52 protein-coding genes, 5 pseudogenes and 2 riboswitches (1 of these 59 running past the window's edge) are annotated in these 56,981 nt (G+C 61.2%); of the genes and pseudogenes, 40 read left to right on the top strand and 17 right to left on the bottom strand.

Annotation, left to right across the window (positions count from 1 at the left end; translation table 11 throughout):
* Positions 1-1,926: the 3' portion of a pyruvate, phosphate dikinase gene (ppdK, locus tag ACS5Q1_RS10575; RefSeq protein ID WP_473098159.1), read on the top strand. The gene continues 753 nt to the left of window position 1, outside the view; the window shows 1,926 of its 2,679 coding nt (coding positions 754-2,679); its start codon lies off the left edge, out of view; the stop codon is at positions 1,924-1,926.
* 225 nt (positions 1,927-2,151) lie between these two features.
* Here ppdK and ACS5Q1_RS10570 read toward each other — a convergent pair whose 3' ends face one another.
* On the bottom strand, positions 2,152-3,075 hold the full coding sequence (locus ACS5Q1_RS10570) for a homoserine O-succinyltransferase (RefSeq protein WP_473098158.1): 924 nt from the start codon (positions 3,073-3,075) through the stop codon (positions 2,152-2,154).
* A gap of 397 nt (positions 3,076-3,472) precedes the next feature.
* On the opposite strand from ACS5Q1_RS10570, the pseudogene ACS5Q1_RS10565 reads away from it, so the two are divergent.
* The 10 genes and pseudogenes from ACS5Q1_RS10565 (at position 3,473) to ACS5Q1_RS10520 (ending at position 14,782) form a co-directional block, all read left to right on the top strand.
* A pseudogene (locus tag ACS5Q1_RS10565) lies at positions 3,473-4,429 on the top strand (IS630 family transposase).
* A gap of 160 nt (positions 4,430-4,589) precedes the next feature.
* Positions 4,590-5,426: pseudogene (locus ACS5Q1_RS10560) on the top strand (IS5 family transposase).
* 669 nt (positions 5,427-6,095) lie between these two features.
* Positions 6,096-6,326: pseudogene (locus tag ACS5Q1_RS10555) on the top strand (CoA-transferase); the annotation flags it as partial.
* Positions 6,326-7,006: a 3-oxoacid CoA-transferase subunit B gene (locus ACS5Q1_RS10550; protein ID WP_473098128.1), complete on the top strand. Its 681-nt coding sequence runs from the start codon at positions 6,326-6,328 to the stop codon at positions 7,004-7,006. The pseudogene ACS5Q1_RS10555 and the gene ACS5Q1_RS10550, both read left to right, overlap by 1 nt.
* Positions 7,007-7,017: 11 nt before the next feature.
* A complete protein-coding gene (locus ACS5Q1_RS10545) occupies positions 7,018-7,365 on the top strand; it encodes a hypothetical protein (RefSeq protein WP_473098127.1) in 348 nt (115 codons plus the stop codon).
* A 138-nt stretch (positions 7,366-7,503) separates the two neighbouring features.
* Positions 7,504-8,385, top strand: a complete 882-nt coding sequence (locus ACS5Q1_RS10540) for a 3-hydroxybutyryl-CoA dehydrogenase (RefSeq protein WP_473098126.1) — start codon at positions 7,504-7,506, stop codon at positions 8,383-8,385.
* Between the two features lie 48 nt (positions 8,386-8,433).
* Positions 8,434-10,005 carry a Re/Si-specific NAD(P)(+) transhydrogenase subunit alpha gene (locus ACS5Q1_RS10535; RefSeq protein ID WP_473098125.1) on the top strand — a complete coding sequence of 524 codons (1,572 nt, stop codon included), beginning with the start codon at positions 8,434-8,436 and terminating at the stop codon, positions 10,003-10,005.
* 10 nt (positions 10,006-10,015) lie between these two features.
* Positions 10,016-10,933, top strand: a complete 918-nt coding sequence (locus ACS5Q1_RS10530) for an NAD(P)(+) transhydrogenase (Re/Si-specific) subunit beta (protein ID WP_473098124.1) — start codon at positions 10,016-10,018, stop codon at positions 10,931-10,933.
* A gap of 64 nt (positions 10,934-10,997) precedes the next feature.
* Positions 10,998-14,438 (top strand): pyruvate carboxylase, encoded by a 3,441-nt coding sequence (gene pyc, locus ACS5Q1_RS10525; protein ID WP_473098123.1) that lies wholly within the window; start codon positions 10,998-11,000, stop codon positions 14,436-14,438.
* Between the two features lie 209 nt (positions 14,439-14,647).
* Entirely contained in the window at positions 14,648-14,782 is a 135-nt protein-coding gene (locus ACS5Q1_RS10520; RefSeq protein ID WP_473098121.1) for a 3-methyl-2-oxobutanoate hydroxymethyltransferase, read from the top strand.
* 506 nt (positions 14,783-15,288) lie between these two features.
* Here ACS5Q1_RS10520 and ACS5Q1_RS10515 read toward each other — a convergent pair.
* A complete protein-coding gene (locus ACS5Q1_RS10515; RefSeq protein ID WP_473098120.1) occupies positions 15,289-16,110 on the bottom strand; it encodes a recombinase family protein in 822 nt (273 codons plus the stop codon).
* 70 nt (positions 16,111-16,180) lie between these two features.
* Positions 16,181-17,343: pseudogene (locus tag ACS5Q1_RS10510) on the bottom strand (IS110 family RNA-guided transposase).
* A 1,101-nt stretch (positions 17,344-18,444) separates the two neighbouring features.
* Between ACS5Q1_RS10510 and ACS5Q1_RS10505 the strand changes: the two are divergent.
* Complete coding sequence (locus tag ACS5Q1_RS10505) at positions 18,445-18,879, top strand: hypothetical protein (RefSeq protein WP_473098119.1); 435 nt, start codon at positions 18,445-18,447, stop codon at positions 18,877-18,879.
* 23 nt (positions 18,880-18,902) lie between these two features.
* Here ACS5Q1_RS10505 and ACS5Q1_RS10500 read toward each other — a convergent pair whose 3' ends face one another.
* From ACS5Q1_RS10500 to panD, 7 genes are read right to left on the bottom strand one after another with little or no spacing between them, the layout of a single operon-like run.
* The gene (locus ACS5Q1_RS10500; protein WP_473098118.1) at positions 18,903-19,364 is read right to left on the bottom strand and encodes a MaoC/PaaZ C-terminal domain-containing protein; all 462 of its coding nucleotides are present in this window, start codon (positions 19,362-19,364) and stop codon (positions 18,903-18,905) included.
* Positions 19,357-20,496, bottom strand: a complete 1,140-nt coding sequence (locus ACS5Q1_RS10495) for an acetyl-CoA C-acyltransferase (protein WP_473098117.1) — start codon at positions 20,494-20,496, stop codon at positions 19,357-19,359. Before ACS5Q1_RS10495 ends, ACS5Q1_RS10500 begins: the two co-directional genes overlap by 8 nt.
* Positions 20,493-21,971 carry an AMP-binding protein gene (locus ACS5Q1_RS10490; protein ID WP_473098116.1) on the bottom strand — a complete coding sequence of 493 codons (1,479 nt, stop codon included), beginning with the start codon at positions 21,969-21,971 and terminating at the stop codon, positions 20,493-20,495. Before ACS5Q1_RS10490 ends, ACS5Q1_RS10495 begins: the two co-directional genes overlap by 4 nt.
* Entirely contained in the window at positions 21,968-22,525 is a 558-nt protein-coding gene (locus ACS5Q1_RS10485; RefSeq protein WP_473098113.1) for a biotin transporter BioY, read from the bottom strand. The genes ACS5Q1_RS10490 and ACS5Q1_RS10485 overlap by 4 nt, the downstream gene beginning before the upstream one ends.
* Positions 22,522-23,154 carry an energy-coupling factor transporter transmembrane component T family protein gene (locus ACS5Q1_RS10480; protein WP_473098112.1) on the bottom strand — a complete coding sequence of 211 codons (633 nt, stop codon included), beginning with the start codon at positions 23,152-23,154 and terminating at the stop codon, positions 22,522-22,524. The genes ACS5Q1_RS10485 and ACS5Q1_RS10480 overlap by 4 nt, the downstream gene beginning before the upstream one ends.
* Entirely contained in the window at positions 23,151-23,885 is a 735-nt protein-coding gene (locus tag ACS5Q1_RS10475; protein WP_473098111.1) for an energy-coupling factor ABC transporter ATP-binding protein, read from the bottom strand. The genes ACS5Q1_RS10480 and ACS5Q1_RS10475 overlap by 4 nt, the downstream gene beginning before the upstream one ends.
* A 32-nt stretch (positions 23,886-23,917) precedes the next feature.
* The gene (gene panD / locus ACS5Q1_RS10470) at positions 23,918-24,370 is read right to left on the bottom strand and encodes an aspartate 1-decarboxylase (protein ID WP_473098110.1); all 453 of its coding nucleotides are present in this window, start codon (positions 24,368-24,370) and stop codon (positions 23,918-23,920) included.
* A 611-nt stretch (positions 24,371-24,981) separates the two neighbouring features.
* Here panD and ACS5Q1_RS10465 point away from each other — a divergent pair.
* The 16 genes from ACS5Q1_RS10465 (at position 24,982) to ACS5Q1_RS10390 (ending at position 41,418) form a co-directional block, all read left to right on the top strand.
* On the top strand, positions 24,982-25,338 hold the full coding sequence (locus ACS5Q1_RS10465) for an HU family DNA-binding protein (RefSeq protein ID WP_473098109.1): 357 nt from the start codon (positions 24,982-24,984) through the stop codon (positions 25,336-25,338).
* A 1,314-nt stretch (positions 25,339-26,652) separates the two neighbouring features.
* Complete coding sequence (gene ald, locus ACS5Q1_RS10460) at positions 26,653-27,768, top strand: alanine dehydrogenase (RefSeq protein ID WP_473098108.1); 1,116 nt, start codon at positions 26,653-26,655, stop codon at positions 27,766-27,768.
* Between the two features lie 1,192 nt (positions 27,769-28,960).
* The gene (locus ACS5Q1_RS10455; protein WP_473098107.1) at positions 28,961-29,590 is read left to right on the top strand and encodes a Crp/Fnr family transcriptional regulator; all 630 of its coding nucleotides are present in this window, start codon (positions 28,961-28,963) and stop codon (positions 29,588-29,590) included.
* A 645-nt stretch (positions 29,591-30,235) separates the two neighbouring features.
* Positions 30,236-31,114, top strand: coding sequence for a 3-methyl-2-oxobutanoate hydroxymethyltransferase (gene panB, locus ACS5Q1_RS10450; protein ID WP_473098106.1), 879 nt, complete (start codon positions 30,236-30,238; stop codon positions 31,112-31,114).
* Positions 31,115-31,123: 9 nt separating this feature from the next.
* Positions 31,124-32,059, top strand: coding sequence for a pantoate--beta-alanine ligase (panC, locus tag ACS5Q1_RS10445; protein WP_473098105.1), 936 nt, complete (start codon positions 31,124-31,126; stop codon positions 32,057-32,059).
* Positions 32,056-32,697, top strand: coding sequence for a hypothetical protein (locus tag ACS5Q1_RS10440; protein ID WP_473098104.1), 642 nt, complete (start codon positions 32,056-32,058; stop codon positions 32,695-32,697). Before panC ends, ACS5Q1_RS10440 begins: the two co-directional genes overlap by 4 nt.
* Positions 32,694-32,921 (top strand): hypothetical protein, encoded by a 228-nt coding sequence (locus ACS5Q1_RS10435; RefSeq protein WP_473098103.1) that lies wholly within the window; start codon positions 32,694-32,696, stop codon positions 32,919-32,921. The genes ACS5Q1_RS10440 and ACS5Q1_RS10435 overlap by 4 nt, the downstream gene beginning before the upstream one ends.
* A 1-nt stretch (position 32,922) precedes the next feature.
* Positions 32,923-33,204 (top strand): hypothetical protein, encoded by a 282-nt coding sequence (locus ACS5Q1_RS10430; protein ID WP_473098102.1) that lies wholly within the window; start codon positions 32,923-32,925, stop codon positions 33,202-33,204.
* Positions 33,205-33,805: 601 nt separating this feature from the next.
* The gene (locus tag ACS5Q1_RS10425; RefSeq protein ID WP_473098101.1) at positions 33,806-34,081 is read left to right on the top strand and encodes a helix-turn-helix domain-containing protein; all 276 of its coding nucleotides are present in this window, start codon (positions 33,806-33,808) and stop codon (positions 34,079-34,081) included.
* A 15-nt stretch (positions 34,082-34,096) separates the two neighbouring features.
* Positions 34,097-35,238 (top strand): IS3 family transposase gene (locus ACS5Q1_RS10420; RefSeq protein ID WP_473098100.1). Its coding sequence is split into 2 segments (ribosomal slippage): positions 34,097-34,355 and positions 34,355-35,238, totalling 1,143 coding nucleotides; the frame shifts between segments, so codons are not numbered across the junction.
* Between the two features lie 729 nt (positions 35,239-35,967).
* Entirely contained in the window at positions 35,968-36,684 is a 717-nt protein-coding gene (gene queC / locus ACS5Q1_RS10415) for a 7-cyano-7-deazaguanine synthase QueC (protein ID WP_473098099.1), read from the top strand.
* Positions 36,685-36,733: 49 nt separating this feature from the next.
* Positions 36,734-37,300 (top strand): VUT family protein, encoded by a 567-nt coding sequence (locus tag ACS5Q1_RS10410; RefSeq protein ID WP_473098098.1) that lies wholly within the window; start codon positions 36,734-36,736, stop codon positions 37,298-37,300.
* Positions 37,301-37,413: 113 nt separating this feature from the next.
* Complete coding sequence (gene pabB, locus ACS5Q1_RS10405; protein ID WP_473098097.1) at positions 37,414-38,796, top strand: aminodeoxychorismate synthase component I; 1,383 nt, start codon at positions 37,414-37,416, stop codon at positions 38,794-38,796.
* A 9-nt stretch (positions 38,797-38,805) separates the two neighbouring features.
* Positions 38,806-39,405 carry an anthranilate synthase component II gene (locus ACS5Q1_RS10400; protein WP_473098096.1) on the top strand — a complete coding sequence of 200 codons (600 nt, stop codon included), beginning with the start codon at positions 38,806-38,808 and terminating at the stop codon, positions 39,403-39,405.
* Positions 39,392-40,231 (top strand): aminotransferase class IV, encoded by an 840-nt coding sequence (locus ACS5Q1_RS10395; RefSeq protein WP_473098095.1) that lies wholly within the window; start codon positions 39,392-39,394, stop codon positions 40,229-40,231. Before ACS5Q1_RS10400 ends, ACS5Q1_RS10395 begins: the two co-directional genes overlap by 14 nt.
* Positions 40,232-40,374: 143 nt before the next feature.
* Entirely contained in the window at positions 40,375-41,418 is a 1,044-nt protein-coding gene (locus tag ACS5Q1_RS10390; protein ID WP_473098094.1) for an RNA-guided endonuclease InsQ/TnpB family protein, read from the top strand.
* 195 nt (positions 41,419-41,613) lie between these two features.
* Here ACS5Q1_RS10390 and folK read toward each other — a convergent pair whose 3' ends face one another.
* The 3 genes from folK to folP are packed head-to-tail and all read right to left on the bottom strand — an operon-like array spanning position 41,614 to position 43,260.
* A complete protein-coding gene (folK, locus tag ACS5Q1_RS10385) occupies positions 41,614-42,087 on the bottom strand; it encodes a 2-amino-4-hydroxy-6-hydroxymethyldihydropteridine diphosphokinase (protein ID WP_473098092.1) in 474 nt (157 codons plus the stop codon).
* Positions 42,080-42,448 carry a dihydroneopterin aldolase gene (gene folB, locus ACS5Q1_RS10380; RefSeq protein ID WP_473098091.1) on the bottom strand — a complete coding sequence of 123 codons (369 nt, stop codon included), beginning with the start codon at positions 42,446-42,448 and terminating at the stop codon, positions 42,080-42,082. Before folB ends, folK begins: the two co-directional genes overlap by 8 nt.
* Positions 42,445-43,260, bottom strand: a complete 816-nt coding sequence (gene folP, locus ACS5Q1_RS10375) for a dihydropteroate synthase (RefSeq protein ID WP_473098090.1) — start codon at positions 43,258-43,260, stop codon at positions 42,445-42,447. Before folP ends, folB begins: the two co-directional genes overlap by 4 nt.
* 91 nt (positions 43,261-43,351) lie before the next feature.
* Here folP and ACS5Q1_RS10370 point away from each other — a divergent pair, with 91 nt between their 5' ends.
* From ACS5Q1_RS10370 to queC (ACS5Q1_RS10350), 5 genes and pseudogenes are all read left to right on the top strand, one after another.
* Positions 43,352-44,569 (top strand): RNA-guided endonuclease InsQ/TnpB family protein, encoded by a 1,218-nt coding sequence (locus tag ACS5Q1_RS10370; RefSeq protein ID WP_473098087.1) that lies wholly within the window; start codon positions 43,352-43,354, stop codon positions 44,567-44,569.
* A gap of 412 nt (positions 44,570-44,981) precedes the next feature.
* Positions 44,982-45,142 (top strand): annotated as a pseudogene (locus ACS5Q1_RS10365) (7-cyano-7-deazaguanine synthase QueC); the annotation flags it as partial.
* Between the two features lie 29 nt (positions 45,143-45,171).
* The gene (gene queE, locus ACS5Q1_RS10360; RefSeq protein ID WP_473098086.1) at positions 45,172-45,804 is read left to right on the top strand and encodes a 7-carboxy-7-deazaguanine synthase; all 633 of its coding nucleotides are present in this window, start codon (positions 45,172-45,174) and stop codon (positions 45,802-45,804) included.
* A complete protein-coding gene (locus ACS5Q1_RS10355) occupies positions 45,804-46,181 on the top strand; it encodes a 6-pyruvoyl trahydropterin synthase family protein (protein WP_473098085.1) in 378 nt (125 codons plus the stop codon). Before queE ends, ACS5Q1_RS10355 begins: the two co-directional genes overlap by 1 nt.
* Positions 46,168-46,881 carry a 7-cyano-7-deazaguanine synthase QueC gene (gene queC / locus ACS5Q1_RS10350; protein WP_473098084.1) on the top strand — a complete coding sequence of 238 codons (714 nt, stop codon included), beginning with the start codon at positions 46,168-46,170 and terminating at the stop codon, positions 46,879-46,881. The genes ACS5Q1_RS10355 and queC (ACS5Q1_RS10350) overlap by 14 nt, the downstream gene beginning before the upstream one ends.
* A 319-nt stretch (positions 46,882-47,200) precedes the next feature.
* Here queC (ACS5Q1_RS10350) and thiD read toward each other — a convergent pair whose 3' ends face one another.
* The 3 genes from thiD to thiM all read right to left on the bottom strand — a co-directional run bounded on the left by thiD (position 47,201) and on the right by thiM (position 48,931).
* Complete coding sequence (thiD, locus tag ACS5Q1_RS10345; RefSeq protein ID WP_473098083.1) at positions 47,201-48,001, bottom strand: bifunctional hydroxymethylpyrimidine kinase/phosphomethylpyrimidine kinase; 801 nt, start codon at positions 47,999-48,001, stop codon at positions 47,201-47,203.
* Positions 48,002-48,020: 19 nt separating this feature from the next.
* Complete coding sequence (locus ACS5Q1_RS10340; protein WP_473098082.1) at positions 48,021-48,146, bottom strand: hypothetical protein; 126 nt, start codon at positions 48,144-48,146, stop codon at positions 48,021-48,023.
* Positions 48,143-48,931: a hydroxyethylthiazole kinase gene (gene thiM, locus ACS5Q1_RS10335; RefSeq protein WP_473098081.1), complete on the bottom strand. Its 789-nt coding sequence runs from the start codon at positions 48,929-48,931 to the stop codon at positions 48,143-48,145. Before thiM ends, ACS5Q1_RS10340 begins: the two co-directional genes overlap by 4 nt.
* A riboswitch (TPP riboswitch) is annotated at positions 48,922-49,025 on the bottom strand. It overlaps the preceding gene by 10 nt.
* Before the next feature lie 93 nt (positions 49,026-49,118).
* Positions 49,119-49,226, top strand: a riboswitch (TPP riboswitch).
* A 59-nt stretch (positions 49,227-49,285) separates the two neighbouring features.
* Here thiM and thiC point away from each other — a divergent pair.
* From thiC to ACS5Q1_RS10305, 6 genes are read left to right on the top strand one after another with little or no spacing between them, the layout of a single operon-like run.
* Entirely contained in the window at positions 49,286-51,136 is a 1,851-nt protein-coding gene (gene thiC / locus ACS5Q1_RS10330) for a phosphomethylpyrimidine synthase ThiC (protein WP_473098080.1), read from the top strand.
* 4 nt (positions 51,137-51,140) lie between these two features.
* Complete coding sequence (gene thiO / locus ACS5Q1_RS10325) at positions 51,141-52,100, top strand: glycine oxidase ThiO (protein WP_473098079.1); 960 nt, start codon at positions 51,141-51,143, stop codon at positions 52,098-52,100.
* Between the two features lie 19 nt (positions 52,101-52,119).
* A complete protein-coding gene (gene thiS / locus ACS5Q1_RS10320; protein ID WP_473098078.1) occupies positions 52,120-52,317 on the top strand; it encodes a sulfur carrier protein ThiS in 198 nt (65 codons plus the stop codon).
* A gap of 3 nt (positions 52,318-52,320) precedes the next feature.
* A complete protein-coding gene (locus ACS5Q1_RS10315) occupies positions 52,321-53,091 on the top strand; it encodes a thiazole synthase (protein ID WP_473098077.1) in 771 nt (256 codons plus the stop codon).
* Complete coding sequence (locus ACS5Q1_RS10310; protein WP_473098076.1) at positions 53,088-53,699, top strand: thiamine phosphate synthase; 612 nt, start codon at positions 53,088-53,090, stop codon at positions 53,697-53,699. The genes ACS5Q1_RS10315 and ACS5Q1_RS10310 overlap by 4 nt, the downstream gene beginning before the upstream one ends.
* Complete coding sequence (locus ACS5Q1_RS10305) at positions 53,696-54,697, top strand: ThiF family adenylyltransferase (RefSeq protein WP_473098075.1); 1,002 nt, start codon at positions 53,696-53,698, stop codon at positions 54,695-54,697. The genes ACS5Q1_RS10310 and ACS5Q1_RS10305 overlap by 4 nt, the downstream gene beginning before the upstream one ends.
* A gap of 216 nt (positions 54,698-54,913) precedes the next feature.
* Here ACS5Q1_RS10305 and ald (ACS5Q1_RS10300) read toward each other — a convergent pair whose 3' ends face one another.
* The gene (gene ald / locus ACS5Q1_RS10300) at positions 54,914-56,026 is read right to left on the bottom strand and encodes an alanine dehydrogenase (protein ID WP_473098074.1); all 1,113 of its coding nucleotides are present in this window, start codon (positions 56,024-56,026) and stop codon (positions 54,914-54,916) included.
* Positions 56,027-56,657: 631 nt separating this feature from the next.
* Here ald (ACS5Q1_RS10300) and ACS5Q1_RS10295 point away from each other — a divergent pair.
* Positions 56,658-56,843 carry a hypothetical protein gene (locus ACS5Q1_RS10295; protein WP_473098073.1) on the top strand — a complete coding sequence of 62 codons (186 nt, stop codon included), beginning with the start codon at positions 56,658-56,660 and terminating at the stop codon, positions 56,841-56,843.
* Positions 56,844-56,981: the final 138 nt, after the last annotated feature.

Here is a 56,981-nt window from a genome sequence, read left to right as displayed (position 1 = left end):
GAGACCTCCGCCACGGGCGTGGCCTTCACCCGCAATCCCTCCACCGGCGAAAGCGAGCTCTACGGCGAGTTCCTCATCAACGCGCAGGGTGAGGACGTGGTGGCGGGCATCCGCACCCCGCAGGACATCACCGAGAAGGCGCGCGTCGCCTCGGGCTCCGACAAGCCCTCGATGGAAGGCGCGATGCCCGAGGCTTACGGCGAGCTCGTGCGCATCTACGGCATTCTCGAGAAGCACTATCGTGACATGCAGGACATGGAATTCACGGTGGAGACGGGCAAGCTCTGGATGCTCCAGACCCGCAACGGCAAGCGCACGGCGAAAGCCGCCTTGCGCATTGCGGTAGAGCTCGCATCTGAGGGCCTGATCACGCAGGAAGAGGCGGTCACCCGCGTCGAGCCGGCGGCCCTCGATCAGTTGCTGCACCCCACCATCGATCCCAAGGCGGAGCGCAAGATCCTGGCGACCGGATTGCCGGCTTCACCCGGCGCGGCTTCGGGCGAAATCGTATTCAACTCGGATGACGCGGAAGCCGCCAAGAAGGCCGGCCACAAGGTCATCCTCGTGCGCGTCGAGACCTCGCCGGAGGATATCCACGGCATGCATGCAGCGGAGGGCATCCTCACCACTCGCGGCGGCATGACCTCGCATGCGGCGGTGGTGGCGCGCGGCATGGGCAAGCCCTGCGTCTCCGGTGCCGGCCAGATCCGCGTCGACTATGCCACGCAGACGCTGACGGTGGCGGGACAGACGCTCAAGAAAGGCGAGATCCTCACCATTGACGGCTCCAACGGCCAAGTGCTGCTGGGCCAGGTGGAGATGCTGCAGCCGGAACTGTCGGGCGAGTTCGCCACCCTCATGGGCTGGGCCGACAAGGTGCGGCACATGAAGGTGCGCGCCAATGCGGAGACGCCGCTCGATGCCAAGACCGCGCGCAATTTCGGCGCGGAGGGCATCGGGTTGTGCCGCACGGAGCACATGTTCTTCGAGGGCGATCGCATCGTCGCCGTGCGCGAGATGATTCTCTCCGACGACGAGGCAGGCCGTCGCGCCGCGCTCTCCAAACTGCTGCCGATGCAGCGCGCGGACTTCGTCGAACTCTTCACCATCATGAGCGGCCTGCCCGTCACGATCCGCCTGCTCGATCCGCCGCTGCACGAATTCCTGCCGCATTCGGAAGAGGAGATGCAGGAAGTGGCGAAGGCGATGAACGCCTCCGTCGACAAGCTCAGGCATCGCGCCCGCGAGCTGCACGAGTTCAATCCGATGCTCGGCTTCCGCGGCTGCCGCCTCGCGGTTGCTTATCCAGAGATCGCCGAGATGCAGGCGCGCGCCATCTTCGAGGCGGCGGTGGAAGCGGGCAAGAAGACGGGCATGCCCGTCGTGCCGGAGGTCATGGTGCCGCTCGTCATGACTAAGGCGGAGCTCGACCTCGTGAAGGCACGCATCGTCGCCATGGCGGAAGCGGTGGCGAAGGAAAGCGGTGTCGCCGTCGAGTATCAGGTCGGCACGATGATCGAATTGCCGCGCGCGGCGCTGCGTGCTGGCGAGATCGCCGAGTCAGCGGAGTTCTTCTCGTTCGGCACCAACGACCTGACGCAGACGGCGCTCGGCATCTCGCGCGACGATGCGGCGTCGTTCCTGGGCACGTACACGAGCAAGGGTATTCTCCCTGCCGATCCATTCGTCACCATCGATCAGGAAGGTGTGGGCGAGCTCATTAAGCTTGCGGCTGAGCGCGGAAAGAAAACGCGCAGCGGCATCAAACTCGGGATCTGCGGCGAGCATGGCGGCGATCCGGCGTCGATCCATTTCTGCCAGGAGATAGGCCTCGATTACGTGTCCTGCTCGCCCTACCGCGTGCCGATCGCCCGTCTGGCCGCCGCGCAGGCGGCGCTCGGTAACAAGGCATCAAGCCAGGCGTGAAGGATTGGAAGAACAGGTGACGGTTAAAAGCTCGCGGTGCGTTCATCCGAAACGAATGCAGTCGACCGTCTCCTTACAAGGAATCAAAGGAGATCTGGAGCAATGACTCTGCAGGAAAAATTATTGAATTTGCATCTTTTGAATTTTTGCTACCTGCTACGGAAGTAAATCGAGCGACTATGCATATGGTCGTGGCCACCCGCGCATAGGTCTCATTTTCTTCTCCTAGCAAGAAGGCCCTATTTGGGACATATCGAAAGGTACTGTCTGATAAATTTCGTTCAGCCAATTGGCGAACAAAAGGTGAGCGTGACTCCGCCACCGGTTTTTTGGCTTACTACCGGGATTATCCATTGGAAAATAATTATAAGGTACTGCGGCGGAAATCCCATTATCCAAATCCCGAAAATACTCATCAGACAATGATTCCGAGTCATATTCAAAATGATTGAACATATGCAAAGATCTGTGAGCGGGATCGTCCAGCAAGCATATTCCTGTGTCTGGAGAGTCGATTAATGTGCTGATTCCACTTGATAGTGGTATCGAGTCTCTGCGAACTTCTGTCCAACGGGATACTGGAATCAATAAGTCATCTGAAAAGCCACGCAGAAAAGGTGATGCAGGCTTTAAATTCCGATGCTGGTACACACCAAAGGCCTTATGAGGCAGAACATATTTGGGGACGCCGTAATAGTAATACAAAGCGGCCTGAGCCGCCCAGCAAATATTTATGCAAGAATGGACGTGAGTTTGCGTCCATTCAAAAATTTTGCAAAGCTCATCCCAGTATGTAACAGCTTCGAATTGCATCCTTTCGACTGGTGCGCCAGTGATGATGAATCCATCGAATTTCTCGCCGCAAATGGCCTTCCATGATCGATAAAATGAGATCATGTGATCCTGGGCGGTGTTCCGCGACGTATGGTTTGTGATCTTTATTAGGGATAATTCCACTTGCAAGGGTGTCGCCCCTAGTAGCCGTGCAATTTGGGTTTCAGTTTGGATCTTGTTGGGCATAAGATTGAGCAGTCCAATCCTCAGCGGCCGGATGTCCTGGCGTAATGCATCTACTTCCCGCATAACCATGACGCCTTCGGATCGGAGTGTGGCGAAGGCGGGAAGATCATCAGGAATTTTGATCGGCATCACACGTATCTTCTGCTGCTTCAAAGCATCAAGCAGAGCTGATAGTACGGCAGGACCCATTCAGCCAAATCCTCCAAGAAGGAGTGTCACCTAGCTCGGGAAGCAGGTTGGCGGTGAGCATCCGCTCAACTCCTGATGTGCAGATATCTCTATACGCATCGATGGTCGTTTGCAACGATGCTGGATCACAGAAGCCATGATAGAAGTTAGGACCTCAGTTCTCGCTGCGTCCAATTCTCCGCTTTCGGATTATGTGAACATCTCAATGCTGCTTACGACTCCTCGTGTGCTGCCTATCAGTATGTAGCAAGGTCTAGAGCGCCGGATTGGAAATCAGACTCCTGGGCTTCTGTGCGAGACCGAGCTGTGATTCACTGCTTGGAACCGGAGGTGGATCATGGGTCATTGCTATTCCCTGGATCTACGGGTGCGCGTCGCCGACTTTGTCGAGGCAGGTCATTCCTGCCGGGCGGCAGCCCAGCACTTTGACGTCAGCGAGAGTTTCGCCATCAAGCTGGTGCGGCGAACGCGGGACACCGGCTCGCCGGCGCCGGCCCGGCAAGGCCGCCCGCCGGGACGCGGCAAGCTGGTGCCCTATGAGGCCTTCCTGATCCAGACCGTCGAGGCCAAGCCGGCCATCACCATGCCCGAGCTCGCCGCAAGGCTGCTCAAGCAGCACGGGATCGTCGCAGCCCCCGCGATGCTCTCGCGCTTCCTGTGCCACCGCGGCTTCAGCTATAAAAAAAGCCCTGATGGCGGCGGAGTGCGCACGCGCCGACGTGCGGGATGAGCGCGCGTCTGGACTAGTCAGCGTCAGGTCCGCATGCGCCAAGAGCCGCACCGGCTGGTGTTTCTCGACGAGACTTACGTCAACACCAAGATGACCCGCCTGCGCGGGAGCTCGCGCAAAGGCCAGCGGCTGCGCATGAAAGCTCCCTTTGGACACTGGAAAACCCATACCTTTGTGGCCGGGCTGCGGTGCAACGAGTTGAGCGCCCCGTAGGTGATTGATGGTCCGATCACCCGGTTGTCGTTCGAGGCTTACATCGAGACACAGCTCGCGCCGACGCTGCGCAAGGGCGATGTAGTGATCCTCGACAACCTGGCGGTCCACAAGAGCGAAAGGGCCGCCCAGTGTCTGAAACAGCGAGGGGCCTGGTTCCTGTTCCTGCCTGCTTATTCGCCCGATCTTAATCCAATTGAACAGGCCTTCGCCAAGATCAAAGCCCACCTGCGCAAGGCCGAGGCCCGAACGTTCGACGCGCTCTGGCGAGCGCTCGGTGACATCTGCGATTTGTTTGAGCCACATGAGTGTTGGAACTTCCTCAGGGCCACCGGATATGCGTCTGTTTAACCGTCTGGTGCTCTAGCAAATTTGGGGGTCTGAGCCATACACTGCGTACTTAGAGGCTGGTGAGCAATTTTATTGCGCGGCTCAAGCGCTTGATTCAGAATAGGTTTGTGCTGGATCGCGGATGCGGATGAGGGCTGTTTCACGATTAAGGAGCCCCGCCATGGCTGTCTATTCTTACGCCAGCGATCTCAATGATGCCGAATGGGCGCTGCTCGAGCCACTGGTGCCCCGCAGCCATCCAGCCGGGAGGCGACAGAGTTATCCCTCCGCCGCATCGTTGATGCAATCTTCTACCTGCTGCGTACCGGAGCCCAGTGGCGGATGCTGCCGCACGAGTACCCGCCGCGCTGTGCTGTCTTCTACCCCTATGCGCAGTGGCGCGAGGATGGCACGTGGGAGCACGTGACCCAGGCTCTGCGCGAGAGTTATCGCTGTAAGATCGGCCGGGCGCCTCAGCCGACAGCCGCGATCATTGACAGCCAATCGGTCAAGACCACCGAGATGGGCGGACCGCGTGGATACGACGGTGGCAAAAAGATCAACGGCCGCAAGCGCCATCTGCTCGTCGACACGCAAGGCAATCTGTTGAAGAACAGCGTGCATCCGGCTGACATCCATGATCGCGCCGGAGCCGAGATTTTGTTATCAGGCGTGCGGCATCTGTTTCCCACTGGTGAGCTGATGTGGGCGGACGCCGCTTATCGTGACTTGAAGGACTCGCCCCAGGAGGCTCTGGGCTGGAGATTCTCGATCAACCCAGCATTGGTGGACCGGATACACGGTGTGGATGCGCGTTAGATCAGAACCGCCGAGCCGCCCAAGTGGCTTCCAAGTGCTTGCGCGCCGACGGGTCGTCAAGCGGACGATCGTCTGGCTCGCCACCAGCCGGCGGCTCGCTAAGGACTACGAACGTCTGATCGAGGCCGGCGAGATGCGACTCTATCTCGCCATGAGCCGCATCCTGCGGCGGCGTCACACCCGCAAACAGGAAAGATAACTGCTCACCAGCCACGTATGGCGATTCACATCGCCTGCGCAACTCTTACCGTCGATCGTAGTAACCTGAGGCTAATTCAGTGCAGGTGAGCGCCTTCCATCGTTCCCTCTTTCCCACGCTTGTGCCACCTCATGCCGCATGCCTCGAACCATCAGCCTCAGGCGGCGGAAGCCGCACTACTTGCCGGGTTTGCGGCCCAAATGTGAGAGTGACATACGATCCACTAAGCCAAGACGTTCCAGCAAGAACTTTTTTCCCGGCACCATATGGATCGCTTCCGCGCTCTGCCGCAGGTCTCTATAGAGGGCGATACCTCGTATCTCGATAACAGATGATTGGAATCTTGAAATAGCGTTTGACGACGGCATTCGGCGGAGGTGACCTTCCCGTTTCATCTTCAACGACCGCCTGCTGTCAAACAGTTTCCCAAGAGTTTGACATCAGCCAGGGCTAAATCAGGGAGTTATCCTAATGGTTACAACGAAGGTAATTTCAGGCTGGACGAATACTGCACGCAACTAAGTAAAGCGCATTCCGAGATGCAGGAGCGTGGCAGTGGTACTCTCATCGTCAGCGAACCGTCAAACAAGGGCTGGCGGATTGGCTATGAAGGTTCGTCCTTGTACGTCCATAAGGTGGTGATTTTCCCTCGGAGGATGACTCTATCGGGACACGGAAGGCAACCTCGTCTACCGCAAGACCGCCCGCAACTTCAACCCGATGATGGCAACCGCCTCGCGATTGACCATCGCCGAGGTCGAGCATCTGGTGCCGGCCGGCGAGATCGACCCGGATGGCATCCATACCCCGGGCATCTTTGTGAAGCGCATGGTGCATGTGCCGAACCCGGTCAAACACATCGAGCAACGCACGACCCGCAAGCGTGAGGAGACAGTCTGATGGCCTGGACCCGTGACCAGATGGCCGCCCGCGCGGCCAAGGAGCTGCGCGACGGCTTCTATGTCAATCTCGGCATCGGCATTCCGACGCTGGTGTCGAACTTCATCCCGAAGGGCATGCGCGTGCAGCTGCAGTCGGAGAACGGCATGCTCGGCATGGGCCCGTTCCCCTTCGAGGGCGAGGAGGATGCGGACCTGATCAATGCCGGCAAGCAGACGATCACCGAGCTGCCGACGACGAGCTATTTCTCCTCGTCGGATTCCTTCGGCATGATCCGGGGCGGGCATATCGACCTGTCGATCTTAGGCGCCATGCAGGTGGCGAGTAACGGCGATCTCGCCAACTGGATGATCCCCGGCAAGATGGTGAAGGGCATGGGCGGCGCCATGGACCTGGTGGCGGGCGTCAAGCGCGTCGTCGTGGTCATGGAGCATGTGGCGAAAGCCAAGGACGGCTCGGAGGATCCGAAGCTCCCGACGGCGTGCAACCTGCCGCTCACCGGCACCGGCGTGGTCGATCTGGCGATCACCGATCTGGGGGTGTTTGCCATCGACAAGAAGGGCGGCTCGGGCATGAGCGTGATCGAGCTCGCCGACGGCGTCACCCTCGATGAGATCAAGGCCAAGACACAGGCCGAGTTCAAGGTCGCCCTGAACGGCAGCCACTCTAGCGCGGCCTGATTGAGGTTACGATGGCTTCGCGCAGACTGCCCGAATTATGCGGCTCCGACACGACGCTGCTTGACCTCGATCAGCTCGGAGAAGACATCCTTGTCACTTACGCGCAGCTAGCCGCTATGCCGGATAAGGCCAACGGTGTGAAGTCGGCAACGGTAGCAGGGTTTGGACTTGTAGAGGTGCGCTTGACAGAGTTGACCCAGCTGGAAGACACGGCACCTCATACCCCGCCGTTTTGGCCGGAGGTTTACTCCCATGCCATTGGTACAGCCCTCGGTAGTTGCGTCTGCTTCGACTTCGATGAGTCTGAACTGACCACCGCCGTCAGCCTCATTTACGAAGCCAGAAGAAAAGCCGCGTGATAGGACTGCCTGATGCGAATCACCATCCTGCTAAACGGTGCTGCGTCATCCTACAAGAGGGGCTTGCTTGGTGCATGAGTTCGTCAGTTTGCCTGCTTCCGTGCCACTCGGACGCACCGGAGCACCTTGGGTATCAGGATGACTATTCCCGTCAAAACGGTTGGCGTTGTCGGCGCCGGACAGATGGGCAGCGGGATTGCCCATGTCTGCTCGCTCGCGGGGTTCAATGTCCGGCTCAACGATCTCTCGGAAGATCGGATCAATGCCGGGCTTGCCACGATCAACGGCAACATGGCGCGCCAGGTCTCCAAGGGCGCGATCTCCGATGCCGACCGGCAGACGGCGCTCGAGCGGATCAAGCCGGCTCGCACCTATGACGATCTGTCCACCTGCGATCTCGTCATCGAGGCTGCGACCGAAAACGAGGAAGTGAAGCGCAAGATCTTCACCAATCTCAGCCCGTCGCTACGCCCCGATGCGATGCTCGCCACCAACACATCGTCGATCTCGATCACGCGTCTCGCCGCCGCCACGGATCGCCCTGAGAAGTTCATCGGCATTCACTTCATGAACCCGGTGCCGGTGATGCAACTCGTCGAGCTGATCCGGGGCATCGCCACCGAGGACCCGACTTACGAATCCGCCAAGGAATTCATCGGCAAGCTCGGCAAGACCTCGACCGTGTCCGAGGATTTCCCGGCCTTCATCGTCAACCGCATCCTGCTGCCGATGATCAACGAGGCGATCTACACCCTCTACGAGGGCGTGGGCTCCGTCGAAGCCATCGACACAGCCATGCGGCTCGGCGTCAATCATCCCATGGGTCCGCTCCAGCTTGCGGATTTCATCGGCCTCGATACCTGCCTGTCGATCATGCAAGGCATTCACGAGGGCTTGGCCGATTCCAAGTACCGCCCCTGCCCGCTCCTCGTGAAATACGTGGAAGCCGGCTGGCTCGGCCGGAAGACGAAGCGCGGCTTCTACGATTATCGCGGCGAGAAGCCCGTGCCGACCCGCTAGGGCGAGGGTAAGACGAGGTGACCCTGTTGATTGAATTCGAGTAGCGCGATGAAACTTGGAACTCCGAAGGAGACATTCAAATGCGAGGCGCGCGTGACGATGACGCCGGAATCCGCACCGCAACTGCAAAAGATTGGGCACAAGTGCTTTGTCGAATCTGGCGCTAGTCTTGCGGCTGGTTTTTCCAATGCCGCCTATGAAGCAGCGGGCGTGACACTCATCAATGACACGGCCAAGCTGTTCGAGGAGGTCGACATCGTCACTAAAGTGCGCCCGCCCACGACTGCCGAGGCAACAAGCCTCAAAGCCGACCAGACACTGATCTCGTTCTTCTGGCCAGCTCAGAACTCGGAGCTTCTCGATCAGGCGAGGGCCCAGGGCGCCACCGTCATTGCCATGGACATGGTGCCGCGCATCTCCCGCGCCCAGAAAATGGATGCGCTCTCCTCCATGGCCAACATCGCCGGCTACCGAGCGGTGATCGAGGCCGGCAACGCCTTCGGCCGCTTCTTCACCGGCCAGGTCACCGCCGCCGGCAAGGTACCGCCCGCCAAGGTGCTGGTCGTCGGGGCCGGCGTCGCTGGTCTGGCGGCGATCGGCACGGCGACCTCGCTCGGTGCCATCACCTATGCCTTCGATGTCCGGCCTGAGGTCGCCGAGCAGATCGAGTCCATGGGCGCGCAGTTCGTCTTCCTCGAGTTTGAGCAGACACAGGACGGCGCTGCCACCGGCGGCTATGCCGCGCCCTCCAGCCCCGAGTTCCGCGACAAGCAGCTCTCCAAGTGCCGCGAGCTCGCGCCCGAGATCGACATCGTCATCACCACCGCCCTGATCCCTGGCCGACCGGCCCCGAAGCTGTGGACGGCCGACATGGTCGCGGCGATGAAGCCGGGCTCTGTCATCGTCGATCTGGCGGCCGAGCGCGGCGGCAACTGCGACCTGACCGTGCCGGACGCGACGGTCGTGACGGAGAACGGCGTCACCATCATCGGCACCACCGACTTCCCGAGCCGCATGGCCGCCCAGGCCTCGACGCTGTACGCCAACAACATCCGCCACATGCTGACCGACCTGACGCCGAACAAGGACGGCATCATCCACCACAACATGGACGACGACGTGATCCGCGGCGCCACAGTCACGCACCAGGGCGCGATCACCTATCCGCCGCCGCCGCCCAAGGTGCCGGCGATCGCGGCCGCCAAACCGAAGGACAAGCCGAGGGAGCTGACGCCGGAGGAGAAGCGGGCCCAGGAGCGGGCTGCGTTCACGGCACAGACCCGCACCCAGGTCGGGCTCCTAGTGGCCGGGGGCCTGCTGATCGCCCTGGTGGGCGCCTATGCGCCGGCGAGCTTCATGGCCCACTTCATCGTCTTTGCGCTCGCCTGCTTCGTCGGCTTCCAGGTGATCTGGAGCGTGAGCCACTCGCTGCACACGCCGCTGATGGCGGTGACCAACGCGATCTCGGGCATCGTGGTGCTCGGCGCCCTGCTGCAGGTCGGCTCCAGCCACTGGCTGGTGGTCAGCCTGGCCGCGCTCTCCTGCCTGATCGCCACCATCAACATCGTCGGCGGCTTCCTGGTCACCCGCTGGATGCTGGCCATGTTCCAGAAGTCGTGAGGATCGTCCGATGAGCTTTGGACTTGTCTCCGCCGCCTACGTGGCGGCCGCCATCCTGTTCATCCTAGCGCTGGGCGGACTCTCAGGCCAGGAGAGCGCCAAGCGCGCCGTCTGGTACGGCATCGCCGGCATGGCGCTCGCCGTGGGGGCGACGGTATTTGGACCCGGCGTCGGCAACTATGCGGTGATTGCCGCCATGCTGGTGATCGGCTCCGCCATCGGCTGGTACGTGGCCAAGAAGGTTGAGATGACCGAGATGCCGCAGCTGGTGGCGGCGTTGCACTCCTTCGTCGGTCTCGCCGCCGTGTTCATCGGCTTCAACGCCGATCTCGAGCTCACCCGGGTGCTCGCTCTCGACGAGGCCTCACGCCAAGCCCTGACCGGTTTTGCCGGGGTGCTGGCGCATAAGAGCGGCGTGGAGATCTCCATCCTGCGGGTGGAAGTGTTCCTCGGGGTGTTCATCGGCGCCGTGACGTTCACCGGCTCGGTGATGGCCAACGCGGGCGAGCAGATCGCTATCGATTCCAACGGGGTGGCAACCGCTCTGGCGGAGGCCGACAGCATCGTGATCGTGCCGGGCTACGGCATGGCCGTGGCGCAGGCGCAGCAATCGGTCTCGGAGATGACGCAGCGCCTGCGTGCCAAGGGCAAGCGGGTGCGCTTTGCCATTCATCCCGTAGCCGGCTGCCTGCCGGGCCACACGAACGTGCTCCTGGCGGACGCCAAGGTGCCGTACGACATCGTGAACCCGGCGACGCAGAAGGATCCGAACAGCCCCATCGCTGGCATGCTGGTGCAGGACGTGTGGAAGGCAAAGCAGTTGTTCGTCTCAAAGCACGTGCAGGGGGCCGGCTACTCTGGCATTGAGAACCCGCTGTTCTATGGCGACGCTAAAGCCAGTATCGATCAGCTCGTGCAGGCCATTTAACGCTCTTGTGCCGGAAGCCGACCTTTCCCGCGCATGCTCCAGAGTTTAGAAACGGAAAACAACCATGAAAATTCGCAGCATCCTTGTCGCCAACCGTTCAGAGATTGCTATTCGGGTCTTCCGGGCAGCCACGGAACTCGGGATCCGCACCGTTGCGGTTTTTGCCGAGGAAGACAAGCTGTCTCTCCACCGGTTTAAGGCTGATGAGGCTTATCAAATCGGACGCGGCAAGGGACCTCTCGAAGCTTACCTATCGATCGATGAAATCCTGCGGGTCGCGAAGCAGGCGAATGTCGATGCCATTCACCCAGGCTATGGTTTCCTCTCAGAAAGCCCGGAATTTGCCGAAGCTTGCTCGGCTGCTGGGATCATTTTCATCGGGCCCAACCCTGGGACCATGCGCATCCTCGGTAACAAGGTTGATGCTCGCAATCTGGCCGAGCGTGTCGAGGTCCCCGTCATGCCAGCGACACCTCCGCTTTCGGACGATCCAGACGAGATTCGCCGTGTGGCGCGCGAGATTGGCTATCCAACGATGCTCAAGGCTTCTTGGGGCGGGGGCGGGCGTGGCATGCGCCCGATCGAGGCGGAAGCCAAACTCCTCGATGCAGTGATGAGCGCCAAGCGAGAGGCAAAGGCTGCCTTCGGCAAAGACGAAGTTTATCTCGAGAGGCTTGTGCGTCGGGCCCGCCATGTTGAGGTGCAGGTTCTCGGCGACAAGCACGGTCATCACGTTCATCTGTTCGAGCGGGACTGTTCGATTCAGCGTCGCAACCAGAAGGTCATCGAACGCGCTCCGGCTCCGTACCTCGACCCGGCACCCCGAAATGCTCTTTGCGAGGCCGCCTTGAGGATCGCACGGGCGGCAGACTATGTAGGAGCGGGTACGGTCGAGTTCCTGATGGACGCAGACTCCGGCAGCTTCTACTTCATTGAGGTCAACCCTCGGATCCAAGTTGAACATACCGTCACCGAGCAGGTCACAGGCCTCGACATCGTCAAGGCGCAGATCAGGATTGCCGAAGGAGGAAGGCTGGGTCATTTGGATGAAACCGGAATACCCGATCAGCAAGACATCCGCCTCAACGGCCATGCTCTGCAATGCAGGGTCACTACGGAGAACCCCGAGAATAACTTCATCCCTGATTACGGTCGCATCAGTGCCTACCGCGGCGCCTTCGGTTTTGGCATCCGGGTCGACAACGGTACGGCGTATTCAGGAGCGGTTGTCACTCGTTACTACGATTCACTCCTCGAAAAGGTCACTGCCTGGGCCGCATCACCCGATGAAGCCATAGAGCGCATGATCCGAGCCTTGCGCGAGTATCGGATCCGCGGCGTTGCCACGAACCTTTCGTTCCTGGAGAGCGTGCTGGCCCATCCGAAATTCCGCTCGAACGAATACACGACGAAATTTATCGACGATACACCAGAGCTTTTAAGACGTCAGGAGCGCCGTGACCGTGCCAGCAAACTTCTCACGTATATCGCGGATGTGACTGTAAATGGGCACCCGGAAGTGCGAGGGCGTTCTAAGCCTCCAGCCCATGCCCGCGAGCCGGTTGTCCCGACATTCCCAGGCACCCCCCCGGCTGGAACAAAGCAGGTGCTTGCGGAGAAGGGGCCTGAAGGCTTTGCCCGGTGGCTGCGGGATCAAAACCGCGTTCTTGTCACTGATACCACGATGCGCGACGCCCATCAGTCGCTGCTCGCCACGCGGGTGCGCACCTACGATCTGACGCAGATCGCAGGTGCATACGCCGGTGGACTGCCGCAGCTGCTATCCCTTGAATGCTGGGGTGGGGCTACGTTTGACGTATCCATGCGCTTCCTGTCAGAGGACCCTTGGGAACGCCTGTCATTAATCTCCGAAGGCGCGCCAAACCTTTTAACCCAGATGCTCCTGCGGGGGGCAAACGGCGTCGGATACACCAACTATCCCGACAATGTAGTCCGTTACTTCATACGCCAGGCAGCCCATGCGGGCATGGATCTCTTCCGTATCTTCGACTGTCTCAATTGGGTCGAGAACATGCGGGTTGCCATCGATGCGGTAGCGGAGCAGGGTAAGCTGGCGGAAGGAGCGATCTGTTACACAGGTGACATTGTTGATCCCAACCGAGCCAAATACTCGCTCCAGTACTACGTTAATCTTGCCAAGGAACTGGAGCGAGCTGGATGCCACATCCTTGGGATCAAGGATATGGCTGGCTTGCTCAAACCTGCTGCAGCACGTCTTCTCGTGAAAGTTTTGCGGGAAGAGGTGAGACTCCCAATCCATCTTCACACACACGATACCTCGGGCACTGCCGCCGCGTCCGTGATGGCCGCCATCGAAGCAGGAGTCGATGCCGTTGACGCTGCAATGGACGCATTGTCTGGCACGACCTCACAGCCTTGCCTTGGTTCAATCGTGGAGGCACTGCGGTTCACGGACCGCGACACGGGACTTAATCCAGAGATAATCCGGCAGATCAGCTTCTATTGGGAAGCTGTGCGTCAGAAATATGGTGCCTTTGAGAGCGATCTTAAATCCGGAGCCTCGGAGGTCTATCTGCACGAGATGCCGGGCGGGCAGTTCACGAACCTAAAAGAGCAGGCACGGGCGCTGGGTCTCGATACGCGCTGGCATGAGGTCGCGAAAGCCTATCGGGCCGCTAATGATCTATTTGGAGACATTATCAAGGTCACACCATCATCGAAGGTTGTCGGCGACATGGCTCTGATGATGGTGGCACAGGGATTGTCTCCGGAGGATGTTCTCGATCCAGCCCGGGACATCGCCTTTCCGGCTTCGGTTGTTGAGATGCTGCGCGGCGACCTCGGACAGCCGCCAAGCGGCTGGCCGAAAACCCTGCAGAAGAAGGTGCTGAAGGGCGAGGAACCGATTTCAGTGCGACCAGGCTCGCTCCTTGGCCAAGCCGACCTCAATCAGATACGGGTTGAGGCCGAGGCGCAGATCGGGCAGGATCTCAGTGATGAAGAGTTCGCCTCATATCTGATGTATCCCAAGGTGTTTACCGAATTCTGTCGCACAGCCCGCAAGTATGGTCCCGTGTCACGCCTGCCGACAGGCATGTTCTTCTATGGGATGGCGGCTGGAGATGAGATCTCGGTTACCGTTGAGACTGGCAAGACGCTCGTGATCCGACTCGCGGCTGTCGGAGAGACCGACGAGGACGGCGAGGTCGGTGTCTTCTTCGAGCTCAATGGACAGCCTCGGATCGTGAAGGTTCCGAACCGAGCCGCAATGGCAAAGTTACCGCGCAGACGCAAAGCGGACGAGGAAAACGAGGCCCACGTGGCAGCTCCAATGCCAGGTTCAATCACGATGGTGGCCGTGCGCCCTGGACAGAAAGTCGAGGCAGGCGATGTGCTACTCACGATCGAAGCCATGAAAATGGAGACTGTACTTCATGCAGCGAGACCTGCAACCGTGAGCGAGATACTCGTTCATCCAACCCAATTAGTCGAGGCGAAGGATCTCCTCATGATTCTTCAGTGACATGGGAGGAGCCCCGATCATGCTACCAAGCTGTTTAGCTTTGTCCATCGACTCTACTCACAGCATCATCTCACGTCCGCGCAAGTGCGTCTCCTCCGCCTGAGACGCTCCGAGAACAGCAAACCATCGTGCGCCATTAAATCTTCGCCCATGCATTAATGGCCACGATCCCGTTGATTTAGCAGTAGGCCCGGGACGGCCGGCAGCTTGTGATAAACACAGCCTGTGATGCCGTTGCGGCCCGTTTAGCTGATCCTCTGATCGACATGATCCTGATCGGGGGCAGTGTGGGTAACGTGCGTCTTGGGTTTGACAACACCTTGCCAGTAAACACGGCAAGATGAACCATCATCTCAAGGCAGCCGTCCGGACGAAGCCATGAGCTCTGGGTTTGCCGACATGCCCTACCTGAGTTACCACCTCGGCGTAGGGATACCCTGCGCAACGCTGTAGGCTTCATTCAGCGGGGCAGCTGCAGGCAAGCCCGAAGGTGGAGCCAGGCGCCCTGAGGCTTACCTGCCCCGGTGGATTTGCGAGTCCCTGGTGCTGAGACCATATGGTTGTTGTGCCGCACGGTTGTAGCGTCTGCGCCAATCCTCTGTCTTTTCGCGCGCATCAGTGACGCGGTTGAGCGGGCCTGCGATCAAATCATCGATGGCGATGAGCACCAATCGGCGCACCGCCTTAACGATGGCGGCGGACGTGCTGTTGCGCTGTCTGCGGCGGCGCTTTAGCGACCGCATCTCGCTGTGTGCGCCACCGACCCAATGCACGACAACCACGATCTCGGACGCGTCATGATGGATATCGGCGACGACCTCGTGGATCAGCGTGCGGACAATGCGTTTCTTCAGGCGCGCATCGGTGGTTGGCGCCGACCAGACCGTTTTGAGGTTCGCGGCCAGAACACCGAGCGCCTCCCGGCGATGGCCGATGGCACGGCCGGCGCGTCATGCGCGGCGATCTTACTCTCCACCCCGGCGACACGGGCAAGCGAGCGGTTCCAGCGCGTCTCAAGCTCGCCGGCGACCAATCGGTTCGCCGGATCGGCGGCGTCGTACTGACGGAAGGCGCGGTCGGCGGCATAGCGCGCCGCTTCGAGATCGCGGCCAAGGGCCTCGCGCACCTGGTCCCTCTGTTGCGTGGCCTGGGCGGCCGCGGCCGTCGCCGCGGCGATAGCGCCAGGTCCGACTACGCCGAGCAGCGCCTCTTCGATGGCGTCATCAACCCGCAGACCGCCAAAGGCGATGCAATGGGGACCCCCATTGTCCATCCAGGCGCGGCTACAGCTGTAGCGCGGAATACCGTGCTGTGCACCCGTGTACCGAAGCGTCAGCTTCCGACCGCATCGCCGGCAGCGGATCAGCCCAGCAAGCAGCGCATCGCCATGCTTGGGCGCGCCGTGATGCCTGCCGGGTGGAACGTTGCCTGAGACCGTCGTGCGGATCGCTTCGAACCTCTCCCAGCTGACATAACCTTCATGGGCCTCAGGGATCAGCGCCAGCCACTGCGACCGTGCCTTCCGACGGATCGTCACGCTCACCCCGTCGACGCCATACCCTGCCGCAGAAGCAGTCTTACCATAGGCATAGGCGCCGCCGTAGACCGGGTTCTCAATGATCCGGTGGATGGAGGCATAGCTGGCCTGATCCTCCCTCGCATTGGTGGACACCTTTGCTAAGCTCCTGAGGGAGCGGGAGGGTGTTCGATGACGAAGCCTGATCGCCTCTCTGGCCTTTGCCTCACGCGGCCGGCCGGAGGGTGATCCCCTGCGACAGGTCCCCTGTCGTTGCCAAACGCCACAAGGCGATGAGCAGCTTCCTGGCCAGAGCGATGATCAGGGTCTTGCGCGTGGCTCCCCGGCCATCCGCGGTTCGGGCCCGGTACCAGCGCGCCAAATCACTGTCGGCTTGGAACCGCAGAAACCGCCAAGCGAGCTGGAGCATGCCGCGACGAACGCGGGCATTGCCCACTTTCGCCAAGCCCTTCTCCCGGCGTTTGGCCCCGCTCTCGTCCGCGCTCCGGTGAGGCCCGCGTAGCGCGCCACAGCCCTGCGGTCGCGCAGGTTACGCGAGAGGATCTCGTTGACGAGCATGTCTGCCGTTTCGACCCCAACCCCGATCACCCGGGCCAGCAGCTGAACCATGGTGTTGTGCCGCTCTGCAGGGACCCTTTCCAGCCGCTCCAGACGGGCTTGTTCGATCTCTTTGATCTGCTCCCGCACGACCTTCAGGCGGGCCAGATCCCGACGCATCTCGGCCAGGGTGTTGGGCGGCAGGGGAACACCCTCGGGGGTGCGCAGCGCCTCAAGCTGCTCGGGCGAGTTCCGCAGCGTCGGCCGGAAGCTGCGGATTCCAAAGCGGGCGAGGATCGCCTTCATGCGGTTCCCGAGCCGGGTGCGTTCATTCACCAGGTTCTCGCGCTCGCGGCTCGGGCGCTTGGCGTCCTCGTCCGCCAGGGAGGGGATCGCCGCCATGCTGCAGTGGTCCGGCTCGCCACGCAGCCAGCCGAGAAAGGCGCGCTTGAGCAAGGCGGTATCGAGCCGATCCGTCTTGGCCCGCCGATGCTCGCGCGAGACAGCGATGCTGGTGGGATGAATGACGTAGGCCTCGATGCCCCGCGTTCGCAGCCAGCGGGCCAGCCAAAAGCCGTCACGGCCAGCCTCAAAGGCGACCGCGATGCGCGTGATCGTACAGCCGACCTGGACGGCCTCGCCCTGCCAGTGGCGCAGAAGGCGCAATAGTCCTTCTTGGTCCGGCTCCAGCTTCTTGAGCGGATGGCGATCGATGCCTGGCACCATGGCGGCCACGAGCCAGCTGGCCTGGCTCATCTCGACGACTGCGATGATCGTGCTGTCCTGCTCGAGTGCGATCCGGCTCCGGCTTAAGTCATTGGGCTGGGGCATGATGGGGCGCTCCTTTGGCTGACTCCACCGACGATGATGCACTGTCCTCGCCGTGTCCCCATAGCTTCTCAATCCGGAGGAGCAGTGCAATGCGTTCGTCAAGCGGGCTATGGAGAATGCGCTACCCGGATCCGTCGACGACCTGCACCGTCTGGTGCGTCTTGAGTTCGCCCGCCTGCAGCGACGACCCAAGATGATCGTCAGCTTCTTTCGACACGCAGGCCTCTCCGTCACAGGACATTCGTGAAGATCATTAGAGCCGAGCGGCGCCGGCGAGGAATCCCTGGTTGACTACGTGAAAGACCATCTCCGGCACGAATGTCGGATCGCTTCGCCCGCCGCGTCATCGCGCGCCGAGCATCGGTCGGAGAGGACCACAAACCTGTCAATGTTGCCAAATGATCGTCTGGAACGCGCACCAAATTCGGAAAACGGGTTGAGGGCGGAGCATTTGCCCTCTATTGGGAGGCACACGGACTTCGCTACGGCCTTCCGAACATCGTCGATCACTGACTCGACCAGGGCCATGTGGTCGTCACCAACGGCTCGCGTACCATTTTGGCTGAACCACAACACAGCATCTCATGTCTTCAGGTCGTCAACATCGTTGTGTCGCCGATCGCCCTGGCTGAGCGGCTGGGGAGGCGGGAACGCGAGGCCCGAAAAGCGCGTCTGGGTAAAGGATTGCTTCGGAAGTGCCGAGCATAAGCGTCGGCACCAAATATGTCGTAAGCCCGAGCCAGCCGTAAGCAAGGTCGCGAATACCCGAATGCTGCCAATTATGCTAGTGTCCACAACAGTCAGAAGGTACCTGTTGGCCACCGCGCAAGACATGTTTCATAGTATGCCGGCTACGCAATGAAGCACAATGGCAACGACCGAACTGGTCGCAAAAGAGAACAGGCACAGCGATGCACCACTGCCAACCGAGATGGCGAGGGTGAAAGCTTGCCGATGTTCTTCTATCGATCGAACGCCGACCGCTTCGACCTCTCAACCGGCCTTGCGGCAGCCAACGGATAAACGATCGCGCGAAACACCCATATTCCTCAGAACCTCGGGAACTGCGCCACGCTAGGGGTCCTAGGCTCGGTTGTGGGCGTGCTCGGCAGCGTGCAGGCGCAGATGGTGTTGGCCCTAATTCTGGGCCTTGATCCATCACCACTTGGGCAGTTGATTTCGGTGGATCTGCAGAAGCTGGAGTTTGGCGGGTTTTCGTTCCTAGATGCGCCGGACGCGACTGGTGTTGCGCCGCCCTTTATCGCGCCATCCGACGTCAACGCTGATGATATTGTCTTCGAACTCAGAAGCCTTGATGAAGTGCCGGTCTCTCCGCTTCCGCAGGCCCGCCGCGCGACCGTTGACACAATCGTGGAGCGGAGCCGGGATGGCTCTGAATCGAGCCGCATCGTGCTCTGCTGCCGCAGCGGTCTATGCGCATGGCGCGCAGCGAACCTGCTGAGGGATCAGGGACATCAGAAGCTGGCGCTCATTGCAATGGGCGATATCAACGAGTTTTGTTCGCAGGGTGGTTGAGCGGCTTCTTTGGCTGAGATCCTTCAGCTCCGGAACGCATCAACGCGGTTGGCCTGCAATGCAATAGTTTGGTCGAGCAACACCAACTTGCACTGCATCTCAACAAACGTCGTTGATCCTCGCTTACTCACATCTAGAATACGTCCAGAGAACCGGAATGGCGCGTCGCATTCGATGGCCTGCCGGAATCGCACATTCCGCAGGGCTACAAGCCAGCTGCTTCGGGCTTCCGTGACGAGATAGGTCTGCCGAACCAAAGAAGGCAGGAGGGCGAGGAGCAGGTGACCCGGAACGATCGTCCGCCCGCCGGGTAATTTTTCAGCGGCGCGAGATGGATCAACATGAATCCATTGCGGATCGTCGGTCAGCGCCGCGAAGACATTGATGGTAGCCTGTCGCACTTGGCCCCATGCGGTCGGACCGAGCGGCTGATGCAGAAACTGACCGAGATCCGATGCCTGTTTGACGCGCAAGGGTTCACCCATGACGACCTCCAGAGGAGCGGAGGAGAAGTGCGCTTCCGAGCCCTCCGGCAGCCGCAATCGCCGCGAGTCCGAAGCTACCAACTCTCAAGCGCGCCATCTCATGCCACAAGCGAACGGCCAGGATTGCGCCTGAAGCGCCAATGGGATGTCCCCTCGCAAGGGCGCCGCCACCACGGTTGACGAGAGCTGGGTTGAGCCCCAGGGCTGCGATCCCAGCCATCGCCTGCACGGCAAAAGCCTCCATAATCTCCACGCACGACAGCTCAGATACCGTCACCTCTTGGCGGTCAAGCAGCCTGCGGACTGCTGTAATAAGCGCAAGGCCTGGACGGACTGGATCACCGCCCACCCTGGCTCCCCCCACCACTTCTAAAACCGTCCGGCCGACGTGCCGAGCGATTGACGAGGAAGCCACAAGAACAATGCCTGCACTGTCGGCCTCGACGGCCACTGTCGCTGCTGTCAGCCCATGCACGGTGTCGCCAGCCAGCACCGGCAGCCGACGACAAAGAGCAGGTGTGAGACGGCGAGCGAAGCCGTCGTGTGTGACCCCTCCAAGCGGCGTGATGTCATCGGATCGCAGTGCGCTCAGGGCTTTGGCGTGGCTCGCCACTGCGAACGCGTCCTGATCACTGCGCCGGATCGCGAGTTCTTCTGCCAAGGCGGCGGCGGCCGGGATCATGTCCGGATCCTGAGCAGGCCATGGCGTGAAGGGAGGGCGGTCATACGGGTGGGGCGCGTCGTCAGGACTTTTGGGGGGTCTGATCCGCATGGGCGCGCGGCTGTAGCTCTCGACACCCCCCGCCACGATGAGATCGGCCTCGCCCGCGCGAATGCGGGTCGCCGCCGCCAGGATCGCGTCCAGGCCGGCGCAGCATTGGGTGTCCAGCGTCAGGGCGGGTATCGTCTCTGGCAAGCCGGCCGCGAGCGCGGCAAGGCGGGCTGGGTTTCCGCCGCCATACAGAGCATTGCCGAGAATGACCTCATCGACCTGTGCGGCCGAGGCGCCGACGTCGTCGAGCACCGCGCGGATGGGCGCTGCGGCCAGTTCGTGCGCCTCAAAGCCGGCCAACGCACCCCCGCGCGGGGTGACGGCGAGGCGCCGGGCGGCAATCAGGAACGCGCCACTCATCGCAGGGCCTTGTAACGGCCCTGACGCCATGCGTGCCGCAAGGCTTCAAGATCCGTCTTGCCCGAGCGCGTGAGCGGCCAGTCGGTGACGACCCCATAGCGCCGGGGCACCTTGAACAGCGGCAAAGCCTGGCGGCCATGAGCGATGAGAGCGGACCGGCTGATGGTCTGATCGCGCAGAGCGAGCATCGCAACGATCCGCTCGCCGCGCTGGGCATCGGGCATGCTGAACACGGCCACGGCGGCAATGCCCGGGTGCTGTGCGAAGACCCGCTCGATCTCCTCCGGGTAGACGTTCTTGCCGGACGAGACGATCATCCGGTTGGCACGGCCGACCAGATGCAGAAAACCGCCGGCATCAAGAAAGCCGATATCGCCCACCGAGACCGCCGCTCCCGCGCGCCAGCAGCCGCCAGACCCGCCATAGGCATAGTTCATAAACACCAGGGGGCTTTCGACGAACACCCGTCCAGGCTGGCTCAGCAGCAGGACACGCCCGCCCTCATCGCGGATGGTGATGGTCACCCCCGGGAAAGCCCGGCCCACCGACGTCACAGGCACAGGTTCGGTGTCCTTCGCCACTGTCACGAAGCTCAGCTCGGATGCTCCATAGAACTCGGCAAAGCGGGCATTGGGCGCCAGGGTTTTGAGGCGCGGCCAGGCCTCGGAGCACCACTTGGCGCCCGAGCTCAGAAGCCAGCGCAGGGACGACAATGGCTCTCGCTGCCCCTCTTCGGCCGCCTCGATCACCAGGGTGAGCTGCGTTGGCACGCCATAGAGCACCGTCACCCTGTGCTGCGTGATGAGGTGCAGCACCTGCGTCGGCTTGAAACGACGGCTCAGAATGACCGTTGCCCCAGCATGCAGGCCATTCATGAAGGCATAGAGGAACAGGGAGTGGGTGAGCGTCCCGGGGGCGAGGACGACATCGGTGGGACCAAGGCCGAACTCGAGCGCATCGCCCTTGAAGCTCTCCAACCAGGAGCGATGCGAGCGGCGGTATCCTTTGGGCTCCCCGGTTGATCCAGACGTAAAGCCGACATAGAAGGCTGTGCTGGAATCCGTCTTTGGGACCGCTCCGGGACCAAGGGGAGCCAGAGACCCGCTGAGCGTTCGGGCCGAGGCGCCGGGATCCACGAGAACAGCTTGATCGCTCATGACACGCGGGTCGGAGGTGAACACGCGGGCAGGGCGCAGACTGGTGAGAACCCTCTGCGTCATCTCAGCCGGCCAATCCGGATCCAGGATCTGGGCCTCGCGATTTGCACGAGCCGCGGCCAGACTCAGCAGTGCCAGCGGCAGACCGTTGGGCAGATGAAGTGCAATCCCGCCCAGAGGCTCCTGGGACAGCGATGCGGCCAGACGGGAGACGACTTCCTCCAGCTGCGCGTAGGTCAGCGCCTCGTCCTCAATGATCAGCGCGAGGCGATCCGGGGCTGTCCGGGCGTGCTCTGCAATGGCCGCCGTCACGTTCATGGCTGCGGGACGGATGCTCTCAGGCGCGTGGACGCCGGCATGGCGGCCACAACTGCGCCCGTTGCGATGGCCTTCAGAAGGTCACCGGGCAGGAAGGTGAGGCTGGCTAGGGCCGCTTTCGCCAGCGGCATCCCGGTCATCAGGGCCAGACCTGCAATCCCGCAGGCATAGATGACACCGATGCCGCCCAGGATGGACGCGGCCGCGGCAGAGACGCCCGCGGGTAGCTTGGGCAGCGCACGGAAGACCAGCCCGGTCACCATCACGCCCGGAACCCAGCCCAGCAGGAACCCGACCGTCGGGCCAAAGAAGACCCCGAGCCCCCCGCGCCCGCCGGCCAGGAGCGGGGCCCCAAGCGCTACAACGGCGATAAAGAGCAGAACGGCTGCGGCCCCGGAGCGTGGGCCGAGCAGAACGCCCGCCAGCATCACGCCGAGGGTCTGGGCGGTCACGGGAACGCCAGCCGCAAAGGGAAGGTCGATCTTGGGCAGAAGCCCGAGGGCGGCGATGATCGCCGCAAACAGCGCAATGCGAACAAACTCGCGGGTGGTCATGGCTTGTCTCCTGAAGCGTGGTGAGCGGATGGACGGGTGTTGAAGCCTCGCGCGTCGAGGGCTTCGGCCACCTGGTCGGCCATCCGAAGGGCCTCGGCGATGAAAGAGGGGATGAGCCTGATCGAGGCACGGCGGCCGGTGCGGGCGCGCCAAGCCTCCTCCCGCTGCTGCCACGCGGACAGCAGAACCGGAACGAAGCGCAGCACCAGGGCGATCGCGAGAGCGGGCACGCGGGGATTGAGCCCGAACCGTCTGAGCGGCGCCAGAACAGGAGCCAGGGCGTCGATCATGCTCTGCATGGTCGTGGTGAAGGTCACGAGGCTTGCGACCAGCACCATCAGGAGGATGCGTGTGGTCGAGGCCGCGGCCGCAGGCCACGTCTCCAACCAGCCCTGCAGCAACGCGATCGCAACGAGAAACGGCAGCAGGGGCTTGAGCAAGGCCAAGCGGCGCAAGGCCTCTCGCCCGAGGCTGGCGTAGATCACCAGCACCAGGACCAGTCCCCCTGCAAGCACCCGCCAATCCGTCACCGGCAGCACGAGAAGGCTCAAGACCGTGACAGCTCCAAGCTTCAGGCCAGCCGGGACACGGTGCAGCCAAGTGGGACAGGCGAGGTATCCCGCAATCATGCGAGTTCCCTCATCCCCCGATGCGCCTCGGCTCTGTAGGCCTCCAGGACGTCCCGAGGAGGTCCATCGGCCCGAACCCGCCCTTGCTCCAGCCACACGATGCGATCGAACGGTGCCAGGAAGTCGAGATCATGGCTGGCCATGACGATCGGCTGATCGAGAGCCTGCAGCTGATCCGCAAAGGCGAGCCGGATCGAGAGATCCAAGCTGGCAAAGGGCTCATCCAGCAAAATGAGACTCGGCTCAAGCGCGAGCACCGAGATCAGGCAGACCAGCTGCTTCTGCCCCTCCGACAGATCGTGCACGACCCGCTCAACCCAATCAGCTCGTCCGAACCGGGCAAGCCACACCAGGGCCTGACGCATGGCGCCCCGACGTGTCTCCCCTCGCTCCTGAAAGCCGAAGGCAATCTCCTCACCGACTGTCGGAAAGATGATTTGGCGGTCAGGATTCTGAAAAAGAAAGCCGACACGGGACGGAATCTGTCGCCGCTGTGTGGTTGTGTTGAGACCTGCTATTGTGACGATACCGCCGGCCGGCAGAGCCAAACCGTGGGCCAGTCGCAGGAGGGAGCTCTTGCCCGAGCCATTGGATCCGATGAGACCAACCCGCTGCTCTTGCAGCGAGAGGGAGAAGCCGTCGAAAACAACGTGCTCCCCGTGAGCGAAGGTCACCTGGTCGAAGATGATGTGAGGGTCGGGGAGCACGAGCCGCGCTGCTCCTTCAGTCATTGGTCATTCGCTCATAAACGCCAAGTGCAAGATCACCCAAGGCCGGTGAGAAGGGGGATCGGCTGCCTGACGCCGGCCTCATTGAGAATCGAAAACTGATAGCGTCCTGCTGAATCGACCCGGACTTGATAGCTCAGACGGTCAATGACGTTATTCTCTTGGTCGAAGGTCAAGATCCTCGGAGTCATCTCGGTGATTTGCCCCTCAGGAATGTAGATCGAGTTGCAGATGATCACTTGATCCCCCGGCTGGCAGGTTCGTGCTGCGGCTCCGTTCAGGATGCAGCACCGGGATCCGCGCTCACCCAGAATGACATAGGTCGAGATCCGGGCGCCGGAGTTCTTGTTCCAGATCTCCACGAACTCAAGTGGGACAATGCCTGCTGCCTCGCAATGATCCGGATCCAAGGTGATCGAGCCGTGATAGTTCAGGTTGGCCTCGGTCACGTGGATGCCGTGCAACTTAGCCGCGACAACTTTCCTCATTGCGTGATCCTTTGTGAAGGCTGTCGATGCACCTGGTCGGGTGCAAGACGGCATCGTCGCTCCACCCATCCATCATGGCCAATTCCGTGCTGCAGGAATCGACTTCCATCCTCAATGTGAGCGCCGACAGCAATGCCGCACGCGGGCTCCCGATAGCCTTAAGAGAACGCCCTCATTCTGGGAAAGCTTCTAACGCGGCACTGAACCCAGGTTCAAGAGTTAGATCTTCTATATTCATACCTCGATAGAGATCGTTTGTGCTGTCTCAGGCTCACAGACAGTCAGTTCGTCCTTTCTTGTCGATTGCCACAAGCGAAGGGATAAGCAATTCGCGGCAGAGACGCATTGAGAAGGCGAGAATGACCATGCAGGCCGCAAAGAGCCTCTGCACCCTGTGGCTTCCTCGTCACAGATTTGGTCCGTTTTAGAAAACAAAATTGCGTAATCGATTACATTGTCAAAAGGGGATTTCAAACGTACCCGCTCAGCAGCAGCGAGCTTTCGCGACGCGCATCCCCCTTGTACGCATGCGGCGTCGCGACACTGAAGAGTGTTCCTCCCAAACTCGGGCTGCTGGCAACGGCAGCCCATTTCTTTGACCTGACGAGAGTGTGGTGATAGCGCGCAAGAACTTAATCGGGACAGACCTCGTTGCCGCCCTTTGCCGAAAGGTTGACATCGCACGAATTGGGGCCGCGAAACTGGCCTCACAGCTTCCCGGAGAGATCTGCGGTACTCGTGCAGCAGGTGAGAGTGTGAAGCTGTCGGGGTTCGGCATCTTTCATGCGGGCGATAAGGCAAAGCAGGCAGGACAGAATCCAAGGGCAAGGGCCGAGGTCTCACTTGTGCCGCGCCGAGTCACTGCGTTTCGTCCCTCGAATGGTCTCAACACCCATGTGAACCGGCCTTTCTCTCTGTCCCTGGATATTCTGAAGGATACAGAGCTTCGGGGAAGGCGGGCGGCATGAAAACGGAATTGGGATCGCCGCAGAATTGGAATTTTCCACTCCACGTGAGCCTGCGCCTAGGCGAGGAGATCGGTCTGGAGATCCTCGATGGCATGATCTTCCGCGAGCGTTAAGTCCGGTGCTGGTCGGCTCGCGGTGCTTGCCAAAAGGACATAGGGCATTATCACTTGAGGCCGAATAGACAAAGTGTCTGCTGGCATAGTCGTCAGGTCAGGCTACGTTAACCTGCGAGGCAGCGCCTGTTACATCGCGCCAAGTGGCGGAGGCGTGGTCCCGCGCAGCTCGGTACTCCGTGGCGGAGAGGTAGTGACGGCGGATCTAGAAGTGGTTGTGGGTCCGTGTGTGGCAACAGCTTACCGCGATCTCGTCCCGTCTGAGCGTTATTGGCGAAGCGGTGGCTTATAGTGTGCCTCACTTCCTGATCTTTACGGATGGCGGTCAGTACGGGATCTCGTCAGGATCCGCCGGAACGCTGTCGATGATCTCGAGGAACCGAGTCGTTTAACCCAAGCTCAAGTTCCATTGACAGCGACTCATCGATGAAGTTCTCACCTTCTGCCACCATTTCCGCTGCGCCCTGTCTGGAGGTCACGTGCCCCGGTTATACTGCGCAGAGACATGTCATCAGCCCATGAACCGAGCCAAGATCGCCAAAGACCGACTCCCGTTCACGAAGTATCGATTTGAGCGCCTCTATCCCGTGGAGACGATGCTGTTGAGCCAAGGTTCCTTTCTTAAACACAGAGAGCGGCACCGCCCGGTTGACGGATTCGCGGATGGCGCAGTTCGCGTGAATACGAGACACGCGGGGGAGGCTGGACAGCTCCGTCTTATGGATCCGCTCCTAGTCATGGATTCCACCTACCAGAACCGTAACTATTTAGTTATCGCTGCCCGACATCAGAAAGCTACGCACGACTGAAGGGCAATTCGCCAACGCAGCCTCAAAACTCTGCAAGGCCGCCTCGATCTGGCTCTCCAGAGAGATTCTGACCAGCGCTGTGGTACAAGGCCAAACTGCGTCAGGTCGAGGATAGCCTTGCGGCCTTGAAGGATGTCGTGCTTCGCGAGAGCCTTGTGCCTCCGTGCGATCGCTGTGCCGGAAAGGCCAATCCTGTCCCATCGTTCCGTCTGGCGTGCGCGCCCGTTGGCGGCCAGCTCCGGCAAGATTGCGATATCGAGACGGCCACGCTGCATGACGCACTTTTCCACCGCTTCCTGGAAGTATTTAGCCCAAATCATGCACTGTCAGCTCGTTTTCGCTGAGAACCAGACGCAATAGGCAGCTAACAATGGTGCACCAGGGAGGTTCTTATGCGCGTCGGGGTGCCGAGGGAAATCAAGACGCACGAGTACCGCGTCGGGCTCACACCAGGGGCGATCCGCGAATACGTGGCCGCTGGCCATACGGTGCTCGTCGAGGCCGGTGCCGGTGCCGGAATCGGCGCGGACGACGAGGCTTACCGACGCGCCGGAGCGGTCATCGTTGAGACGGCGGCCGAGATCTTTGCCCGCGCCGAGATGGTTGTGAAAGTCAAGGAGCCGCAACCCGGCGAGTGGACCCAACTGCGCGACGGGCAGCTTCTCTTCACCTATCTCCATCTGGCGCCCGACCCGGACCAGACCATGGGCCTGCTCGCGTCCGGGTGCACGGCCATTGCCTATGAAACGGTGACGGACGCCAGGGGCGGGCTGCCGCTGCTGGCTCCGATGAGCGAGGTGGCCGGCCGGCTCTCGATTGAGGCCGCAGGCGCCGCGCTCAAGCGATCGGCCGGTGGCCGCGGCTTGCTCCTCGGCGGTGTGCCGGGCGTGCCGCCGGCGCGGGTCGTCGTGATCGGCGGCGGGGTGGTGGGAACGCATGCCGCCCGCATGGCTGTCGGGTTGGGAGCGGAGGTTACGGTGCTTGATCGCTCGATCCCGCGCCTGCGGGAGCTTGACGAGCTTTTTGCCGGCCGTGTCCGCACCCGCTTCTCCACACTGGAGACCCTCGAGCAGGAGGTCTTCGCCGCCGATGTAGTCATCGGCGCGGTCCTGGTGCCAGGCGCCAGCGCCCCCAAGCTGCTGACGCGCGCGATGCTGCGACACATGCGCCGCGGCACCGTGATCGTGGATGTGGCCATTGACCAAGGCGGCTGCTTCGAGACCTCGCGCGCGACAACCCATGCGGATCCGACCTATGAGGTCGATGGCATCGTGCATTACTGCGTCGCCAACATGCCCGGGGCCGTTCCGCTCACCTCGAGCCAGGCCCTCAACAACGCGACGCTCCCCTTCGGTTTGGAGCTGGCGAGCAAAGGTCTGCAGGCCGTGGTCGACAACCGCCCACTGCGAGACGGCCTGAACATTCATCGCGGACGCCTGACCAACAAGGCCGTGGCCGACAGCCTCGGTCTGCCGTTCTCGCCGGCTGAAGAGACCATCGCCGTCTAGCCTGAGCGGGACAGAGGGATTGACGTGAACCTGCAGGATCCAGGAGGTCATATGATGCCAGCACTTCCAGCCCACAGACGATCGTCTTCCGATAGGAGAGGGTGCGCCGCTCGTGGGCTTATCGATGGCTCGGGCTGGTCGAAATGCGGAGATCAAGACTATGGCGAGGATCCCAGCCTCGACCACATCGAGCACGCGATTCTGCGTGCATATGTGCAGCTGGCGGTGACACCAAATGAGTCGGGCGGTGTCCGATCGGTGACGTTGGCGCGCTCTCGGGTTATCGAGGTGCGATTGACGGAGATCGTTCAGCCGAACGATCTCCGGCCTGACGTGCCGCCCTTTTGGCTGGAGGTATGCTCCCATGCCACGGGTACGGTACTCGACAGTTGTGGCTGCTTTGAATTCGATGAGGCTGAGTTGGCCATCGCAGCCGATCTCGTCCACGACGCGGAAAGAAGAGTTGGATAGCGATGCCACCCGGGCCGCAGGGCGGGCGAGGATCGGGCCCGTGAGGTCTCGGGCGATGATCCCTCAAGGCATCCAAGTCTCAGGCCACGGGTCTGCACCGCTCTCCCTGCCGGGAAACCCGGTAGCGGAAGAGGTGGCCACCTGTTCGGCTACCGTACTCCCCTCTGGCAGGGGAGATGTCCTTCCGGACGTTCCTCCCAGACTTGGGCTCGCTGCGGCCAAGCCGCAGCGAGCCCCCTTTGCTCTTCGTGGATGGCCCCGCATCACGGACTCTCAGACGCAACCGCAGTTTGCGCATCGTACAAGGCACGCGAAATGAGTTGCCTGACCAACTCTCTTCAGGATCAGATCGCCTTTCGCTTGCTTCAACTGAGCGACAAGGAGAAGCATCGGTGGAGCTCGATGACATATCCTGCTTGCCGTGCTGCGTTTCGATCGCCCGCCTTGCCACCGCGCGGGCCGCGTTTGGCAACAAAGCTGCGAGCCAGGCCCAAATGCACAAGCCCTACCGATTGGCATCAAGTACTATCTGTCCACCGCTCAGACGGTAAGATTCACATAGGCTAAGGATTGCTGTCATGTCACTGTCCTCGCACCAATCATCCCATCATGCGAATTGCTTGCTATCGGCGCTGCAGCCGGAGGACTTCGGGCATCTTGAACCAACCTTCAGCTGATTGAGCTGCGTAAGGGCACGATCATCTATGAGACCAGCGAGTGCATGCCGTTCGTCTACTTCCCGCATAATGCTATTGTCTCGCTCATCACTCTTTTACCTGATGACAGAACCGTCGAGATGGCGCTGCTCGGACGGGAAGCCATGTTTGGTTTGGCCAGCGCATTTATGACCCGCCAATCAGTTGGGCGCTTTGTTGTGCAGGTCACGGGTACTGCTTCCCGCATTGACACTGACGTTCTGCATCATGCGTTCGAGGAACGACCGAACCTCCGTGAACTCTTCTTGCGCTATGTGGAGGTCCTGCTGGCGGAGACACTCCAAGCCATGGCTTGCAACACCGTTCATAGCGTCGAGGCTCGCTGCTGCCGCTGGATCCTCACCATGCTTAATCGAGCCAATCAGGCGACCTTGCCCCTCACCCATGAGCACTTGTCCCGAATGTTGGGGGTGCAGCGGTCAACGATCAGTCTCGTCACGGGTGCGCTGCAGTCAGCGGGTTTGATCCACCAAGGCCGCGGTGCCATCACAATTACCGACCTCTCTGGCCTTGAACAGATCGCTTGCGGATGTCACGCGATCATGCGTCAGCGGTCAAAGCAACTCTCACCCTCGCAGACTCGTGAGACTGATCATGCGCACACCAGACGACGACGATTTTCTGCAGGTCAATGAGCATCAGTGGGCCCGACGCAAACCATCCATCGGGGTTCGCGTGCTTTGCCTGGTCATAGCGTTGGCCGCTATCGCCAGCGCGATATATCTGACTGCCTAGTTGCTTTGGGCAGAGTGACAGAGCTGGTTTGTTTGGAAGAACGTGTAGACTTGAGACAGCGGACAGCTTGGTCTTCGCCCCTATGTATAACCGATATCGGGCACATCCGATTGTTCCGCCCCAATCGCAGTGCGCTCGCGCCGGCTCGGTCGTGCCCCTGCAAGGTGGCCTTTTGTTGTTTTAGCCATGCTAACGAGTTGCGCTTGCTGTACTCGCAGTAACAGCAAAAAACCTGCTGTTTAATCTGAAAGGATGATTATGACGGAATGTTCCTCACCGACGCTAGGTGCTCTTGTTTCTCGTGAGGATGTTCCTTTCGCTGAGATGTCGTCAGAGGAAATGATTTTTTAGATGTGAGCTGGAAATTAGAGAATTGTACTCTTGAACAAAGACGATCGACCAAGTTAGAAGACTACCTGAGCATCAGGCTTGGTTTTGGTACGCGATTAGGTCGGTCAACCGTTTTTCGCGCACAGGGTGAGTAGCATATCGCATTCAGCGATTACCCTTTCAAACATTGAGCCGCGGCCGGAAAGCAAGCCCTCATGAGCCATCACCCCTCAGCCAATTCATCAGCCGTAACCATCCCTTTGCTTCAACAGTGGTCCCGGGACGGCCAGCGGCTGGTGATGACCACAGCGTATGATGCCGTCACAGCACGCCTGGCTGATCCCGTGGTCGACATGATCCTGGTCGGCGACAGCGTCGGCAATGTCTGTCTCGGCTTCGACAACACGCTGCCGGTCAGCATGGCCATGATGAACCATCATCTCGAAGCCGTGGCGCGCACCAAGCCGAGAGCCCTGCTCGTGGCCGACATGCCGTACCTGAGCTATCACCTCAGCCTCGACGATACGTTGTGTAATGCGGGCGGCTTCCTGCAGCGGGGGGCTACGGCCGTGAAGCTGGAGGGTGGGGAAAAGCGTGCTGAGGCGATCCGGGCTTTGGTGGAGTGTGAGATCCCGGTGATGGGCCACCTCGGACTGACGCCGCAAAGCGTGCATGCCATGGGCGGCTTCAAGGTGCAGGGCAGGGGAGTGCACGACGCTGTCCGCATCCTGGAAGACGCGCACCGGCTGCAGGAGGCGGGCTGCTTTGCGCTCGTGCTCGAGGGCATTCCGAGCGAGCTGGCGGCGCAGATCACCCGGAGCCTCAGCATCCCGACCATCGGCATCGGAGCTGGGCCACGCTGCTCGGGTCAGGTGCTGGTCCTGCACGATGTGCTCGGGCTGACCCAGGGGCACAGGCCCAAGTTCGTGCGCACCTACGTTGATGGCTTCGATCTCTTGCAGCAGGCCCTCTCCCACTGGGCCGATGACGTGCGCCGTGGCGCCTTCCCGTCACCTGCGGAAGCCTATGCCCTGCCAGCCGATGTCCAGGAGGTGGTGTCTACCTGGACGCCACACCTCTCCAGCAACTCGTGAGGCCTGCCGATGCTCACCTTCCGCACGATCAAGTCCCTGACCCAGTGCCTGCGTGGTTACCGCGCCGCAGGCCTGCGGGTCGGCTTCGTGCCCACCATGGGCTTTCTGCACGACGGCCATCGAGCGCTCATCAGCGAGAGCGTCGCCCGCTGTGACATCACCGTGGTGAGCATCTTTGTCAATCCAACCCAGTTCGGGCCGAATGAGGACCTCGACTGCTACCCACAGGCCCTTGAGCAGGATCACGAACTTTGCCGCAGGGCAGGCGTGAACCTGATCTTCGTGCCGGATGCGAGCGAGATCTATCCGCTGGGCTTCCAGACCGCTGTCGAGCCTGGGCCTGTGGCTGAGCCGCTGTGTGGCGCCGTTCGGCCCGGGCACTTTCGCGGGGTGGCTACTGTGGTGACCAAGCTGTTCAACATCGTGCAGCCGGATGTGGCGTTCTTCGGCCAGAAGGACTTCCAGCAATGCGCCGTGATCCGGCAGGTGGTGCGCGACCTGAACTTAGCCGTCGAGATCGTGACGGTGCCCACGGTGCGTGAGCCAGATTGCCTCGCAATGAGCAGTCGCAACAGCTACCTGAGCCCCACCGATCGCGAGCGCGCCTGCTGCCTCAGCCGGGGCCTGCTGGCCGCCCAGGCGGCGTACCGGGAAGGCGAGCGCGATTGCGGCAGGTTGATCGAGATCGCACGATCACACATGAGCGAGGTCGACCAGCTGCAGTACCTTGAGATGAGAGATACCGAGACGCTGGAGGCCATTCAAGGTCTGGTCGAACTGCCGGCCGCTTTGTGCGTGGCCGCCTACGTCGGGGCCACGCGCCTAATCGACAACGTGCTCCTGATCCCTCCGGCAACAGCTCTGTGCGATCACGAGTTGGAGGTGGTCTCGCATGCTCTCGATCGGCAGGCCACGGCCGGTGCAGAAGGGCCGCGACCGTCATGACGCCACTATCTGGCGTCGAAGCCCACATTCGGGATCTATGCCCCCGCCTGATCGCCGGTACAACGACGACGGAAACCCTTCTGGTCTGGTGTGAGAAGCATGGGCTCTCGCAGGGACCGATCAGCGTCGAGATCCGTCAGCGGTTCACGCCTGCGGTGATCCCTGACGACGTCGAAGCGGCTCTAGAACCCGCTGGGGGCGAAGCCGTTCACTACCGGCAGGTGCGGCTGATGCGGGGCACACTGCCACTCGCAATGGCCGAGAATTGGTTTGTGCCGCAGCGCCTTTCTGCGGAAATGAACGATCTTCTGCAAACGACGGAGGTCCCGTTCGAGACCATCATTGCGCCGCTTCGTTCTTGCCGTCGCACGCTTATGGCGCACATTCCGCCTTTAACACGAGCGCCTTCTCCAGTTCCATCACAGCTTGGCGGCCCAGCCTATCAGCCGCGCCCTGAGATCATCTTCGAGCATGTCGCGATGATCCTCAGTGGGTCTGGAACAGCGCTCGCGCTCGTGACGGAAAGGTTTTCCTCCGGTCTCGTTTCGTTTGCGATCTCGCAGTCACCTTCGAGCGGAGCCCTCGACGGGAGATCACGCACAGGATCAGTGATGCAGAATGCGAGCCTCGAGCGATGACAATCCAGCCTGACCTGATGTCTCGAGCCTTCAAGAATTCTGGCGCGATCGACGAGATTGAGTTCCTCGATCATCGGATCCGGTTTGGACCAACCCAAGCGGGCTGGGTCTCATTTGTGGCGCGTCAGGGGCAACGTCCGACCATCGTTCTCGCGACTGACCGCGAAACCCTACTCGTGCAGTCGCACGATTTGGTCGAGCAGCGGATCGCGGGGAGGAGGTGAGGTGAGGGGCTATCATCTTCTGCAGCTGGCACCCGGCAGCTATGACCTCGTGCTGGAAGACGAGATCATCGGCAGCGTGGTCCGCAGCGGCTCCCGTAGCAAGAGCACCACATGGACTGTTGAGCTCCTGGACAACAACCCGGCGGCGCCACGTCCGTCGCCCCTCACAGCGGTCGAGGAGGAGTTTGCAACCCTGGAGGACGTGTGCCGGTGGCTGGGAGGCGCTCCAGTCCAGCCCCTCCGCAAACGCGATGAAATGTCGGCTCTGCCCACTCAGCAATGAGGATACCTGCGGGTCTCATCGGCCTGTCTCGACCGGCTGCACGTTTGGCGAAGACGGACCGGAACAACGCGTGACGTGCAGCGTGTCCATAAGCCATGTTTGTAAGAGCGTACAAAAGACCTGAAGCGTGCGACATCGAAGGCGAGCCGCAGGCGATCGCTTCGCCGCTGAACCGTCAGTGTCACTGAGAGAGCATCCGTTCAACCGCAACTTTTAGGAGATGTCATGTTGAACCGCGTTGTGAACTATCGGCCGGGAACGGTTATCGATCTTTGTCTGGTGATCTCTGCCGCTTCATCCGCGTTCACGGTCGTATACCTTTGCTCACAACTGCCATAGGTCAGGGCGGCGGCATGATTGCGTCCCGTGACATGCAGAAGCATGAGGTGAAATACTATCGTGGCGTTTCTTCAGCCGTCGTTTGAAATGGCCGCACCGGTGCTATTGGCGCTTTGCTTGGAGGGTCGCCTGATGTTGCAGCATGCTGAGTCCCCTAAGGCTCTCATGTGGCCAGATGCCGCCGAGCCTTAGAGTCCGGTAGGATCTAAGTAGGTCGCCATAAGTCTTGCAACGTGAGTGCTGCGGGTGTTCCTTGGAAAGCATGCAACGACATGATCACTCTCCTGGGACGCGGCTCGACGATGCGGATCGCAAGCGGCTTGCCGCAGCGCTTGCTGCCGCCCGTGACGCGCGTGTGTATCGCCGTCTTGAGGCGCTGCTGCTTGTGGCCGAGGGGCATCCCGTGGCCGAGGCGGCCCGCCGCTGCCGCGTCGACCGCTCCAGCGTGCACCGATGGCTGGCACAGTACAGGGCTAAGCATGAGGCCGCGGCGCTCGCCGACTGGACTTGCATCGCAAAAGTGGAGAGCCTCTCATGAAGCAGGAGGATCTCCATGCCGAAGACCCGTTTTACGAAGGAGTTTCAGGATGAGGCCGTCCGCCTCGTTTTGACGAGTGGGCGCTCCCAACGCGCGATCGCCGACGATCTTGGGGTGAAGCGTTCGACGCTCGCGCGCTGGATGGCAGAGCACCAAGACACGCGGCCTTCGTCGTCCATGCCGCCCAATGAGGACGTCATGGACGAGCTCAAGCGCCTCCGCCGCGAGAACGAGGTGCTGCGCCAAGAGCGCGACATCCTCAAGAAGGCCACCGCTTTTTTCGCCAGGGAGGGAAGTCGATGAGGTTCATGTTCATCGATGCGGCGAAAGCGGAATTCCCGATCCAGCGCCTGTGCCAAGTTCTTGAGGTGAGCCAGAGCGGTTACTTTGCCTGGCGAAGTCGTCCAACCTGCCAGCGTCAGCGCGACGATCTGGTGCTGCTCGCCCATGTCCGGTCCGCCTTTAGAGAGTCGAATGGCACCTATGGCAGCCCACGCATGACGCGCGAACTCCAGGATCAGGGCCTGCCGATCGGGCGCCGTCGGACGGCTCGATTGATGCGCGAGAATGGGCTCAAGGCCCGGCAGAAACGTCGCTTCAAACGCACCACTGACAGCCATCATGCTTTTCCGGTCGCTCCCAACCTGATCGAGCAGGACTTCTCGGCAGACCGTCCGAACCAGAAATGGAACGCTGATATCTCGTCCGTCTGGACCAGTGAGGGCTGGCTCTACCTAGCCGTGGTCCTCGATCTGTTTGCTCGCCGGGTGGTTGGCTGGGCGGTCAGTGACCGGCTGCACAAGGAGCTGGCTCTCGAGGCGCTGCGCAAAGCCCTGGTCATCCGGCAGCCCGGTGAGGGGCTGACCCATCACACGGATCGCGGCAGTCAATATTGTTCGATCGAGTATCAAGCCGAGTTGAGGAAGCATGGCATCCGGATCTCGATGTCCGGGAAGGGAAATTGCTACGACAACTCGGTGGTCGAGACCTTCTTCAAGACCTTGAAATCCGAGTTGGTCTGGCGCACCGTGTTCCAGACCAGGGCTGAGGCCCGGGGGGCCATTGGGCGTTACATCGACGGCTTCTACAACCCCGTCCGGCGTCATTCGACACTGGACTATGTCAGTCCGGTTCAGTTCGAAAGGCTGGCCGGATAGCTACAAAGCCGCTCTCCACTAAACCGAAGCAAATCCACATCACCGGGTGCAACGGTTGCGAAGACTGCCTCGGTGGCAGGGTTGATGAGATCAACGGGCCGCGGGCTCTTCGGAGAGATCCACCGTCCGCCGATATAGAGCTGGTGAAGATGTTGCACTGATCTGCGCCCCTTACTTCGTCGTCAGGGACAACCCCATTCGTACTAGCCAGACTGACTCACACCACAGCGCCCCTTCGCGAGGTTTGAGCGGATTGTTCCTGAAATAAGAGAACAACACTCTCTTCATCAGGCTTCGCCGCGCTGTCAAGAACCTGCCGCACATGTTGGTTAGACCGCGCGCGACAGCTCGTCAGATCCGCTTTCCCGTTGGTTGCGTCGAGACACGTCGCGGATCTCCTCCGCCGCAGAGCCTGTGCCACCTTGGATGCCCCCAGCTGTTACGTCGTAGCTTGCTGCCAGCCACGCCCACGTGAACGGGGTCACCCGCCCTGCCGGCACAAGTTCCTTAGAGGATACTGGAAATAGTACGGCTCTTGAGAAGCGATCTGGACCACTGTCCTGCGCCATAGGAACTGTGTTGACACCGGCACCGATGTAGTCCTTGATGCTCTGGTGCGGAGCGGCGATCGCACGACGCTACCGCTCGGTTCTTCGTCCGTCTGCCGCACATTCATCGGCCCCTGAGCCGATCCGGTCGCAGCCTACCCGGTCAAAACAAGGAGCCTTGGTGAAAACCCTCGTCATCTGTTCGGGCGGATTGGATTCCGTCACGCTCGCGCACAAGATTGCGGCTGAGCGAGCGCTCACGTGCCTCGTGTCCTTCAACTACGGCCGGCGCCACAAAAAAGAGCTGGACTCCGCGCGGGCCTGCGCCGCCCGCTTCGGCGTGCCGCACGACATTATCGACATCTCTACCGTGAGACGCTTCCGGACCGGATCGGCACTGACCGATGGCGAACCCGTTCCCGAAGGGCATCATGCGAAAGACACCATGCGTATCACCGTCGTGCCGAACCGCAACGCCATCATGTTCGCAATTGCCTTTGGCATAGCTGCCGCCGAGCAGGCCGAGTCCGTGGCGGCGGCCGTCCATGGAGACAAACGCTTCATCTATCCAGACTGCCGTCCCGACTTCGTGGAGGCTTTTGAGACGATGCAGCGCCACGCCTTGGATGGACTGGCGAAGATCGCCCTCTACACGCCCTTCGTTCGACTGAGCAAAACCGACATCGTGCGCGAGGGCGCTCGGCTCGGCGTGCCTTTTGTCGAAACTTGGTCCTGCTACCAGGGCGGTGATCGTCATTGCGGCCGCTGTGGCACCTGCGTCGAAAGGTGCGAGGCATTCCACCTAGCCGACGTGGAGGATCCTACGCCGTATGAGGATCCGGACTACTGGATCGAACCCTGCCGAGAGCAGCAGAAAAGCAGCCCTCCTGAGGCTTGAAGCTGACAATCGCGTGAGAAGTGAAATGAGGTCCTCGGAGGATGGAAGAATGAACCTTGAGACACGCCGCAGCGCCGAAGGTATTGCGGTCTTCGCGGGCTTTACCGCCTGTATTCCAGCCGCCAACTGGATGATCGGGCATGTCGGCACGGCTTGTATGCCGGACGGTCCATGTCTGATCCCAGTTGCGCCAGGCTTGGCTGCGCCCAGCGGTGTACTCGTCGTCGGTCTGGCACTGGTGCTGCGCGATCTGGTTCAGCGGCGCCTGGGTCGGCACTGGGCCTTAGCAGCGGTTGGCCTTGGGGCGGTTCTGTCAGCGGTCTTCGCGCCACCTGCACTTGTGCTCGCCTCGACAGCGGCCTTCCTGCTGTCCGAACTGGCGGACTTGGCAGTGTACACACCGCTGCAGCAGAGGGGGCTGGTCCTGGCTGTGGCGGCGAGCAGCGTCGTGGGTCTCGTGATCGACAGCATTGTCTTCCTGACGTTGGCGTTCGGCAGCCTGCAATTCCTGATGCCGCAGGTTCTCGGTAAAGGCTGGATGGTACTACTGAGCATTCCGGTGATGGCTTGGTTGCGCCAGCGTGATGAGCGGATTCGCATGCCTATACGAACGTGATGGGTCAGTGCATCAGCCTCAGTTTCGCACAGGATCGTTTTTCCGCATCACTTGTTGGATGGGGAAGCACGCCAAGAACGCCAATCTTGATCTGATTTGCGAGTGCTGATGTCATGCGACTCCCGATCCATCTTGAACATCTAGGTCACCTTGACGCATTCAACTGCGCGCAGACATTGTCGCACCTGCCTGATCTGCTATTCTTGGATAGCGCTCTGCACCATCCTGTTCTCGGGCGCTACTCCTTCGTCGCCGCTGATCCATTCGGCCGGTTTATTGTGCAGGGTGGCCGAGCATTTTGGAACAGCGATCCCTTACCTCAACCCCCATTATCCGCACTGCGTTCTCTGTTAGATCGGTACCAACAGTCGAGGATTGACAGCCTGCCGCCATTCCAAGGTGGTGCAGCCGGTTATCTGGCGTATGATTTTCGGCATGCCCTCGAGAGGCTCACACCGGCGCCGGCCGACGTCCCACTCCCGGAAGCCGTGCTCCCATTCTACGATGTTGTCCTGAGCTTTGATCACCGGAGCGGCGACGCGTGGCTTCTTTCAACCGGTTGTCCAGAGCAGGATCCGGACAAGCGTCAGAAGCGGGCCGTGGTTCGCGCTCAATACTTTCGGAGACTTCTCGGCCATGTGCCGCGCCGGCTCGGTGATTTCAGGCTCGCGAGCCCATGGACGTCGAACTTCTCGGCCAGCGGCTACGGGGAGGCCGTCAAGGCCGTGATCGATTCCATCCTGGCCGGAGACATCTTCCAGGCGAACATTGCCCAGCGCTTTACCGCTCAGGTTTCCGATGAGTTCGACGCGCTTGCCTTCTACGGCCAACTCCGCCGCGTGAATCCTGCGACCTTTGGCGCTTTTCTCAACTTCGCCGAGACTACGATTGCCTCGAGTTCACCCGAGCGCTTTGTGAAGGTTGAGCGGGGCTGTGTCGAAACACGTCCGATCAAAGGTACGGCAGCACGCTCTTCTGATCGGCGGCGCGACCAGAATCTGGTGGAGGCACTGCTGCGCTCCGAGAAGGATCGGGCCGAGAACCTCATGATCGTCGATCTGCTGCGCAATGACCTGTCGCGGGTCTGTAAACCGCACACGGTGCGGACCCCGGTGCTGTGCGGCCTGGAGAGCTATGCGGCCGTCCACCATCTCGTCTCGGTCGTCGAGGGTCAACTCCGCCCAGGTATTATGGCGACCGACGTGATTGCCGCCTGCTTCCCGGGCGGGTCAATTACCGGTGCGCCGAAAATTCGGGCCATGGAGATCATCACGCAAATCGAGCGCAGTGCCCGGCAGGTCTATTGTGGCTCCATCGGCTACTTTGGCTTCGACGGAACCGCTGACATGAACATTGCGATCCGGACCGTCATGCTGAAAGAGGGATCAGCCATGTTTCATGCGGGCGGTGGGATCACGGCGCTGTCCGACCCGCGGGCCGAGTACGAGGAAACTTTGGCGAAGGCCCAACGCATTTTTGCAGCCTTTGAAGCATAGAAAACCAGAATGATCCTGATCATCGACAACTACGACTCCTTCGTTTTCAACGTCGCACGGTACTTCTCTGAACTGGGTGAGACGGCGCAGGTCGTCCGCAACGATGCGATTGATGTCGACGCCATTCGGGGCCTGTCGCCGAGAGCCATCGTGCTCTCGCCCGGTCCATGCTCTCCCTTGGAGGCCGGTGTGTCCTGCGAGATCGTTCGGCATCTCTCGGGATCACTCCCACTTCTGGGGATTTGCCTGGGTCATCAATGTATTGGACAGGTCTTTGGATGGCGGGTCGCTCGGGCGCGCAACCCTATGCATGGGCGCTCCTCTGCCATCCGTCACAGCGATCAGGGCCTCTTCAACGGCCTGCCCAATCCGTTGCAGGCGGGGCGTTATCACTCGCTGATTGTGGAGGAGGATCGTAACTCGACGGGGTTGGCGGTGACCGCGCGTTCCGAAGACGGCGAAATCATGGCCCTGCAGCATCGCAGCCATCCCACCTATGGCGTGCAGTTTCATCCCGAGTCCATCCTGACCGAGCAGGGACACCCGTTGCTATCCAACTTCCTCGATATCGCGGCGAAAGCCGAGGAGGGCCGCCATGCTGTGGTTTGATGGAGCAATCTCTGATGATCCGCGAACCGGTTTCGATTTGCGCGACCGGGGGCTTCTGCTGGGCGACGGCTTGTTCGAAACGCTGGTTGTTGTCAATGACCGAGCCTTCATGCTTGACGCGCACCTCGATCGTCTTCTCACCAGTGCGGCAGCCTTGAACATACCAGTGGACCGGGAGCAGCTGCGACAACCGGTTGATGATCTGACCGCCGCTCTCCCCGACGGTGGCATCATCCGTCTGACCCTGACCCGAGGGGCGGGACCCCGCGGTTTACGGCCTCCGGCTCAGCAACAGCCTACCATTTTTGCGGCTGCGTCCGCACCATGGTTCCCAAATCCGACGGCTGCGGAGGTGTGCTTGGCAACGGCACGGATTCGGCGCAATCCCTCTTCCCCTACATCACGATACAAAACTCTTGCCTATCTCGACAACGTCCTTGCCTTAGAGGAGGCGTTGCACCGAGGCGCTGACGACGCGCTCCTTCTGGCCGTTGGCGGGCAGGTGGCCTGCACCAGTGCCGGGAACATTTTCGTCATCCAGGGTGGGAACCTGCTAACCCCACCCCTCGATGATGGAGTGATGCCTGGCATTACCCGTGCCCTTGTTCTCAATGTCGTGGCCTCTCGGCTCGGTCTGATACCTCGAGAGGTGAGTCTTTCGAAGGGCAGCCTCTTTCAAGCTGAGGCCGTGTTTCTGACCAACTCTGTCGCGCTCGTGACGCATGTGACGGAACTCGATGGCAAGCCGCTGTCGCGCTACGGGCGGGAAACCGTCGAGCAGATTCGCACCAGGCTCCTCGCCTTGATGACTGACAATAGATCCTGAGATCGGCCCGAGACCGGAAATTGGCAGCGGCCCCGGGTTCAGCAAACAATGGCCGAGAGCCGTCTTCCTTTCGGGAGAAGAGGGATCGGCCTTCCTCACGCTGGAAGCTTGGCAATGTTCCATGTCTGTTCTATAAATGGCGAATGCTCCGCGCCACAAAGGTCCACCTTTACCCAACTGCCGAGGAGGTCGCATTTCTCGATCGGCAGTTCGGGGCCGTGCGCTTCGTGCGCAACAAGGCCCTTGCGATTAAAGTGCACCGCTATCGCGTGCACCGCCAGACGCTGTCGGCCAAGCACGATCTGAAAAAGCTGCTTTCTGTCGCCAAAAAGAGCCGGCGCTATGGATGGCTCGGCGACTATGACAGCATGGCCCTGCAGCAGGCTTGCATCGATCTCGACCACGCTTTCAAGAACTTCTTCGAAGGGCGAGCGAGGTTCCCGCGCTTCAAGCGCAAGCATGGCGAGCACTCGAGCTATCATTGCTCGGGCAAGATCGGCTTTGGCGAGGACTGGATTCAGCTGCCGAAAATGGCCAACCGGAATAGGGCGGTCATTCACCGGCCGATCACCGGCGATCTGAAATCCATCACCGTCTCAAAGACGGTCACGGGCAAGTACTTCGCGTCCATTCTGGTCGAGGACCGGCAAGAAGCTCCGCATCCGGTAAGGTCGATCTCAGACGACGCCATTGTTGGTCTGGACGTCGGCCTTGTGGCCCTCGCGGTCGAGAGCACCGGTCGCAAGACGGCCAATCCCTGCTTTCTGAAGCGGGCGCAGCGCAATCTGCGTCGCAAGCAGAAGGCGCTTTCTCGCAAAAGGAAAGGATCGAAGAACCGGGCCAAGGCCCGGCTGATGCTCGCCAGGGCGCATGAGTGCCTGGCGAATGCACGACATGACTTCCAGCACAAGCTGTCGAAGCGACTGGTCGACGAAAACCAAGCGGTCGTTGTGGAGACGCTGGCAGTCAAGAACATGCTCAAGAACCGCAGGCTCGCCCGAACCATCGCTGACGCGGGGTGGTCGGCGCTGCTCACTAAGATCGGCCACAAGGCCAGGCGATCCGGCAAGCATCTGGTCAAGATCGACCGCTGGGCGGCGACGTCGAAGACGTGCTCGTGCTGCGGGCATCGGCGTGATGAAATGCCCCTGGCGGTGCGTCGCTGGATCTGCGAGGCTTGGGGCTGAGCATGACCGGGATGAGAACGCGGCGCTGAACATCAAGCACCTGGGCGTTCTGGAACTAAGGGCGGGTGGTTGGCACGTCCCTGTCTGTGGAGGCCTGCGTCAGACGGTCCACGCGACCGCAGCGGCCGATGAAGCAGAAAACATTGCGGCGTGAGCCCTGAGAAGCCCCATCCGTCAGGATGGGGAGCTATTCACCTACACCAGCTTCGTGATGCCACTAAAATTCAACGTGGCGAGCGTGTGTGCAACGGTTGTCCGACCGAGCTTTAGATCCGGTGCGATCTCGGCCAGCGGTACCAGAACGAAGGCGCGCTCCGCCAGATACGGATGGGGAAGGGTCAGGCTGGGGGTGCTCACCTCAACATCATCGTAGGTGAGTATATCAAGATCGATCACCCGTGGGCCCCACTTGACCTCTCGGACCCGTCCGAGTTCGCGTTCTACTCGAAGGCACAGGGCCAGGAGGTCATTTGGCGCGAGCTCGGTTTCCGCGACGGCGCAGGCGTTCACGAACCAGTCCTGATCGACAGGACCCCACGGCTCTGTGCGGTAGTCTGCGGAGCGGGTGACAATTCTTGCCCCACCCGCGTCGAGAGCTGACAGCGCCTTGGCAATATTGCCGCGCTTGTCGCCGAGATTGCTGCCGAGGCCGAGCGTCACCCTAGCCATCGCGCGACCGCCTGATCTCGACAGCCACACCATCGAGGATGAAGGGAACTGGCGCCTCAGGCTTCTCGACCCGGACCATCACGGACACGATGGGTGGGAAGCCGTCGAGCACGCTGGTGGCGACCGCCTCGGCCAAGCCCTCAATAGTATGGAAGCGACGTGTCGTGCCGATCTCATGAATGAGCTTGGCGAGGCTCGCATAGCAGACGGTCTGCCGATAATCATCGGCCTGCCCCGCAGGCTTCAGGTCAAGCGAGCAGGCCAGGTTGACATAGAAGCGCTGCCCCAGACGGGCCTCTTCGGCATGAACACCATGATGGGCATAGAGTGCCAGACGGGAGAGCGTGATCGTGTCGCTCACGGCAGGGTCCTCAGCAGGATGTCAGCCACGCGGCAGGCCTCTGCATGGGCTTTAACGTCGTGAACACGCACAATGTCGGCTCCTCGGCTCATGGCGGCCAGATGCGCTCCCAAGGTGCCAAAGAGCCGGTCTTGTGGGGGGACTTGCGGCTCGTAAAAGCGGCTCAGGACCGATTTGCGGGAGGCTCCCACGAGCACGGGGAAGCCCATGGCCTTCAGCTTCGGCAGGCGGCGCAGCGCCTCAAGGTTCTGGTCGGCGGTTTTGCCGAAGCCGATGCCTGGATCCAGGATGAGGTGTGCATCCGGAATGTCGGCTTGGCGCGCCAGAGCCAGGGAGTGCTCGAAGAAGCGCAGCATGTCGGCCATGATATCGAGCGAGGCATCGACCTCGGCGCGGTTGTGCATCACGATGGCGAAGGCATCGTACTCTGCCACGACGGCTGGCATATCGGGATCGCACTGGAATCCCCAGATGTCGTTCACGATCCTGGCTCCCGCTACGAGGGCAGCCCGGGCGGTGGATGCCCGATAGGTGTCGATCGAGATCGGCACCTTCAGGACGGGAGCAAGAGCCTGGATCACCGGCAGGACACGCCGCTGCTCCTCCTCGGCGCCCACGGGCGTATGGCCCGGACGCGTGGACTCCCCGCCGACGTCGATGATGTCAGCGCCCGCCTGCTCCATCTCGCGAGCATGGTTGACCGCAGCGGCATGATCGCTGAACAGGCCCCCGTCCGAAAACGAGTCAGGCGTGACGTTCAGGACACCCATGACCAGGGTGCGTGTGCCGAGTTCTTTGAGGATCGCTGTCATAGAGATATTCGGCAGAAGACCCCTTGCTTTAGCGATGGGGAGAAATGCCGCCTTTCTTGCAAAGTTACGCGAACGTATGTAGAACAAAGCTATGCTGTTCCAGCGTGGCTTTGTTTTTCGTCTATATCCTGACTCTGAGCAAGCGACCTTACTCGGGCATGCAATTGGCGTGTGCCGCCTGATCTATAACCTGGGTCTCGAGCAGCGACGAGATCACTACCGAAATTTCGAGCGCGCCACGGGCGGGAAGTTGAATTACGTAGCCCAGGCGCGAGACCTCACGGCACTCCGTCGGGAGTTCGACTGGATCGCTGCGGTGTCTCAGACAGCAGAGCAGCAGGCGCTGCGGGATCTCGACAAAGCATTCCAGAACTTCTTCGCGGGACGCGCGAGGTATTCGTCACCGCGCAAGCGCGGAGTGAACGACTCGATCCGGTTCCAGGGCCGGGAGTGCAATGCCAAGCCGCTCAATGCCAAATGGGCCGCCGTGAAGTTGCCCAAGATTGGCTGGGTGAAGTTTCGCCGGACTCGCGGTCTCCCGGGCATCTTGAAGAACGTAACGATATCGAACAGGGCCGGTCACTGGCAGGTCTCGTTCTGCTGCGAATATGAGAGAGATGTTGCTTCGCATTACGGTCCAGCGGTCGGCGTCGATCTGGGGGTCGCCAATACGGTGACCCTCTCGACTGGTGACATGTGGTCCCTGCCGATGGAACGCATCCACGTGCTCAAACGGCAGAGAAAGCGGATCCAGCGAACGATCGCTCGCGGCCGCCGTGGCTCGAACCGAAACCGCCGGGCGAGGCTGCATGCGGCCAGGATTTCCGCGTGCATCGCGCGTATTCGGCGTCACTGGCAGCACGAAACCTCACAGGCGCTAGCTGGGAGGTTTTCGGTGGTTGTGTTCGAGCATCTGAGGATCCGGAATATGACGGCAAATGCCAAGGGCACACTGGCCGAGCCAGGCCACAATGTTCGGCAGAAGGCTGGGTTGAATGAGGCCATTCTCGATCAGGGCTGGGGCGAGCTCGTTCGCCAGACTGAGTACAAGCTGGAGGAGCGCGGGGGCTACACCGTGTTTGTTGATCCAAGACGGACCTCACAGGAGTGCTCGTCCTGTGGGCATAGCGATCTTGAAGGCCGCAAGAGCCAAGCGGTATTTCGGTGTGTCGCCTGTGGCATCGAATTCCACGCCGATGTGAATGCGGCGCGGAACATTTTATGGCGGTGGAACACACCGTTTCTGGGCGTGGACGGTTCTTGCACTAAGCACCCGGATGAAGCGTCAACTCGAAAGGTAGCGGCGTAGGCCGTCACCCTGAAAATTCCCACCATTTAGGGCCGGGAAGATGTTAAGGCTCACTTCAGATCAGACAGGGTCTCCTTCTGTCGCGGTTTGCGCCAGAAGGAGACCCTGGTTGATAGGAGAACCGGGAGGTCCGGCTCGAATCCAGCCGCAATTTGAGTACACCCTCGGCTTCGATACTTGAGCAGGCCAAGCTACTTTATCCCTCCTGTTGAGAAGCCATGGCGGCTCTGAGGAGACGTGTGGCGGAATGGATTCTCGTTGACACGCGCACGTTTGTTGTCGTTTATGCCGCGCAGAAGCGGATGGGGCGAGCGCTTGGTAGAGCCGCGCGTTCACAGTTCCATCCACTTCACGTTCATCGGCGCGTGAGCCGATCCGGTCGCAGCCTACCCGGTCAAAACAAGGAGCCCTGGTGAAAACTCTCGTCATCTGTTCCGGCGGATTGGACTCCGTCATGCTCGCGCACAAGATCGCGGCAGAGCGAACCTTCACGCGCCTCCCATGTGTCACGACATCATCGACATCTCCGCCGTCGGATTTCTCCCGACCGGAGCGGCATTGACCAGCCGCGTGTCAGGCGCAAGCTCGCCAGCGAGACCTGAATGAGTTACGCCGTCAAAGAGATCTTCCTGACGCTTCAGGGCGAAGGCGCCCAGGCTGGCCGAACCGCCGTCTTCTGCCGCTTTGCCGGCTGCAACCTCTGGTCAGGACGGGAGAGTGACCGAGCAGCGGCTGCTTGCCGGTTCTGCGACACCGACTTCGTGGGCACCGACGGAACCTTCGGCGGACGCTATGCCACGGCCGCCGACCTGTGCCACTGGATCGAGGAGCTTTGGGGACCCGCGACCGATCACCGGCTTGTCGTGCTGACGGGCGGAGAGCCGCTGCTCCAAGTCGACGCCGCTCTCATCGATGAGCTGCACGGCCGCTCCTTCACGATCGCGGTGGAGACGAACGGCACAGTGGAGCCGCCGCCGGGTCTCGACTGGATCTGCGTCAGTCCAAAGGGCCGCACCGAACTCAAGGTCCGCGCTGGTCACGAACTGAAGCTGGTCTTTCCGCAGGAGGACGCCCCGCCCGAGCGGTTTGCCGCCTTGTCCTTCGAGCGGTTCTCGCTGCAGCCGATGGATGGACCGGATCAGATCGCGAACACGGCCCGGGCCGTCGAGTATTGCCTGGCGCATCCGCAATGGCGGCTGAGCCTCCAAACACACAAGTACCTGGGAATCCGCTGATGTGGGAACTCACCAAGTCGTTTAACTTCGAAGCCGCCCATACGCTCACCGGCACCACCCTCGGGCCAGCCAGCGAGGAGATCCATGGGCACTCCTTCCGGGCCGAGGTTGCCGTGCGCGGCATGCCCGATCCCCAAACGGGCATGCTGATCGACCTTGGCCTGCTGGAGGGTAAACTTGCAGAGATGCGCCAGACCCTCGATCACAAGTTCCTCAACCGCATTGCGGGGCTGGAGCGGCCAACGCTGGAGAACATCACCCGTTTCATCTTCGATCGGATCCAGCCTATCGGGCCGATCGCAAGGGTGACGATCTACCGGGATAGCTGCGGCGAGACCTGCACCTACTACGCGCTGGCTGATCATGAGCACCACTGACTCCTCCGCCCTCGTGGTCTTCTCGGGCGGGCAGGACTCGACGACCTGTTTGACCTGGACCCTGTCGCGCTACGAACGGGTCGAGACGATTGGGTTCTCGTATGGCCAGCGGCACGCCGTCGAGATGGAGTGCCGGGAGCCGATCCGGCAGGGCGTGGCTCGCCTGTCACCGCTCTGGGCCAGCCGCCTCGGACCGGACCGGGTGATCCCGCTCGATGTGCTGGGTGAAGTCAGCGTGAGCGCGCTGACCGCAGACCTGCCGATGGCTGGCAGCCGCGCGGACGGGCTGCCGGCGACCTTCGTGCCCGGGCGCAATCTGGTGTTTCTCACCCTTGCGGCGATCGTCGCCTTCCAGCGCAGCCTCAAGCGCGTGGTGACGGGCGTCTGCGAAACGGACTTCAGCGGTTATCCTGATTGCCGGGACGACACGATCAAGGCGCTTCAGACCGCGCTCAACCTCGGCATGAACGCGCGGCTGGTGCTCGAGACGCCGTTGATGTGGATCGACAAGGCCGAAACCTGGACCTTGGCGGAAACGCTGGGCGGGACCTCGCTCGTCGAGCTGATCGTGCAGGAAACCCACACCTGCTACAACGGCGACCGTCGCACCCGGCACGACTGGGGTTTTGGCTGTGGTGAATGTGATGCCTGCCGGTTGCGGTCAGCAGGATGGCAGCGTTACAGCCAGGTGCGGAGCTGACGAGTCTGGGCTGAATCATGAGCGGGATTATGGGGGAGGCATGTGATGCCGTGTGCCCCAGCTCGACGGTTCCGTTGGAGACCGCATCAAGCACCGCAAACGGCGGCACGATCTCGCCTGCAGCAACAAGGTGAATCTGAAATCGGCCGCCGCTCATCGCATTAATGCGCTCGTCGATCCGGTGTGCGGAAATTCCGAGGCCCCGGTGCGGTTCTTCGACCACGAGATGACCATGCGCCGGCGGAAGGTTTGCGGGCGAACGACAGCGGGTATCGCGAGAACGGAGGCTCTGGCGCCAAGCGCCGCACGGTGTGAGCGCTTAGGACCAATGGGCATGGAAATGATGCACGGGTCCGGGCCCGCATCCGATCTGGAGTTGATCGGAAGCCCCGATGGCGGCGCTGATGAAGCTCTTAGCCACTGTAACCGCGTCGTCGAGCGATAGACCTTTGGCAAGCCCAGCTGCGATGGCCGAGGACAGGGTGCAGCCGGTGCCATGCGTGTTGCGCGTGCCGATGCGAGGAGCTGCAAAGCGCTGCATGCCGTGCTGATCCATGAGAATGTCGGTGCTCTCCAGGCCTGTGCCGTGGCCACCTTTCACCAGAACGGCTTTGGGGCCCAAAGCGAGGATGCGTTCAGCCTGGCGGCACATGGTCTGCTCGTCCTGGGCCAGCGGCTCATCGAGGAGGGCCGCGGCCTCCGGGAGATTGGGTGTGACGAGCAGCGCCATGGGAAGCAACATGCGCCGCAGCGTGTCGATGGCCTGCGGCACGAGCAGTCGATTGCCGCTTGCCGCCACCATCACGGGATCAAGTACGATCCGCGCCGCGCTGTAGCGCGCAAGCCCTTCCGCCACAGCATCGATGACAGCGGGTTGTGATAGCATGCCGATCTTCACCGCATTGACGGTGAGGTCAGAGAAGACGCTGTCAATCTGCTGCGCGACGAAGGCGGGCGGAACATCGTGAATGCCCTGAACGCCGAGGGTGTTTTGCGCCGTGAGCGCAGTGATCACGCTGGCCCCATGGACGCCCAGCGCCGAGAAGGTCTTGAGGTCCGCCTGGATGCCGGCGCCGCCGCCTGAATCCGAGCCCGCGATGGTGACGACGATAGCGGTCATGCCGGAGCACTCCACGAGTTCAGGACCTGATCCACCATATGCCGCAGCCGCCAGTGACGGCTTGCCGGACGAGCGCAACAGGATCCCAGCTGCCCGTCCGTTCCGGATCGATGATACCGTAGCGCCTGAAATCGCCTGCGGTCATGAGATTCTCCCATGGGTGATGAGAGTTGGCGTATCGAGGTTGAAGAGTGTGTCGAGGAAAGCCGGCTGAAATGTCCCCGGCCGCTTTGCGTCTCGCGCGGCGATCTCGCCTGCAACGCGCGTGACGAGCAGAGCCGCAGCCGCCGCTTCGAGTGCGCTGCTACGCAGGGCCGTGAAGGCTGCCACGAGGGCGGTTGCGGCGCATCCCATGGCGGTCACGCGGGTCATCAGCGAGTGACCGTTCTCGACGTGAATAATGCGGGCGCCATCCGTGATCAAGTCGACCGTGCCGGTCAAGGCCATGACCGTGCCATGAGCTTTGGCGAAGGCCTGCACGGTTTCGGGCGTCGCATCCGCTCCGGCGAGAGCCGCGAACTCGCCCGCATCGCAGCGAAGGACACGCGGCCTGCCCGCAAGACAGGCGCGGGCAAACTTCAGACGGGGTGGGGAGGCGTCGACGAAGACGGGATCGAGTACCCAGGGCTTGGCATGAGCGTGCGCGGTCGCGATAGCTTGTGGGATCGCTGCGCAGCGGTCAGCGTCGAGCATACCGAGATTGACGAGAAGCGCGGCAGAGCGGCTGGTAAAAGCCGGGACCTCCACCAATGCGACGGTCAGCGATGGAATCCCGCCAGCGGCGAGCAGAAAATTGGCCGTGAGGGTTTGTGCCGCTGTGCTCGTGATCGCATGCACGCGCGTGCGCTCGCTGCGAAGGCGCTCGAGCAGAAGCCCGGCCAGTGCTGGAAGACTGAAAGCATCCGATCGGGACGCTGGTGTGCTCGTCATCTCGCAATCCCTCCGCCGGCATCATCCGGATCAGGTTCGATGGGGTGGTCTCGGCAAGACCTCTCAGCGCGAACGGGCACCCCAAGGAGATGCTGCCGTGATAATTCCTCGACCTTCCTTTGACAAGAACCAATCTTGTCAGCTCAGTTCCGCTCTTGACAGCGGAGATTACGTCCACGAGGATCGCATCCGTTCCGAGGGGAGCCCTGTGAGGGGCTGAGAGTCGGCTGATCCGCCGTGACCCTTGAACCTGATCCGGGTCATACCGGCGGAGGGACTGGAACTATCGAGCGCTATCAAGAATCCCTCAGCTCGCTTTGCCCGGATCTCCCTTTGTTCAAGAGGCGAGATCCAATGACTGTTCACATCGACACGCCCAAGGGCGCTCCGCAATCCGTCACCACCGGTCCGATTCAAGGCTCGCGCAAGGTCTATGCCACGCCAGAGGGCCGACCCGATATCTGGGTTCCTTTCCGCGAGATCGTCCTGACGGATCCCAATGAAGCCCCTGTGCGCGTTTACGATCCCTCTGGCCCATATACTCAGGACGATGCGACCATCGATCTCGGCAAGGGGCTTCCGCTCGTGCGCGAGCTCTGGATCACTGCGCGGAACTATGTGGCGGTCGAGCCGCGACCCGTGAAACCTGAGGACAATGGAAATGTTTCGGCCGACGCGCTTGTGGCGCCATGCCCGGCCGAGCGGGTCGTGCGCCGTGCCGCCTCCAGTCAGCTCGTGACCCAATACGAGTTCGCCCGGGCCGGGATCATCACAGAGGAGATGATCTACGTCGCGCACCGCGAGAACCTCTGTCGCGAGGCGATGCTGGCGGAGGCTGAATCCAAGATCGCCGACGGCGAGAGCTTCGGGGCGGCCGTCCCGCCCTTCATCACGCCAGAGTTCGTGCGCCAGGAAGTAGCCCGGGGACGTGCCATTATTCCGTCCAACATCAACCATCCAGAGTTGGAACCGATGTCGATCGGGCGCAACTTCCTGGTCAAGATCAATGCCAATATCGGTAACTCCGCCGTGGTGTCCACGGCGGCGGATGAGGTGGAAAAGCTCGTCCGGGCGATCCGCTGGGGCGCCGATACGGTGATGGATCTGTCCACTGGTCGCAACATCCACAACATCCGTTCCTGGATCCTGCGCAACTCGCCGGTGCCCATCGGCACAGTTCCGATCTACCAGGCACTGGAGAAGGTGGGTGGCGATCCCGTGAAGCTCGATTGGGAGGTGTTCAAGGACACATTGATCGAACAGGCTGAGCAGGGCGTCGATTACTTCACCATTCATGCCGGCGTGCGCCTACCTTACGTTCCGCTCACAGCCAATCGTGTGACCGGGATCGTCTCCCGTGGCGGCTCGATCATGGCCCGGTGGTGCCTCGCGCATCACAAGGAGAGCTTCCTCTACGAGCACTTCGATGAGATCTGCGACATCATGCGGGCCTATGACGTCTCCTTCTCGTTGGGCGATGGACTGCGCCCTGGATCGATCGCCGATGCGAACGATGCGGCACAGTTCGCGGAACTCGAGACCCTGGGAGAACTCACGAAGGTTGCCTGGGATAAGGGCTGCCAGGTCATGATTGAAGGGCCCGGCCACGTCCCGATGCACAAGATCAAGGTGAACATGGACAAGCAACTCCGCGAGTGCGGAGAAGCACCCTTCTATACCCTTGGTCCACTCACCACAGACATTGCACCTGGATATGATCATATCACCTCGGGCATCGGTGCTGCCATGATCGGCTGGTTTGGCACGGCGATGCTCTGCTACGTGACACCCAAGGAACATCTGGGGCTGCCAAACCGCGATGATGTGAAGACGGGGGTCATCACCTACAAGATCGCAGCCCATGCCGCCGATCTCGCAAAGGGACACCCGGCCGCACAGGTACGGGACGACGCCTTGTCCCGGGCCCGGTTCGACTTCCGATGGGAGGATCAGTTCAATCTCTCCCTCGATCCTGATACGGCGCGCGCCTATCACGACGAGACCTTGCCGAAGGACGCGCACAAGGTGGCGCACTTCTGCTCGATGTGCGGCCCGAAGTTCTGCTCAATGAAGATCACGCAAGATCTGCGGGCGGAGGTCGCCGCGATGAGTCCCGAGACTCAGGAGCAATTGGCCGGCATGCGCGCCAAGAGCCGCGAGTTCCTGGCTGGCGGTGGCAGTCTCTATGTCCCCGCCGCGGAGTAGCAGCATGCGCATCCGTGTTATTGGCGCCGGTGTCGCTGGCCTGACAGCGGCGGTGGAATTGGCCGAGCGGGGCGCCATCGTTGAGGTGATTGACCGTGGCCCGCACCTCGGTGCGGCCGCGTGCTCATGGTACGCGGGCGGCATGCTTGCGCCTTGGTGTGAATGTGAGAGCTCAGATCCTGCCGTGGTGGAACTGGGCTGTCGTGCCATCGACTGGTGGCTGCGGCGATTTCCAGGCACCACGCGCAAGGGTACGTTGGTGATCGCACAGCCACGCGACGTGGGCGAACTCACTCACTTCGCGCGCAGAACAGAACGCTCTGACTGGGTCGACGGCGCCCGGATTGCTGACCTCGAGCCTGATCTTCAAGGACGGTTCCACAAAGGCCTGTTCTTCGCGGATGAAGCGCACCTCGACCCTCGCAGCGCGCTGACAGCACTCGCCGCCCGTCTCATCGCTCTCGGTGTCTCGCTGCGATTTGGTGCCGAGGCCCCCGCCGAAGATAGCGGAGTGGATCGCATCATCGACTGCCGCGGCTTTGCCGCGCAGGGAGATCTTCAGGACTTGCGCGGCGTCAAGGGTGAGATGCTGCTTATCAGAACCCAGGAGATTTCTCTCCAACGCCCTGTCCGCCTGCTTCATCCGCGCATCCCCCTGTACATCGTGCCGCGCGAGAACGGGCTCTTCATGATTGGAGCGACGATGATCGAGAGCGCAGATCGGGGTCGCGTCACGGCGCGCTCAGCGGTTGAGCTCCTCAACGGAGCGTATTCTGTCCACCCGGCTTTCGGCGAGGCCGAAATTCTCGAGTTTGGCGCCGATGTCCGGCCCGCCTTTCCTGACAATCTGCCCGCGATCCGGGAATGTGGCCCTACGATCTACTTCAACGGCTTGTACCGCCACGGATTTTTGCTCGCCCCTGCCTTCGCGACCCAGGTCGCCGATGCAGTCTTCCACCCTTGAGCGACTTTGGAGATGACGCATGAGGATTATCCTGAATGGTGAGGAGCGTGAGATTGAGGAGCGGGTCCTATCGCGCGCTCTGTGTGAGCTCGACTTCGGCGATGCCGTGGTTGCCACGGCCGTCAATGAACGGTTTGTGCCCGCATCCCAGCGATCGGCGATCGCGCTGAACGACGGCGATCGCCTCGAGGTTCTCGCGCCAATGCAAGGAGGCTAAGACATGCTGTTTTATGATGTCGAGCTTGTGTCACCCTTAATGCTGGGAACCGCGCAGTATCCATCACCGGCCATCCTGGCAGCGGCAGTTCAAGCCTCGGGTGCGGAGGTGGTGACCGTCTCGCTCCGGCGCGAGGCGAGCGGCAATCTGGCAGGACAGGCCTTCTGGTCTATCATTCGCGATCTTGGCACACGCGTTCTGCCCAACACGGCTGGGTGCCGCACGGTCAAGGAGGCGGTTACGACGGCCCATATGGCCCGGGAGGTCTTCGGGACGCCGTGGATCAAACTCGAGGTGATCGGCGAGGAGGACACTCTCCAGCCGGACGTCTTCGGCCTAGTCGAAGCCGCGCGAATTCTGACCGAAGAAGGCTTCCAGGTCTTTCCGTATACGACCGAGGACCTCGTTGTGGCCGAACGCCTGCTCGCGGCGGGCTGTCAGGTTCTGATGCCTTGGGGCGCGCCGATCGGCTCAGGCAGAGGTCTCAATAACGTCTTCGGGTTGAAGATGCTCCGGGCGCACTTTCCCGATGTGGCGCTTGTGGTCGATGCAGGAATTGGACTGCCCTCACACGCGGCTGCCGCGATGGAACTTGGCTTCGACGCGGTTCTTCTGAACACCGCGGTGGCCAAGGCCGGTGATCCGGTCAGGATGGCCAAGGCTTTTGCCCTGGCGGTTGAAGCTGGTCGACTAGCCCGGCACTCCATTCCGATGGAGCCACGGGAGATGGCGAGCCCGTCGACTCCGGTTCTGGGGAAGGCGCTACTCACATGACGCTCGTGCTCGACCCCTTCTATCTCATTGTTGACAGCGCTGCCTGGGTGCGGCGCCTGGTGCCGCTCGGCGTGAAACTCGTTCAACTGCGCACCAAGAATAAGTCCGATGCCGCAATCGCACGTCAGATTCGAGAGGCGAAGACCTGTTGCGAGCAGCATGGCGCACAACTTGTGGTCAACGATTATTGGAGGCTTGCCATTGCGGAAGGCTGCACCTTCATTCACCTCGGGCAGGAAGATCTCCCCGGCGCGGACCTAGCTGCCATTCGAAGGGCTGGAATCCGGCTGGGTGTAAGTACGCATGATCACACCGAGCTCGATCAGGCGCTCTCAGCTGCGCCAGACTACGTTGCTCTGGGACCCATCTTTCCGACAGTCCTGAAGCAGATGCCCTGGGCTCCCCAAGGCTTGCGCCGCATTACGGAATGGAAGCGGCTCATTGGAGAGATTCCGCTCGTTGCGATCGGCGGTCTGACCATCGACCGCATCCCAGGCGTTCTGGATGCTGGCGCTGACAGTGCGGCGGTGGTGACGGACATTCTCCGGCACCCGGACCCGGAGCAACAAACCCGCCGTTGGATCGCATTAACGAGGATGATGGGATGACCTCACGCTATGCACGACAGATCGTGCTCCCGGAGGTGGGTGAGGCTGGCCAAGCCAGGCTTGCTTCCTCCTCGGTGCTAGTGGTCGGAGCCGGCGGTCTTGGGTGCCCCGTCCTGCAATATCTCGCGGCCGCCGGTGTCGGGCGCCTCTCGATTGTGGACCATGACCGCGTTGACGAGAGCAACCTTCACCGGCAACCTCTCTATCGCACGACCGACATTGGCGAGCTGAAAGTCGAGGTTGTCAGAAAGGCGATCGAAGCCCTCAATCCGTCTGTGGTCGTTGACGCGCGGCCCATCTCTCTTGATCCCGCCGCGGTAAAGGATCTCGTGAGAGGCGCGGATGTCATTGTGGATGCCGCCGACAGCATCGCGGTCACGTACATTCTGAGTGACGCCTGCGCAGCAGGAGGCAAACCTTTGGTCAGTGCGTCCTGTGTGGGCTTGAAGGGCTATGTTGGTGCCTTCTGTGCCGGCGCTCCGAGCTATCGCTCAGTATTTCCGGACATTCCTCAAAACCTCGGGAACTGCGCCACGCTAGGGGTCCTGGGCCCGGTCGTTGGCGTGCTCGGCGGCTTGCAGGCGCAGTTGGTGTTGGCACTGATTCTGGGCCTTGATCCGTCACCGCTCGGGCAATTGGTTTCGGTGGATCTGCACAAGCTGGAGTTTGGCGGGTTTTCTTTCCTGGATGCGCCGGAGGCTTCCGGGTTCGCGCCGCCCTTTGTCGCGCCATCTGATGTCACCGCGAATGATATTGTCTTCGAACTCAGAAGCCTTGATGAAGTGTCGATCTCTCCGTTTCCGCAGGCCCGCCGCGCGACCGTTGACACGATCGTGGAACAGAGCCGGGATGTGTCTGAATCGAGCCGCATCGTGCTCTGCTGCCGCAGCGGTTCAAGAGCGTGGCGGGCAGCGAGCCTGCTAAGGGATCAGGGACATCGGGAGCTGGCGCTTATTGCAATGGGCGATATTAATGAGTTTTGTTCGTCGAGGGTTTGAGCCGTTTGGTGGCTGAAGTCTTTCAATTCCGGAATGTGTCAACGCGCTTGGCCCCAACGCAACGGTTTGATCGAGCAAGACTAACTCGCACTGTATCTCAACAAACATTGTAAGCCCTCGCTGCATTGAGCGAGCTTGTGGAGTCCTCCCAAAAAGGGCCACTCCGAAGGAGTGGCCCAAGTTAGGGAGGAAACGTCCCAGTCGGGACCTCTGGGATCAGGCCGCAGCCTGTTCGATCGGTGAGAATGGTAGGCCGAGGCTCTCGGCCACGGCCTTATTGGTAAGCCGGCCCCGATAGACATTGAGGCCTGCGCGCAGATGCGGATTTTCGAGCACGGCGGCAAAGCCCTTGTTGGCAAGCGCCAAACCAAAGGGCAGCGTGGCGTTATTCAGGGCCTGGCTTGAGGTCAGCGGGACTGCTCCCGGCATGTTGGCGACGCAGTAATGAATGACGCCGTCCACCTCGTACGTTGGATCAGCGTGTGTCGTTGGGCGCGAGGTCTCGAAGCATCCGCCTTGATCGATCGCGACATCCACGATCACGGAGCCTTTGCGCATCGAACTCAACATGCCGCGGCTGACGAGTTTCGGCGCGCTCGCGCCGGGAACGAGCACCGCGCCAATGACAACGTCCGCCGCAAAGACCTCCTCCTCAACGGCGTCGATGGTCGAGAACCTAGTCCGAACGCGCCCTTCGAACAGTTCGTCCAGCTCGCGAAGCCGGGGGATAGAACGGTCGAGGATGGTGACCTCGGCACCTAAGCCCACCGCCATCCGGGCCGCATGTGTCCCGACAACGCCGCCGCCGATCACCACGATGCGGGCTGGCTGGACACCCGGTACGCCACCGATCAACAGCCCGCGCCCGCCCGCAGACCGCTTCAGGGCAGCACCGGCGGCTTCGATTGCAAGCCGGCCTGCGACCTCGCTCATCGGCGCAAGCAGCGGAAGCCCACCCTGCGCATCCGTCACGGTTTCGTAGGCGATTGCCGTGCATCCAGATGTGATGAGACCCTTAGCCTGCTCTGGGTCCGGCGCCAGATGAAGATAAGTGAAGAGGATCTGGTTCTCGCGCAGCTGGGTCCATTCGGAAGGCTGGGGTTCCTTGACCTTGACGATCATTTCGCTCGAGGCAAATACCTCGCGGGCAGAGTCCACGATCGTCGCGCCGGCCTTGCGATAATCGTCGTCCGTCGCCCCAATGCCGGCGCCAGCATTGATTTCGACCAGCACATTGTGGCCAGCAGCCACATATTCGCGGACGGCGCCCGGCGTCAGACCCACGCGGTATTCGTGCGTCTTGATCTCCTTGGGAACACCGACCTTCATTGGCAATCTCCTTGCGTGGAGACCAATTTAGTTGAAAAGGCGATCTGCTTTCCTGCAACCAGACGCTGCTTGTGCAGACATTCAGCGATTTTTGGGAGCATCACGCAGGATTCCAAGTCAATGGGCTGCGGACCGGATCGATATGGCCCGCCCTCGCCGAAATCATCAATGCTTGGATGAGCGAGAATGGACGGCTCTGTCGTGAGTTTTCGGTGAAGGGAGAAAGTGACTATTCCACCCGTGAGATTTACGCAGACAGGATCTCAAGCGGATTGGCCCGAAAAAGTGGTCCGTTGTCGACCTGGTATTGGCATGAGTCGAAAAAGCGGGGCGTGCCTATGATTTTCCTGGATGCATGCTGCGCCAAGGCAGCCTGTCGCTGCAGGTGAACAAGACCGACCCGAACGATGCTCTGGGCCTAGCGCAGATCGTGCGCACGGGATGGTCCCGGGAGGTCACCATCAAGAGCCTGGACAGCCAGCCAAGTGGTCCGCAGCTTCCTCAATGCTCGAGCGTGCTTGGTGGAGGTGCGAGTGGACCTGATCAACCAGATCCATGGCATGCTCAAGTCCTTTGGCCTCGTGGCTGGCAAGGGAGGTCGTCAGTCCTTCATCGATCGCGGACATGAGTGGTGGCCGATGGGTCGCCGGAGGATGCCGCTGAGGCGCTCCTCCTGGTAGTCTTGCAGGAGGTCCGCCGGCAGATCGGCATCCTCACGCGCCGCCTGACAACAGCCGTCGGTGTCGGTGCTCTGGCCGCCCTGGCCTATGTCAGCGTGATCGATGCCACGGACTGGTTCCGAGATCCTCCAGTGTAGGGGCTTATTTTGGTCTAAGCAGGGTTCAGCGGGATGGCCAACGGATGCGGTCTGTGATTCCATCTCCTGGTTTGGTTCGGGATGCGGATCATGGCGGGCAAATCCCCTGTTGTCGCGAGCGCCGCGCAGCGGCGTGAC

It is taken from the genome of Microvirga sp. GN3 (genome assembly GCF_055792825.1).
This window is presented reverse-complemented; position numbering and strand designations above follow the sequence as displayed.

Bases quoted from the DNA above. Each gene is read 5' to 3' on its own strand.
- ACS5Q1_RS10570 (WP_473098158.1), bottom strand. From the start codon at position 3,075: ATGCCGATCAAAATTCCTGATGATCTTCCCGCCTTCGCCACACTCCGA.
- ACS5Q1_RS10550 (WP_473098128.1), top strand. From the start codon at position 6,326: ATGGCCTGGACCCGTGACCAGATGGCCGCCCGCGCGGCCAAGGAGCTG.
- ACS5Q1_RS10545 (WP_473098127.1), top strand. From the start codon at position 7,018: ATGGCTTCGCGCAGACTGCCCGAATTATGCGGCTCCGACACGACGCTG.
- ACS5Q1_RS10540 (WP_473098126.1), top strand. From the start codon at position 7,504: ATGACTATTCCCGTCAAAACGGTTGGCGTTGTCGGCGCCGGACAGATG.
- ACS5Q1_RS10535 (WP_473098125.1), top strand. From the start codon at position 8,434: ATGAAACTTGGAACTCCGAAGGAGACATTCAAATGCGAGGCGCGCGTG.
- ACS5Q1_RS10530 (WP_473098124.1), top strand. From the start codon at position 10,016: ATGAGCTTTGGACTTGTCTCCGCCGCCTACGTGGCGGCCGCCATCCTG.
- pyc (WP_473098123.1), top strand. From the start codon at position 10,998: ATGAAAATTCGCAGCATCCTTGTCGCCAACCGTTCAGAGATTGCTATT.
- ACS5Q1_RS10500 (WP_473098118.1), bottom strand. From the start codon at position 19,364: ATGGGTGAACCCTTGCGCGTCAAACAGGCATCGGATCTCGGTCAGTTT.
- ACS5Q1_RS10495 (WP_473098117.1), bottom strand. From the start codon at position 20,496: ATGAGTGGCGCGTTCCTGATTGCCGCCCGGCGCCTCGCCGTCACCCCG.
- ACS5Q1_RS10490 (WP_473098116.1), bottom strand. From the start codon at position 21,971: ATGAACGTGACGGCGGCCATTGCAGAGCACGCCCGGACAGCCCCGGAT.
- ACS5Q1_RS10485 (WP_473098113.1), bottom strand. From the start codon at position 22,525: ATGACCACCCGCGAGTTTGTTCGCATTGCGCTGTTTGCGGCGATCATC.
- ACS5Q1_RS10480 (WP_473098112.1), bottom strand. From the start codon at position 23,154: ATGATTGCGGGATACCTCGCCTGTCCCACTTGGCTGCACCGTGTCCCG.
- ACS5Q1_RS10475 (WP_473098111.1), bottom strand. From the start codon at position 23,885: ATGACTGAAGGAGCAGCGCGGCTCGTGCTCCCCGACCCTCACATCATC.
- panD (WP_473098110.1), bottom strand. From the start codon at position 24,370: ATGAGGAAAGTTGTCGCGGCTAAGTTGCACGGCATCCACGTGACCGAG.
- ald (WP_473098108.1), top strand. From the start codon at position 26,653: ATGCGCGTCGGGGTGCCGAGGGAAATCAAGACGCACGAGTACCGCGTC.
- ACS5Q1_RS10455 (WP_473098107.1), top strand. From the start codon at position 28,961: ATGCCGTTCGTCTACTTCCCGCATAATGCTATTGTCTCGCTCATCACT.
- panB (WP_473098106.1), top strand. From the start codon at position 30,236: ATGAGCCATCACCCCTCAGCCAATTCATCAGCCGTAACCATCCCTTTG.
- panC (WP_473098105.1), top strand. From the start codon at position 31,124: ATGCTCACCTTCCGCACGATCAAGTCCCTGACCCAGTGCCTGCGTGGT.
- ACS5Q1_RS10440 (WP_473098104.1), top strand. From the start codon at position 32,056: ATGACGCCACTATCTGGCGTCGAAGCCCACATTCGGGATCTATGCCCC.
- ACS5Q1_RS10435 (WP_473098103.1), top strand. From the start codon at position 32,694: ATGACAATCCAGCCTGACCTGATGTCTCGAGCCTTCAAGAATTCTGGC.
- ACS5Q1_RS10425 (WP_473098101.1), top strand. From the start codon at position 33,806: ATGCAACGACATGATCACTCTCCTGGGACGCGGCTCGACGATGCGGAT.
- ACS5Q1_RS10410 (WP_473098098.1), top strand. From the start codon at position 36,734: ATGAACCTTGAGACACGCCGCAGCGCCGAAGGTATTGCGGTCTTCGCG.
- pabB (WP_473098097.1), top strand. From the start codon at position 37,414: ATGCGACTCCCGATCCATCTTGAACATCTAGGTCACCTTGACGCATTC.
- ACS5Q1_RS10400 (WP_473098096.1), top strand. From the start codon at position 38,806: ATGATCCTGATCATCGACAACTACGACTCCTTCGTTTTCAACGTCGCA.
- ACS5Q1_RS10395 (WP_473098095.1), top strand. From the start codon at position 39,392: ATGCTGTGGTTTGATGGAGCAATCTCTGATGATCCGCGAACCGGTTTC.
- ACS5Q1_RS10390 (WP_473098094.1), top strand. From the start codon at position 40,375: ATGCTCCGCGCCACAAAGGTCCACCTTTACCCAACTGCCGAGGAGGTC.
- folK (WP_473098092.1), bottom strand. From the start codon at position 42,087: ATGGCTAGGGTGACGCTCGGCCTCGGCAGCAATCTCGGCGACAAGCGC.
- folP (WP_473098090.1), bottom strand. From the start codon at position 43,260: ATGACAGCGATCCTCAAAGAACTCGGCACACGCACCCTGGTCATGGGT.
- ACS5Q1_RS10370 (WP_473098087.1), top strand. From the start codon at position 43,352: ATGCTGTTCCAGCGTGGCTTTGTTTTTCGTCTATATCCTGACTCTGAG.
- queE (WP_473098086.1), top strand. From the start codon at position 45,172: ATGAGTTACGCCGTCAAAGAGATCTTCCTGACGCTTCAGGGCGAAGGC.
- ACS5Q1_RS10355 (WP_473098085.1), top strand. From the start codon at position 45,804: ATGTGGGAACTCACCAAGTCGTTTAACTTCGAAGCCGCCCATACGCTC.
- queC (WP_473098084.1), top strand. From the start codon at position 46,168: ATGAGCACCACTGACTCCTCCGCCCTCGTGGTCTTCTCGGGCGGGCAG.
- thiD (WP_473098083.1), bottom strand. From the start codon at position 48,001: ATGACCGCTATCGTCGTCACCATCGCGGGCTCGGATTCAGGCGGCGGC.
- ACS5Q1_RS10340 (WP_473098082.1), bottom strand. From the start codon at position 48,146: ATGACCGCAGGCGATTTCAGGCGCTACGGTATCATCGATCCGGAACGG.
- thiM (WP_473098081.1), bottom strand. From the start codon at position 48,931: ATGACGAGCACACCAGCGTCCCGATCGGATGCTTTCAGTCTTCCAGCA.
- thiC (WP_473098080.1), top strand. From the start codon at position 49,286: ATGACTGTTCACATCGACACGCCCAAGGGCGCTCCGCAATCCGTCACC.
- thiO (WP_473098079.1), top strand. From the start codon at position 51,141: ATGCGCATCCGTGTTATTGGCGCCGGTGTCGCTGGCCTGACAGCGGCG.
- thiS (WP_473098078.1), top strand. From the start codon at position 52,120: ATGAGGATTATCCTGAATGGTGAGGAGCGTGAGATTGAGGAGCGGGTC.
- ACS5Q1_RS10315 (WP_473098077.1), top strand. From the start codon at position 52,321: ATGCTGTTTTATGATGTCGAGCTTGTGTCACCCTTAATGCTGGGAACC.
- ACS5Q1_RS10310 (WP_473098076.1), top strand. From the start codon at position 53,088: ATGACGCTCGTGCTCGACCCCTTCTATCTCATTGTTGACAGCGCTGCC.
- ACS5Q1_RS10305 (WP_473098075.1), top strand. From the start codon at position 53,696: ATGACCTCACGCTATGCACGACAGATCGTGCTCCCGGAGGTGGGTGAG.
- ald (WP_473098074.1), bottom strand. From the start codon at position 56,026: ATGAAGGTCGGTGTTCCCAAGGAGATCAAGACGCACGAATACCGCGTG.